The sequence below is a fragment of the Pseudomonas sp. nanlin1 genome (genome assembly GCF_045571515.1).
Classification (GTDB): domain Bacteria; phylum Pseudomonadota; class Gammaproteobacteria; order Pseudomonadales; family Pseudomonadaceae; genus Aquipseudomonas.
Map to the genome: position 1 here is coordinate 1 of NZ_CP124218.1, position 55,640 is coordinate 55,640.

General features: G+C 60.5%; 57 protein-coding genes (1 of these 57 running past the window's edge). 32 read left to right on the forward strand and 25 right to left on the reverse strand.

Features of this window, described 5'->3' with window-relative positions:
* Both rep and QCL65_RS00010 read left to right on the forward strand, forming a co-directional pair.
* Window positions 1–2,010: a DNA helicase Rep gene (gene rep, locus QCL65_RS00005; protein WP_407313610.1), complete on the forward strand. Its 2,010-nt coding sequence runs from the start codon at window positions 1–3 to the stop codon at window positions 2,008–2,010.
* A gap of 56 nt (window positions 2,011–2,066) precedes the next feature.
* Window positions 2,067–2,639 (forward strand): xanthine phosphoribosyltransferase, encoded by a 573-nt coding sequence (locus QCL65_RS00010; RefSeq protein WP_407313612.1) that lies wholly within the window; start codon window positions 2,067–2,069, stop codon window positions 2,637–2,639.
* Between the two features lie 64 nt (window positions 2,640–2,703).
* On the opposite strand, the gene QCL65_RS00015 is transcribed toward QCL65_RS00010, so the two are convergent.
* From QCL65_RS00015 to dadA, 5 genes are all read right to left on the reverse strand, one after another.
* Window positions 2,704–4,635, reverse strand: coding sequence for an acetyl-CoA hydrolase/transferase C-terminal domain-containing protein (locus QCL65_RS00015; RefSeq protein WP_407313614.1), 1,932 nt, complete (start codon window positions 4,633–4,635; stop codon window positions 2,704–2,706).
* A 31-nt stretch (window positions 4,636–4,666) separates the two neighbouring features.
* Window positions 4,667–5,215 carry a cupin domain-containing protein gene (locus tag QCL65_RS00020; protein ID WP_407313616.1) on the reverse strand — a complete coding sequence of 183 codons (549 nt, stop codon included), beginning with the start codon at window positions 5,213–5,215 and terminating at the stop codon, window positions 4,667–4,669.
* Window positions 5,216–5,307: 92 nt separating this feature from the next.
* A complete protein-coding gene (gene alr / locus QCL65_RS00025) occupies window positions 5,308–6,384 on the reverse strand; it encodes an alanine racemase (protein ID WP_407313618.1) in 1,077 nt (358 codons plus the stop codon).
* Between the two features lie 79 nt (window positions 6,385–6,463).
* Window positions 6,464–6,817, reverse strand: coding sequence for a RidA family protein (locus tag QCL65_RS00030; protein WP_407313620.1), 354 nt, complete (start codon window positions 6,815–6,817; stop codon window positions 6,464–6,466).
* Complete coding sequence (gene dadA / locus QCL65_RS00035; protein WP_407313622.1) at window positions 6,789–8,090, reverse strand: D-amino acid dehydrogenase; 1,302 nt, start codon at window positions 8,088–8,090, stop codon at window positions 6,789–6,791. The genes QCL65_RS00030 and dadA overlap by 29 nt, the downstream gene beginning before the upstream one ends.
* A 154-nt stretch (window positions 8,091–8,244) precedes the next feature.
* Here dadA and QCL65_RS00040 point away from each other — a divergent pair, with 154 nt between their 5' ends.
* Entirely contained in the window at window positions 8,245–8,733 is a 489-nt protein-coding gene (locus tag QCL65_RS00040; protein WP_407313624.1) for an Lrp/AsnC ligand binding domain-containing protein, read from the forward strand.
* Here the strand turns inward: QCL65_RS00040 and QCL65_RS00045 are convergent.
* Window positions 8,730–9,083: a YkgJ family cysteine cluster protein gene (locus tag QCL65_RS00045; protein ID WP_407313626.1), complete on the reverse strand. Its 354-nt coding sequence runs from the start codon at window positions 9,081–9,083 to the stop codon at window positions 8,730–8,732. The two genes, QCL65_RS00040 and QCL65_RS00045, sit on opposite strands and share 4 nt — an antisense overlap.
* 103 nt (window positions 9,084–9,186) lie before the next feature.
* Between QCL65_RS00045 and QCL65_RS00050 the strand changes: the two genes are divergently transcribed.
* Complete coding sequence (locus QCL65_RS00050) at window positions 9,187–10,485, forward strand: NAD(P)/FAD-dependent oxidoreductase (protein ID WP_407313628.1); 1,299 nt, start codon at window positions 9,187–9,189, stop codon at window positions 10,483–10,485.
* A gap of 3 nt (window positions 10,486–10,488) precedes the next feature.
* Here QCL65_RS00050 and QCL65_RS00055 read toward each other — a convergent pair whose 3' ends face one another.
* Window positions 10,489–10,686: a DUF1127 domain-containing protein gene (locus QCL65_RS00055; RefSeq protein ID WP_407313630.1), complete on the reverse strand. Its 198-nt coding sequence runs from the start codon at window positions 10,684–10,686 to the stop codon at window positions 10,489–10,491.
* Between the two features lie 159 nt (window positions 10,687–10,845).
* Here QCL65_RS00055 and QCL65_RS00060 point away from each other — a divergent pair, with 159 nt between their 5' ends.
* Both QCL65_RS00060 and QCL65_RS00065 read left to right on the forward strand, forming a co-directional pair.
* Window positions 10,846–12,270, forward strand: coding sequence for a PLP-dependent aminotransferase family protein (locus tag QCL65_RS00060; RefSeq protein WP_407313632.1), 1,425 nt, complete (start codon window positions 10,846–10,848; stop codon window positions 12,268–12,270).
* Between the two features lie 56 nt (window positions 12,271–12,326).
* Window positions 12,327–13,877 (forward strand): phospholipase D family protein, encoded by a 1,551-nt coding sequence (locus QCL65_RS00065; protein ID WP_407313634.1) that lies wholly within the window; start codon window positions 12,327–12,329, stop codon window positions 13,875–13,877.
* Between the two features lie 170 nt (window positions 13,878–14,047).
* Here QCL65_RS00065 and QCL65_RS00070 read toward each other — a convergent pair whose 3' ends face one another.
* On the reverse strand, window positions 14,048–15,175 hold the full coding sequence (locus tag QCL65_RS00070; RefSeq protein ID WP_407313636.1) for an MFS transporter: 1,128 nt from the start codon (window positions 15,173–15,175) through the stop codon (window positions 14,048–14,050).
* Window positions 15,176–15,271: 96 nt separating this feature from the next.
* Window positions 15,272–16,765: an aldehyde dehydrogenase gene (locus QCL65_RS00075; RefSeq protein ID WP_407313638.1), complete on the reverse strand. Its 1,494-nt coding sequence runs from the start codon at window positions 16,763–16,765 to the stop codon at window positions 15,272–15,274.
* Between the two features lie 169 nt (window positions 16,766–16,934).
* Here QCL65_RS00075 and QCL65_RS00080 point away from each other — a divergent pair, with 169 nt between their 5' ends.
* The 3 genes from QCL65_RS00080 (at window position 16,935) to QCL65_RS00090 (ending at window position 17,842) form a co-directional block, all read left to right on the forward strand.
* Window positions 16,935–17,297, forward strand: coding sequence for a cupin domain-containing protein (locus QCL65_RS00080; protein WP_407313640.1), 363 nt, complete (start codon window positions 16,935–16,937; stop codon window positions 17,295–17,297).
* A gap of 83 nt (window positions 17,298–17,380) precedes the next feature.
* A complete protein-coding gene (locus tag QCL65_RS00085) occupies window positions 17,381–17,584 on the forward strand; it encodes a hypothetical protein (RefSeq protein WP_407313643.1) in 204 nt (67 codons plus the stop codon).
* 42 nt (window positions 17,585–17,626) lie between these two features.
* The gene (locus QCL65_RS00090) at window positions 17,627–17,842 is read left to right on the forward strand and encodes an I78 family peptidase inhibitor (protein WP_407313645.1); all 216 of its coding nucleotides are present in this window, start codon (window positions 17,627–17,629) and stop codon (window positions 17,840–17,842) included.
* Window positions 17,843–17,888: 46 nt separating this feature from the next.
* On the opposite strand, the gene QCL65_RS00095 is transcribed toward QCL65_RS00090, so the two are convergent.
* The 3 genes from QCL65_RS00095 to rpmB all read right to left on the reverse strand — a co-directional run bounded on the left by QCL65_RS00095 (window position 17,889) and on the right by rpmB (window position 19,629).
* A protein-coding gene (locus QCL65_RS00095; protein ID WP_407311676.1) for an IS3 family transposase occupies window positions 17,889–19,111 on the reverse strand; the annotation gives its coding sequence in 2 pieces (ribosomal slippage) (window positions 17,889–18,760 and window positions 18,760–19,111; 1,224 coding nt in all).
* 114 nt (window positions 19,112–19,225) lie between these two features.
* Window positions 19,226–19,381, reverse strand: coding sequence for a 50S ribosomal protein L33 (gene rpmG, locus QCL65_RS00100; RefSeq protein WP_007894709.1), 156 nt, complete (start codon window positions 19,379–19,381; stop codon window positions 19,226–19,228).
* Between the two features lie 11 nt (window positions 19,382–19,392).
* On the reverse strand, window positions 19,393–19,629 hold the full coding sequence (gene rpmB, locus QCL65_RS00105; RefSeq protein WP_011064219.1) for a 50S ribosomal protein L28: 237 nt from the start codon (window positions 19,627–19,629) through the stop codon (window positions 19,393–19,395).
* A 373-nt stretch (window positions 19,630–20,002) separates the two neighbouring features.
* Between rpmB and QCL65_RS00110 the strand changes: the two genes are divergently transcribed.
* Window positions 20,003–21,589, forward strand: coding sequence for an ABC transporter substrate-binding protein (locus QCL65_RS00110; protein ID WP_407313650.1), 1,587 nt, complete (start codon window positions 20,003–20,005; stop codon window positions 21,587–21,589).
* Between the two features lie 36 nt (window positions 21,590–21,625).
* On the opposite strand, the gene radC is transcribed toward QCL65_RS00110, so the two are convergent.
* Window positions 21,626–22,300: a DNA repair protein RadC gene (gene radC / locus QCL65_RS00115; protein WP_407313652.1), complete on the reverse strand. Its 675-nt coding sequence runs from the start codon at window positions 22,298–22,300 to the stop codon at window positions 21,626–21,628.
* 128 nt (window positions 22,301–22,428) lie between these two features.
* Here radC and coaBC point away from each other — a divergent pair, with 128 nt between their 5' ends.
* The 4 genes from coaBC to argB all read left to right on the forward strand — a co-directional run bounded on the left by coaBC (window position 22,429) and on the right by argB (window position 27,661).
* On the forward strand, window positions 22,429–23,637 hold the full coding sequence (gene coaBC / locus QCL65_RS00120) for a bifunctional phosphopantothenoylcysteine decarboxylase/phosphopantothenate--cysteine ligase CoaBC (protein ID WP_407313654.1): 1,209 nt from the start codon (window positions 22,429–22,431) through the stop codon (window positions 23,635–23,637).
* A 6-nt stretch (window positions 23,638–23,643) separates the two neighbouring features.
* The gene (dut, locus tag QCL65_RS00125) at window positions 23,644–24,099 is read left to right on the forward strand and encodes a dUTP diphosphatase (protein WP_407313656.1); all 456 of its coding nucleotides are present in this window, start codon (window positions 23,644–23,646) and stop codon (window positions 24,097–24,099) included.
* Window positions 24,100–25,334: 1,235 nt separating this feature from the next.
* Entirely contained in the window at window positions 25,335–26,729 is a 1,395-nt protein-coding gene (locus QCL65_RS00130) for a phosphomannomutase/phosphoglucomutase (protein ID WP_407317018.1), read from the forward strand.
* Between the two features lie 26 nt (window positions 26,730–26,755).
* The gene (argB, locus tag QCL65_RS00135; protein WP_407313658.1) at window positions 26,756–27,661 is read left to right on the forward strand and encodes an acetylglutamate kinase; all 906 of its coding nucleotides are present in this window, start codon (window positions 26,756–26,758) and stop codon (window positions 27,659–27,661) included.
* 48 nt (window positions 27,662–27,709) lie between these two features.
* Here argB and QCL65_RS00140 read toward each other — a convergent pair whose 3' ends face one another.
* Both QCL65_RS00140 and pyrE read right to left on the reverse strand, forming a co-directional pair.
* Window positions 27,710–28,276 (reverse strand): DUF4124 domain-containing protein, encoded by a 567-nt coding sequence (locus tag QCL65_RS00140; RefSeq protein ID WP_407313661.1) that lies wholly within the window; start codon window positions 28,274–28,276, stop codon window positions 27,710–27,712.
* A gap of 36 nt (window positions 28,277–28,312) precedes the next feature.
* On the reverse strand, window positions 28,313–28,954 hold the full coding sequence (pyrE, locus tag QCL65_RS00145; protein WP_407313663.1) for an orotate phosphoribosyltransferase: 642 nt from the start codon (window positions 28,952–28,954) through the stop codon (window positions 28,313–28,315).
* A gap of 80 nt (window positions 28,955–29,034) precedes the next feature.
* On the opposite strand from pyrE, the gene QCL65_RS00150 reads away from it, so the two are divergent.
* Window positions 29,035–29,814 carry an exodeoxyribonuclease III gene (locus QCL65_RS00150; RefSeq protein WP_043192186.1) on the forward strand — a complete coding sequence of 260 codons (780 nt, stop codon included), beginning with the start codon at window positions 29,035–29,037 and terminating at the stop codon, window positions 29,812–29,814.
* Window positions 29,815–30,216: 402 nt separating this feature from the next.
* Here the strand turns inward: QCL65_RS00150 and QCL65_RS00155 are convergent, their stop codons facing one another.
* The 3 genes from QCL65_RS00155 to rph all read right to left on the reverse strand — a co-directional run bounded on the left by QCL65_RS00155 (window position 30,217) and on the right by rph (window position 34,066).
* Entirely contained in the window at window positions 30,217–31,419 is a 1,203-nt protein-coding gene (locus QCL65_RS00155) for an ATP-binding protein (RefSeq protein WP_407313665.1), read from the reverse strand.
* 84 nt (window positions 31,420–31,503) lie between these two features.
* Complete coding sequence (locus tag QCL65_RS00160) at window positions 31,504–33,117, reverse strand: histidine kinase famiy protein (protein ID WP_407313667.1); 1,614 nt, start codon at window positions 33,115–33,117, stop codon at window positions 31,504–31,506.
* Window positions 33,118–33,343: 226 nt separating this feature from the next.
* Window positions 33,344–34,066, reverse strand: a complete 723-nt coding sequence (gene rph / locus QCL65_RS00165; protein WP_407313670.1) for a ribonuclease PH — start codon at window positions 34,064–34,066, stop codon at window positions 33,344–33,346.
* 210 nt (window positions 34,067–34,276) lie between these two features.
* Between rph and QCL65_RS00170 the strand changes: the two genes are divergently transcribed.
* From QCL65_RS00170 to QCL65_RS00195, 6 genes are all read left to right on the forward strand, one after another.
* Complete coding sequence (locus QCL65_RS00170) at window positions 34,277–35,140, forward strand: YicC/YloC family endoribonuclease (protein ID WP_407313672.1); 864 nt, start codon at window positions 34,277–34,279, stop codon at window positions 35,138–35,140.
* A gap of 12 nt (window positions 35,141–35,152) precedes the next feature.
* Window positions 35,153–35,773 (forward strand): guanylate kinase, encoded by a 621-nt coding sequence (gmk, locus tag QCL65_RS00175; protein WP_407313674.1) that lies wholly within the window; start codon window positions 35,153–35,155, stop codon window positions 35,771–35,773.
* A 138-nt stretch (window positions 35,774–35,911) separates the two neighbouring features.
* Window positions 35,912–36,175: a DNA-directed RNA polymerase subunit omega gene (rpoZ, locus tag QCL65_RS00180; protein WP_407313676.1), complete on the forward strand. Its 264-nt coding sequence runs from the start codon at window positions 35,912–35,914 to the stop codon at window positions 36,173–36,175.
* Between the two features lie 63 nt (window positions 36,176–36,238).
* Window positions 36,239–38,347 carry a bifunctional GTP diphosphokinase/guanosine-3',5'-bis pyrophosphate 3'-pyrophosphohydrolase gene (gene spoT / locus QCL65_RS00185; RefSeq protein ID WP_407313678.1) on the forward strand — a complete coding sequence of 703 codons (2,109 nt, stop codon included), beginning with the start codon at window positions 36,239–36,241 and terminating at the stop codon, window positions 38,345–38,347.
* Between the two features lie 37 nt (window positions 38,348–38,384).
* Window positions 38,385–38,765, forward strand: coding sequence for a RidA family protein (locus tag QCL65_RS00190; RefSeq protein ID WP_407313680.1), 381 nt, complete (start codon window positions 38,385–38,387; stop codon window positions 38,763–38,765).
* 60 nt (window positions 38,766–38,825) lie between these two features.
* Window positions 38,826–39,560 carry a hypothetical protein gene (locus QCL65_RS00195; protein WP_407313682.1) on the forward strand — a complete coding sequence of 245 codons (735 nt, stop codon included), beginning with the start codon at window positions 38,826–38,828 and terminating at the stop codon, window positions 39,558–39,560.
* Between the two features lie 7 nt (window positions 39,561–39,567).
* Here the strand turns inward: QCL65_RS00195 and QCL65_RS00200 are convergent, their stop codons facing one another.
* Window positions 39,568–40,425 (reverse strand): SDR family oxidoreductase, encoded by an 858-nt coding sequence (locus QCL65_RS00200; protein ID WP_407313684.1) that lies wholly within the window; start codon window positions 40,423–40,425, stop codon window positions 39,568–39,570.
* A 188-nt stretch (window positions 40,426–40,613) separates the two neighbouring features.
* On the opposite strand from QCL65_RS00200, the gene exbB reads away from it, so the two are divergent.
* The 6 genes from exbB to QCL65_RS00230 all read left to right on the forward strand — a co-directional run bounded on the left by exbB (window position 40,614) and on the right by QCL65_RS00230 (window position 47,295).
* Complete coding sequence (gene exbB, locus QCL65_RS00205; RefSeq protein ID WP_407313686.1) at window positions 40,614–41,543, forward strand: tonB-system energizer ExbB; 930 nt, start codon at window positions 40,614–40,616, stop codon at window positions 41,541–41,543.
* Window positions 41,544–41,546: 3 nt separating this feature from the next.
* Window positions 41,547–41,972: a TonB system transport protein ExbD gene (gene exbD / locus QCL65_RS00210; protein WP_407313688.1), complete on the forward strand. Its 426-nt coding sequence runs from the start codon at window positions 41,547–41,549 to the stop codon at window positions 41,970–41,972.
* Window positions 41,969–42,721: an energy transducer TonB gene (locus QCL65_RS00215; protein ID WP_407313690.1), complete on the forward strand. Its 753-nt coding sequence runs from the start codon at window positions 41,969–41,971 to the stop codon at window positions 42,719–42,721. Before exbD ends, QCL65_RS00215 begins: the two co-directional genes overlap by 4 nt.
* A 93-nt stretch (window positions 42,722–42,814) precedes the next feature.
* Window positions 42,815–43,744, forward strand: coding sequence for a LysR substrate-binding domain-containing protein (locus tag QCL65_RS00220; protein WP_407313692.1), 930 nt, complete (start codon window positions 42,815–42,817; stop codon window positions 43,742–43,744).
* The gene (gene recG / locus QCL65_RS00225) at window positions 43,741–45,816 is read left to right on the forward strand and encodes an ATP-dependent DNA helicase RecG (RefSeq protein WP_407313694.1); all 2,076 of its coding nucleotides are present in this window, start codon (window positions 43,741–43,743) and stop codon (window positions 45,814–45,816) included. Before QCL65_RS00220 ends, recG begins: the two co-directional genes overlap by 4 nt.
* Before the next feature lie 75 nt (window positions 45,817–45,891).
* A complete protein-coding gene (locus QCL65_RS00230) occupies window positions 45,892–47,295 on the forward strand; it encodes an HDOD domain-containing protein (protein WP_407313696.1) in 1,404 nt (467 codons plus the stop codon).
* A 33-nt stretch (window positions 47,296–47,328) separates the two neighbouring features.
* Here the strand turns inward: QCL65_RS00230 and QCL65_RS00235 are convergent, their stop codons facing one another.
* From QCL65_RS00235 to QCL65_RS00250, 4 genes are all read right to left on the reverse strand, one after another.
* Window positions 47,329–47,703 (reverse strand): SCP2 sterol-binding domain-containing protein, encoded by a 375-nt coding sequence (locus tag QCL65_RS00235; RefSeq protein ID WP_407313699.1) that lies wholly within the window; start codon window positions 47,701–47,703, stop codon window positions 47,329–47,331.
* Window positions 47,704–47,783: 80 nt separating this feature from the next.
* The gene (locus tag QCL65_RS00240; protein ID WP_407313701.1) at window positions 47,784–48,056 is read right to left on the reverse strand and encodes an HU family DNA-binding protein; all 273 of its coding nucleotides are present in this window, start codon (window positions 48,054–48,056) and stop codon (window positions 47,784–47,786) included.
* A 177-nt stretch (window positions 48,057–48,233) separates the two neighbouring features.
* Window positions 48,234–49,382 carry an FAD-dependent oxidoreductase gene (locus tag QCL65_RS00245; RefSeq protein WP_407313703.1) on the reverse strand — a complete coding sequence of 383 codons (1,149 nt, stop codon included), beginning with the start codon at window positions 49,380–49,382 and terminating at the stop codon, window positions 48,234–48,236.
* A 24-nt stretch (window positions 49,383–49,406) separates the two neighbouring features.
* The gene (locus QCL65_RS00250) at window positions 49,407–49,574 is read right to left on the reverse strand and encodes a rubredoxin (protein WP_407313705.1); all 168 of its coding nucleotides are present in this window, start codon (window positions 49,572–49,574) and stop codon (window positions 49,407–49,409) included.
* A 171-nt stretch (window positions 49,575–49,745) separates the two neighbouring features.
* On the opposite strand from QCL65_RS00250, the gene QCL65_RS00255 reads away from it, so the two are divergent.
* Both QCL65_RS00255 and ubiA read left to right on the forward strand, forming a co-directional pair.
* Window positions 49,746–50,288, forward strand: a complete 543-nt coding sequence (locus QCL65_RS00255; RefSeq protein WP_407313707.1) for a chorismate--pyruvate lyase family protein — start codon at window positions 49,746–49,748, stop codon at window positions 50,286–50,288.
* Between the two features lie 9 nt (window positions 50,289–50,297).
* On the forward strand, window positions 50,298–51,191 hold the full coding sequence (gene ubiA / locus QCL65_RS00260; RefSeq protein WP_407313709.1) for a 4-hydroxybenzoate octaprenyltransferase: 894 nt from the start codon (window positions 50,298–50,300) through the stop codon (window positions 51,189–51,191).
* 7 nt (window positions 51,192–51,198) lie between these two features.
* Here ubiA and QCL65_RS00265 read toward each other — a convergent pair whose 3' ends face one another.
* The gene (locus QCL65_RS00265) at window positions 51,199–51,582 is read right to left on the reverse strand and encodes a hypothetical protein (protein WP_407313711.1); all 384 of its coding nucleotides are present in this window, start codon (window positions 51,580–51,582) and stop codon (window positions 51,199–51,201) included.
* Between the two features lie 150 nt (window positions 51,583–51,732).
* Here QCL65_RS00265 and phoB point away from each other — a divergent pair, with 150 nt between their 5' ends.
* The 3 genes from phoB to QCL65_RS00280 all read left to right on the forward strand — a co-directional run bounded on the left by phoB (window position 51,733) and on the right by QCL65_RS00280 (window position 55,244).
* Entirely contained in the window at window positions 51,733–52,422 is a 690-nt protein-coding gene (gene phoB, locus QCL65_RS00270; protein WP_407313713.1) for a phosphate regulon transcriptional regulator PhoB, read from the forward strand.
* 51 nt (window positions 52,423–52,473) lie between these two features.
* Entirely contained in the window at window positions 52,474–53,796 is a 1,323-nt protein-coding gene (gene phoR / locus QCL65_RS00275; RefSeq protein ID WP_407313715.1) for a phosphate regulon sensor histidine kinase PhoR, read from the forward strand.
* 107 nt (window positions 53,797–53,903) lie between these two features.
* The gene (locus QCL65_RS00280) at window positions 53,904–55,244 is read left to right on the forward strand and encodes a hemolysin family protein (protein ID WP_407313717.1); all 1,341 of its coding nucleotides are present in this window, start codon (window positions 53,904–53,906) and stop codon (window positions 55,242–55,244) included.
* A 6-nt stretch (window positions 55,245–55,250) separates the two neighbouring features.
* On the opposite strand, the gene QCL65_RS00285 is transcribed toward QCL65_RS00280, so the two are convergent.
* Window positions 55,251–55,640, reverse strand: the final stretch of a protein-coding gene (locus tag QCL65_RS00285; protein WP_407313719.1) for a peptidoglycan DD-metalloendopeptidase family protein. It continues 507 nt past the right edge of the window; only the last 390 of its 897 coding nucleotides appear in the window; its start codon lies off the right edge, out of view; the stop codon is at window positions 55,251–55,253.

The window sequence follows — 55,640 nt, forward strand, 5'->3', positions numbered from 1 at the left end:
ATGTCCCGACTCAACCCCCGGCAGCAAGAAGCCGTGAACTACGTCGGCGGCCCACTTCTGGTGCTCGCCGGCGCAGGCTCCGGCAAGACCAGCGTGATCACGCGCAAGATCGCCCATCTGATCCAGAACTGCGGTATTCGGGCCCAGTACATCGTCGCCATGACGTTCACCAACAAGGCCGCGCGCGAGATGAAAGAGCGCGTGGGCAGCCTGTTGCGTGGCGGCGAAGGCCGCGGCCTGACGGTCTCGACTTTTCACAACCTGGGTTTGAACATCATTCGTAAAGAACATGCTCGGCTGGGCTACAAGCCGGGGTTCTCGATCTTCGACGAAACCGATGTGAAGTCACTGATGACTGACATCATGCAAAAAGAGTATTCGGGCGACGACGGCGTCGACGAAATCAAAAACATGATCGGTTCGTGGAAAAACGAACTGATCCTGCCACCGCAAGCCCTTGAAGAAGCGCGTAACCCCAAGGAGCAAACCGCTGCGGTGGTCTACGCGCACTATCAACGTACGTTACGCGCGTTCAACGCCGTCGACTTCGATGATTTGATCCTGTTGCCGGTTAAGTTGTTCCAGGCGCACGCCGACATTCTGGAAAAATGGCAAAACCGGGTGCGTTATTTGCTGGTGGACGAGTACCAAGACACCAACGCCAGCCAATACCTGCTGGTGAAATTGCTGATCGGCAGCCGTAACCAGTTCACCGTGGTGGGCGACGACGACCAGTCCATTTACGCCTGGCGGGGGGCTCGGCCAGAAAACCTGATGCTGCTCAAGGACGATTACCCCTCGCTGAAGGTGGTCATGCTGGAGCAGAACTATCGCTCCACCAGCCGCATCCTGCGTTGCGCCAACGTATTGATTTCGAACAACCCCCATGCCTTCGAGAAGCAGCTGTGGAGCGACATGGGTCATGGCGATGAGATCCGGGTGATCCGCTGCAAGAACGAGGACGCCGAAGCCGAGCGCGTGGCGGTGGAAATCCTCAGCCTGCACCTGCGCACGGATCGCCCCTACAGCGACTTCGCGATTCTTTACCGGGGTAATTACCAGGCCAAGCTGATCGAGCTGAAGTTGCAGCATCACCAGATCCCGTACCGCCTAAGCGGTGGTAACAGCTTCTTTGGCCGTCAGGAAGTCAAAGACCTGATGGCTTATTTCCGCCTGATCGTGAACCCCGACGACGACAATGCTTTTCTGCGAGTCATCAACGTGCCCCGCCGGGAGATCGGCTCCACGACCCTGGAAAAACTTGGCAACTATGCCACTGAGCGCAAAGTGTCGATGTACGCCGCGACCGATGAGATCGGCCTGGGTGAGCACCTCGATGCGCGTTTCACCGACCGCCTGGCACGCTTCAAGCGTTTCATGGACAAAGTGCGCGAGCAGTGCGCGGGCGAAGACCCGATTGCCGCACTGCGCAGCATGGTCATGGACATCGATTACGAGAACTGGATACGCACCAACAGCTCTAGCGATAAAGCCGCCGATTACCGCATGGGCAACGTGTGGTTTCTGGTGGAAGCACTGAAGAACACCCTGGAAAAAGACGAAGATGGCGGCATGACCATCGAAGAAGCCATCGGCAAACTGGTGCTGCGCGACATGCTGGAGCGCCAACAGGAAGAGGAAGACGGCGCCGAAGGCGTGCAAATGATGACCCTGCACGCCTCCAAGGGCCTGGAATTTCCCTACGTGTTTATCATGGGCATGGAAGAAGAAATCTTGCCTCACCGTTCCAGCATCGAAGCCGATACGATCGAAGAGGAAAGGCGCCTGGCCTACGTGGGCATCACCCGCGCACGCCAGACCCTGGCGTTTACGTTCGCCGCCAAACGCAAGCAATACGGGGAAATCATCGACTGCGCCCCCAGCCGCTTCCTCGACGAACTGCCGCCCGATGACCTGGCCTGGGAAGGCAACGACGACACCCCGACCGAAGTCAAAGCGGTACGCGGTAATACCGCTCTGGCGGACATTCGAGCCATGCTCAAACGCTGAACTTAAACCCGCCGCTGGCCGCCTGGCCGGGGCCATTGGTAGACCGAGGAACCGTTGTGGAAGCACTGCACAAGAAAATTCGCGACGAAGGGATTGTCCTTTCCGAGCAGGTATTGAAGGTCGATGCCTTTCTCAACCATCAGATTGACCCGCTGCTGATGCAACAGATCGGCGACGAGTTCGCGCGCCGGTTTGCCGATGCAGGCGTGACCAAGATCGTGACGATCGAAGCCTCCGGCATTGCTCCTGCCGTCATGACCGGGCTCAATCTGGGTGTACCGGTGATCTTTGCCCGCAAACACCAGTCGCTGACGCTGACGGAAAACTTGCTCACAGCGTCGGTGTATTCGTTCACCAAGCAGACCGAGAGCACTGTGGCGATCTCACCCCGCCATTTGAACGCCAGTGATCGGGTCTTGGTGATCGACGATTTTCTGGCCAATGGTAAGGCGTCCAAGGCGCTGATTTCGATCATCCAACAGGCTGGCGCCCACGTGGTAGGCCTGGGTATCGTGATCGAGAAGTCCTTCCAGGGCGGCCGCGCCGAATTGGATGCCGAGGGCTACCGGGTGGAGTCTCTGGCGCGGGTCAAATCGTTGGCTGGCGGGGTGGTGACGTTTGTCGATTGAGGTTGTGCGCAATTGGACCGTAGGAGGGGCCTCGGCCCCGATCTTTTGATCTTGCCGTATCAAATTACACCAACTGCTGCACGGTAGCCTGCAAGCCCGTGAGCAACAGCCGCTGGTAGAGCTCCTCGCGAAACCCATGGGGTTGCGCCAGCTCCATACGCTGCAGATGCCCCGGGAACGCTGAGGCGTCCGGCGCGTCTAGCGCAGCCTTGCCCAGGTCCAGCAACTCACTGAGCTTGTACTTGCTCTTAAGCCAGTTGAGGGCCCTCAGCAGGTCGCGCTCCTCAGGACTGAAGTCGCTGCCCAGGGGGTATTCCGGGAACAAGCGCGGGTGGCGCGCCCGGATGGCCTCAAGCCGCTGCGGGGTGTTGTCGGCATACCGGGGTGCCAGTTGGAAGTCCAGGGGCAGCTTGCCAGCCAGCTTGGCCTGGTCGATCAGGTTGGCTTGAAAGCGCGAGTCGCTGATGTTGACCAAGGCCTCGATCACCTGGGCGTCAGTCTTGCCGCGCAAGTCGGCAATGCCATATTCGGTGATGACCATGTCGCGCAAATGCCGGGGGATGGTGCAATGGCCGTAGTCCCACACCACATTGGAACTGACCACCCCAGCCGACTCGCGCCAACTGCGCAGGATCAGCACCGAACGCGCACCCTCGAGGGCGTGGCCCTGGACGACGAAGTTGTATTGGCCACCGACTCCACTGATCACCCGGCCGTCTTCGAGTTGGTCCGACACCGCCGCCCCCAGCAGGGTGACGCTGAATACCGTGTTGATAAACCGCGCATCGCGCCGTTGCAGGCGCTTGAGCGACTCCTGCCCATACAGTTCGTTGATAAAGCTGATGGCGGTCATGTCGAATTGGCTGCGCGACTCCGCTGGCAGCTCACGCAAGCGCTGGTAAAAGCTCTCGGGGCCGAGGAAGAAGCCACCGTGCATGACCACCCCATCGGCGCTTTCGGCGTCATCGAGGGTGCCGGCATTGGCCTGCGCCTGCCGGGCGATGTCCGGGTAAACCCGGCGCCTGACCACGCCGGCCTCAGCCAGTGCCAGCAGGCCATTGACGAACATTTCGCTGCAGCCGTACAAGCCCTCGACAAAGGGTTTCAACCCCCCTTCGCGGGTAATCAAGGCGCGCCACGGTTCGATGTCCAGGTCCTCGAGCAATGCCCGGTAACCACTGTTGTCTGCTTGGCGCGCCAACAGCGCAGCACTCAACGCGTCGCCCATCGACCCAATACCGATTTGCAGGGTGCCGCCGTCGCGCACCAGGGTACTGGCGTGCAGGCCGATAAAATGGTCCTGGCTGCCCACCGGCATATTGGGGGTGGAAAACAACGTGCTGCACTCGGGCGTGTCGATCAATAGGTCGAAGGTATCGAGCGGTACTTCGGCGCTGCCTGTCATATAAGGCAACGCGGCATGCACCTGCCCGACCACCAAAATGGTCTCACCCTGGGCCCGCCGCGCCGCCACCATCGGCAGCAGGTCGAGGGTGATGTCAGGGTTACAGCTCAGGCTCAACTGGCCAGGCTGCTCAGGGCTACTGGCGACCAGCTGGGCGATCAGGTTCAGGCCTTTGGCATTGATATCGCGGGCTGCGTGGCTGTAATTGCTGCTGACGTAATTCTGCTGCGCCGCGTGGCTGGCCATCAGGCTGCCTGGCTGCATGAAAAACTGTTCTACGCGGATATTGGCCGGCAGGGCGTCGTTGCGCAGGTCGGCGAGAAACTCGAATTCGGGGTAATCACCAAATACCCGCTCAACGAACGGCTCCAGAAAACGCCGCTGCAACCCTTCGCCTAACGCCGGACGGCCCAGAGCAAGCGCGGTATAAAGCGTCAACTGGCGTTCGGGCAAGGCCTTGATCCGCGTATACAGCGCATTGACGAAGCGATTCGGCTTGCCCAACCCCAGCGGCATGCCCAGGTGGATATGCGTGGGTAAGCGGGCCAGCACGTCATCGACGGCGTGATCGATGGAGCAAGTCTGCGGCATACGGGGCTCCCGGTGCATTGACCCGGCGGGGTCAAAAATTGGCAGGGGTGGCGGCGCTGATCAGTCGGGCGGGCGTATCGAACGGGTTGCGAAAGCGGTGTGGCTTGCTGCTCTCGAAATAATAGCTGTCGCCGGCTTCCAGAATGAAAGTTTCCAGGCCCACCACCAGTTCCAGACGGCCTTCGACCAGAATGCCGGTCTCTTCGCCTTCATGGGTGAGCATCTCGACCCCAGTGTCGGCGCCGGGCGGATAAACTTCGTTGAGAAAAGCAATGGCGCGGCTGGGGTGCGCTTTGCCGACCAGTTTCATGGTGACCGCGCCATCGGAGATGTCGATCAGTTCGCTGGCTTTGTAAACAATTTGCGTCGGATTTTCGGCTTGTAGCTCTTCGGAAAAGAACTCCACCATCGACATGGGGATACCGCTGAGTACCTTGCGCAGTGAGCTGATCGAGGGGCTAACGCTGTTTTTTTCGATCATCGAAATGGTGCTGTTGGTGACACCGGCGCGCTTGGCGAGCTCACGCTGGGACAGCCCTTTGAGTTTGCGAATGGCCTGCAGTCGTTCACCGACGTCCAATGCGTGAGCCCTCCTAAATTCAGTCAGTTGAATATAGGCCTTATCATGGCAACAGCGTTCAGTATTTACAACACTTGGGGGCACGCCGCAGGCTAAGGCTGGCCGCTGTAAACCAGCGGCACCCGGCGCAGATTGCAGAACAGCTCGTAGGGAATGGTCTCGGCCTGCATCGCCACATCGCTGGCCAGCACCTGGCGGCCCCACAATTCTACGCGGCTGCCCAGGCCGGCCTGGGGCAGATGGCTGAGGTCGACACAGAGCATGTCCATGGATACCCGGCCCAGCAGTTGGCTACGTTGGCCGTCGATCATGACCGGGGTGCCCGTGGGCGCATGGCGCGGGTAGCCATCGGCGTACCCCATGGCCACTACCCCGACCCGGCTCGGCTGCCCGGTGACGAAACGAGCGCCGTAGCCGACCGGCTCGCCAGCGGGCAACTCGCGCACGCTGATGACCTTGGACTCCAGGGTCATCACCGGCTGCAGGCGCGCCGCGTGGGCCTGGGTTTCTTCAAAAGGGCTGGCGCCATACAGCATGATGCCCGGGCGCACCCAGTCGCTGGGTACCTGGGGCCATGCCAGTACCGCGGGCGAGTTGCGCAGGCTGACTTCGGCGCGCAGGCCCTGGCGGGCCGTTTCGAACACCGCGAGCTGCTCTGTGGTGCGCGAACAACCCGGTTCATCGGCCCGGGCGAAATGGCTCATCAAGACGATTTTCGCGACCTTGCCGCTGGCCAACAGGCGCTGATAGGCACCTGGGTAATCACTGGGGTGCAGACCGACCCGGTGCATGCCGGTGTCCAGCTTGAGCCAGACGTTCAGCGGTTTGGCCAACTGAGCCTGCTCGATGGCTTGCAACTGCCAAAGGCCATGCACCACACACCATAGGTCATGCTCAACGATCAGCGGCAGTTCGCTGGCCTCGAAAAAGCCTTCGAGTAGCAGGATGGGTGCACTGATACCTGCGGCGCGCAGCTCCAGGGCTTCTTCGATACAGGCTACGGCAAACCCATCGGCCTCGGCGTGCAACGCCTGGGCACATCGCACGGCGCCATGGCCGTAGGCATCGGCCTTGAGCACGGCAAGCGCCTTGGCGCCAGAGAGCTCGCGAGCCAGTTGGTAATTGTCGCGAAGGGCTTGCAGGTCAACGAGGGCACGGGCTGGACGCATGACGACGGGCTTCTTGGCTAGGCGGTGGGCATGAAAGACCCGGCGCCTGACTCATCAGCGCGACCGGGCGCAGTAGCATTTAAGGCAGTGCGGCGATCACCGACAGTTCAACGAGGATTTGCGGCTCGCACAGCTTGGACTCAACCGTGGCGCGGGCCGGAGCGACGCCTTTGGGCAGCCACTGGTCCCACACGCTGTTCATGCCCGCGAAATGGGCATCGATGTCTTTGAGGTAGATGGTCACCGACAGCAGCCGGGTTTTGTCGGTCCCGGCCAGGTCCAGCAGGCGCTCGATATTGGCCAGTACCTCGCGGGTTTGCTGCTCTATACCTGCCGACATGTCGTCACCGACCTGCCCTGCCAGGTACAAGGTGCCGTTGTGGGTCACGATCTGGCTCATGCGCTCATTGGTGAGCTGGCGCTGGATGGACATTGTGAGCAACCTCCTGGTTGTAGCCGTAGCGAGAAATATCGAGGCCGGCGGCACTGATCTGCGGCTGTTTGCGCGCGATCAAGTCTGCCAGCAGACGGCCCGAGCCACAGGCCATGGTCCAGCCCAATGTGCCGTGACCGGTGTTTAGGAACAGATTGCGGTACGGCGTAGCGCCTACAATCGGCGTGCCATCAGGAGTGGTCGGCCGCAGCCCGGTCCAGAAACTGGCCTGGCTGAGGTCGCCGCCACGAGGATAGAGGTCGTTGACGATCAGCTCCAGCGTTTCTCGCCGACGGGGGTTCAACGACAGGTCGAACCCGGCGATTTCCGCCATGCCACCGACCCGAATGCGATTGTCGAAACGAGTGATCGCCACCTTGTAGGTTTCATCGAGAATGGTCGAGGTGGGCGCCATCGCCGGGTCCGTGATGGGTATCGTCAGGGAATACCCTTTGAGCGGGTAAACCGGGGCGCGAATGCCCAACGGCTTTAACAGCGCGGGCGAATAACTGCCCAACGCCAAAACATAGCGGTCGGCGGTTTCCAGCTGGCCGTTGATCCACACACCGTCGATCTGGTCGCCACTGAACGCCAGGCGTTCGATGGATTCGCCAAAGCGGAACTGCACACCCAACTGGGTGGCCATTTCAGCCAGGCGCGAAGTGAACATCTGGCAGTCGCCGGTCTGGTCGTTGGGCAAGCGCAGCGCCCCCGCCAGCAGGCCATTGACGCTGGCCAGGGCCGGTTCGACCCGCGCGATACCGGCGCGGTCGAGCAGTTCGTAGGGCACCCCGGATTGCTCCAGTACAGCGATGTCCTTGGCGGCGTTGTCCAGTTGCGCCTGGGTCCGGAACAACTGGGTGGTACCCAGCCGGCGGCCTTCATAGGCAATGCCGGTTTCCAGGCGCAACTCGTCGAGGCAATCGCGGCTGTACTCTGACAGCCGGACCATGCGCTCCTTATTTACCGCATAACGGCTAGCGGTGCAGTTACGCAGCATCTGCGCCATCCACAGGTATTGGTCGACGTTGCCGGTGGCCTTGAGCGCCAGCGGCGCGTGGCGTTGCAGCAGCCATTTGAGTGCTTTGAGCGGTACACCCGGGGCAGCCCAGGGCGAGGCGTAGCCCGGCGAGACCTGGCCGGCATTGGCGAAGCTGGTTTCCAGGGCAACCGCCGGCTGGCGGTCGACCACCACCACTTCAAAACCTTGCCGCGCCAGGTAGTAGGCACTGGTGGTCCCTATCACACCACTGCCAAGCACCATTACTCGCATGACCATCCCCCAACGCGGATAACCGCTGACATAATTTGTTTAAAGCGAAGATGCGCCTAGTATAAAAATCATTGGCCAGTGCTTTTCACTATATACACCGCTATATTCGCGGGGAATTCTTGGCAATAAACGCTTTTACGGAGGGGCATCGCCCATGCGCACCCAGCACCAAAGCAAACGCGAGCTCGATAAAATCGACCGCAATATCTTGCGTATATTGCAGGCCGACGGTCGCATCTCCTTTACCGAGCTGGGCGAAAAGGTCGGGTTGTCCACCACCCCCTGCACCGAGCGGGTCCGCCGCCTGGAGCGCGAAGGCATCATCATGGGCTACAACGCCCGCCTCAACCCCCAGCATTTGCGCGCCAGTTTGTTGGTGTTCGTGGAGATCAGCCTGGACTACAAGTCGGGTGACACTTTCGAAGAGTTTCGCCGCGCCGTACTCAAACTGCCCCATGTGCTGGAGTGCCACCTGGTGTCGGGCGACTTCGATTACCTGGTTAAAGCGCGGATTTCAGAGATGGCGTCGTACCGCAAACTATTGGGCGACATCCTGCTGAAGTTGCCCCACGTGCGGGAATCGAAAAGTTACATCGTGATGGAAGAAGTGAAAGAGAGTTTGAGCCTGCCCATCGCCGATTAAACCAGCACCTGGCGGGTGCTGGCGATCAATTGATGGATCTGCCGCTCCACGGCGGCATCCACCGGCACCTCGGGGCCGCGGCCATTGGGGCACGGCAGGCGCGGCGTGGTGCCGAACAAGCGGCAAATCAGCGGGCGCTCGTCATACACGGTGCACCCCTGCGGCCCCAGGTGCACGCAATTGAGCTCGGCCAGGGCGGCCTCTTGCTCGGCGGCGGTCTTGCGCGGCAGGCGCGCCATTTCTTCGGACGACGTCGTCACTGGGCCGCAGCAGTCGTGGCAACCGGGAACGCAGTCGAACGAAGGGATCTGCTCGCGCAGGAAGCGGATCTTGTGGCGGTTGCAGCTCATGGTCAGGTGTCCCGAGGGTCAGTGGGTGCATTTTGCCTGCCGGTTGCCCCGACAGGAAGGTCCGGCTTATCCTCGGCCACCCTCAAGCCCAGAGAATCGGCCCATGCCCGTTGGCGTCAACAGCTCGCACACTGCCTCTTATTATGCGGCCAGCAGCGCCCCGCAGGCGACCCACCCGACTTTGCAGGGCGCCCACAGTGCAGACGTCTGCGTGGTGGGTGGCGGTTTTTCCGGCCTCAATACGGCTATCGAACTGGCCGAACGCGGGCTGCGGGTTGTCTTGCTGGAAGCGCACAAACTGGGCTGGGGCGCCAGCGGGCGCAATGGCGGCCAACTGATCCGTGGGGTGGGCCATGGGTTGGAGCAATTCAAAAAAGTCATCGGCGACGACGGCGTGCGCGAGATGCAGTTGATGGGGCTGGAGGCCGTAGAGATCGTCCGCCGCCGGATCGCGCAATACGCTATCTCGTGCGATCTGACCTGGGGCTACTGCGATCTGGCGAACAAAGCGAGCCAGGTCGAAGGCTTCGCTGAAGAGCTCGAACACTTGCAGGGCCTCGGCTATTCCCATGAGCTGCGCCTGGTGGCGGCGGCCGATATGCACAGTGTGGTCGGTTCGGATCGCTACGCCGGAGGCCTGGTCGACATGGGCTCGGGGCATCTGCACCCGCTCAATTTGGTGCTGGGTGAGGCGCGCGCCGCGCAGTCGTTGGGCGTCGAGCTGTTCGAACACAGCCCAGTGACGCGCATTGACTATGGCCCACGGGTGACCGTGCACACCGCGCAGGGCTCGGTGAGCGCTGGGCATCTGGTACTGGCCTGCAACGCTTACATCAACGGCCTGAACCCGGAACTGAGCGGCAAGGTGCTGCCGGCCGGCAGTTACATCATCGCCACCGAGCCCCTTAGTGAAAGCCAGGCCCGTGGCCTGCTCCCGCAGAATATGGCCGTGTGCGACCAGCGGGTAGCCGTGGACTACTACCGTCTTTCCGCTGATCGACGCTTGCTGTTCGGTGGCGCCTGCCACTATTCGGGCCGCGACCCGAAAGATATCGCCGCCTACATGCGGCCAAAAATGTTGGCGGTATTCCCCCAATTGGCCGAGGTAAAAATCGACTACCAATGGGGCGGCATGATCGGCATCGGCGCTAATCGTTTGCCACAAATTGGCCGCCTCAAGCAGCAACCGAATGTGTTTCACGCCCAGGCCTACGCTGGGCATGGGCTGAACGCCACTCACCTGGCCGGCAAACTGCTTGCCGAGGCCATCAGCGGCCAAGCCAGCCGGGGTTTCGAGCTGTTCGACGCGGTACCGCACATGACCTTCCCCGGCGGCCAACATTTACGCTCGCCCCTACTGGCATTGGGCATGCTTTGGCATCGGCTCAAGTCCCTGGCCTGAGGCTCACTTCCAGAATGGCTTGGCCGCCTCGCGCCGCGCATCCTGCGGGGTTAGCCCGATATCGAGCAACTGCTCGTCACTGAGCTGCAGCAGCGCTCTGCGAGTGTGTTGGCGCAGCCACACGGCGCGCCAAAGGCTGAGGCCGCCAGCCTTCAGCCCTGGCTGGCTAAACGGGGGGCGCACATCACTGAAAGCATTCATTGTCCATTCCTCTGGGTGGGCTGTGGATAAATGATGCCTTCACACCGTAAAACGTTACAGATTCAAAAACATGCTATGTTTTCCATACAGACGTGCCTGAATAGCTTCTGAATGGCGCTTTTATGATCCATCTGTACTGGTAAAACCCTGGGGCATGCCATGACGCTGTATATGAACCTGGCCGAATTGCTCGGCTCGCGAATCGAACAAGGCTTTTACCGCCCCGGCGACCGCTTGCCCTCGGTGCGGGCCTTGAGCGTGGAACACGGGGTCAGCTTGAGCACCGTGCAACAAGCCTACCGCTTGCTGGAGGACAACGGCCTGGCTGCGCCCCGGCCCAAGTCTGGCTACTTCGTGCCGGCCGCGCGACAGCTTCCGGCCCTGCCCGCGATCGGCCGGCCAGCCCAGCGCCCGGTGGACATTTCACAGTGGGACCAGGTCATCGAGCTGATGCGTAGCACCCCCGACCCCAACGTGGTGCAACTGGGCCGCGGCATGCCTGACGTGGCCAGCCCCACCCTGAAGCCGCTGATGCGCGAACTGAGCCGGCTCAGCCGCCACCAGGGCATGCCGGGGCTGTATTACGACACCGTCTCCGGGACCGAGGCTCTGCGTGAGCAGGTCGCTCGTTTGCTGCTCGATTCTGGGTGCCACGTGAGCCCCAACGACCTCGTCATTACCACCGGCTGCCATGAAGCGCTGTCGTCGAGCATCCGCGCTATTTGTGAGCCGGGGGACATCGTGGCGGTCGACTCTCCTAGCTTTTTCGGGGCCATGCAAACGCTCAAGGGCCTGGGCATGAAGGCGCTGGAGATCCCCACCGACCCGATCACCGGCATCAGCCTGGAAGCACTGGAACTGGCCTTGGAACAGTGGCCCATCAAAGCCATCCAGCTCACCCCCAATTGCAACAACCCGTTGGGCTATATCATGCCTGAAGCGCGCAAACGCGCCTTACTGACCCTAGCCCAGCGCTTTGACGTCGCCATTATTGAAGATGACGTGTACGGCGACCTGGCTTTCCATTACCCGCGCCCGCGTACCATCAAGTCGTTTGACGAGGACGGGCGGGTGTTGCTGTGCAGTTCGTTCTCGAAAACCCTGGCCCCAGGTTTGCGGGTAGGCTGGGTCGCGCCCGGGCGCTACCTGGAGCGCGTGCTGCACATGAAATACATTTCGACCGGCAGCACCGCCACTCAGCCCCAACTGGCAATCGCCAGCTTTCTCAAAGAAGGCCACTTCGAACCGCACCTGCGGCGCATGCGCGGCCAATACCAACGTGCCCGCGACCTGATGATCGACTGGGTGACCCGTTATTTTCCCGCAGGTACCCGCTGCAGCCGGCCACAGGGCGGCTTTATGCTTTGGGTAGAGCTGCCGGATGGCTTCGATACCTTGCGGCTGAACCGGCGGCTGCTGGAGCAAAACGTGCAGATCGCCGTGGGCAGTATCTTTTCAGCCTCCGGAAAATACCGTAATTGCCTGCGGATGAACTTCGCGTCGATGCCTACACCGCAGGTCGAAGCGGCGGTCAAATCTGTGGGCCTGGCCGCCAGCGAACTGTTGCAGGAACAGAGCGCGTAACTTTTAGCCCGCAGAAAGGTCGAAAGGCCAACTTTTCGCTGCCAGAGGCAGGTCATTTGCGACTTAACAGGTTCCTTGCCCTGTGCCTGCTGGGCAGCTTACTGCTGGGCGGCTGCGCCTCGGTCAACGCCCCGCGCACGGCTAGCCAGGCGCTGCCCGCAGCGAACTCCTCGTTCGGCCGCTCGATCGCCGCCCAGGCCGCCAGCCAGGAAGGCCGCTCGGGCTTTCGCCTGCTGCCCAATAGCAGCGAGGCGTTCCGGGCTCGGGCCGAGCTGATACGCAACGCCAAGACCAGCCTCGACCTGCAGTACTACATCGTCCACGATGGCCTGAGCACCCGCGCTTTGATCAACGAATTGCTGGCCGCTGGCGACCGTGGCGTCAGGGTGCGCATTTTGCTGGATGACACCACCAGCGATGGCCTGGACGACTCTATCGCCACCCTGGCGGCGCACCCGAGTATTCAGATCCGCCTCTTCAACCCCCTGCACCTAGGTCGCGCCACCGGCACCACCCGCGCGCTGGGCCGGCTGCTCAACCTGTCGCAGCAGCACCGGCGCATGCACAACAAACTGTGGTTGGCGGATGACAGCGCCGCCATCGTCGGAGGGCGCAACCTGGGTGACGAATATTTCGACGCCGAGCCCAACCTCAATTTCACCGATATCGACATGCTCAGTGTTGGCCCTATCGCCAAGGAGCTGGGCTACAGCTTCGACCAGTATTGGAACAGCGCCCTGAGCCGCCCTATCAACGAGTTCAGCCGCCCGGCCTCTGCCCGCACCCTGCGCAAGACCCGCGAGAAGCTGACCGCCTCACTGGCCGAGGCCCAGCGGCAGCATCAAACCCTCTACAACCGTTTGATGAGCTACCAAACCCAGCCTCACATGGATATTTGGCGTAACGAACTGATCTGGGCATGGGGCCAGGCCTTGTGGGACGCCCCTACCAAGGTACTCTCCCGTGGCGAGCCCGACCCTCACCTGCTGCTCACGACCCAGCTAGCCCCTGAACTGCAACGTGTTCAGCAAGAGCTGATGCTGATCTCAGCCTATTTCGTACCCGGCCAGGCAGGCTTGCAGTACCTGACCGGGCGCGCCGATGCCGGCGTGGCGGTGAGCTTGCTGACCAATTCGCTGGAAGCCACCGACGTGCCAGCCGTGCACGGCGGCTATGCGCCCTACCGCGTGGAGCTATTGGAGCATGGGGTGAAGCTCTACGAGCTGCGCCGCCAGCCCGGCGATGACGGCAGTGCTTCTTACCGCTTCAGCGGAGGCTCGGACTCGAGCCTGCATAGCAAAGCGATGATCTTCGACCAGCACAAAGTATTCATCGGCTCGTTTAACTTCGACCCCCGTTCGGTTCTGTGGAATACCGAAGTGGGGGTACTGGTGGACAGCCCCGAGCTGGCAGGCCATGTGCGCGACCTGGCCCTGCAGGGCATGTCGCCAGCGCTGAGCTATGAGGCCAAGCTCGAACAGGGCAAAGTGGTCTGGGTGACTGAAGACAACCAGCACCTGCACACCCTGACCCACGAGCCTGGCGATTGGTGGCGGCGGATTAACGCCTGGGTCAGTGAGAAGATCGGCCTGGAGCGAATGCTCTAGGTTCTGTAGGTAAAGTGCCTGCGCATCGATCATGCTGCGTTAAAAACAGGCTCGGGCGCGAGTCCGATCGGAATGCTCATTGACAACCAGTCAAGTCGAATGCGACTCCAACCGTTCCTCGCCTGTTTTTGCCTTGCCTGATCGCCGCTCGGCGACTTTACGTACCGAGCCTAGGGCAACGCCCCAGGCTTGCGTGCCAACCACACCAGCACCAGCGCCCCGGCCGCCATCAACCATAGCAATGCATGCCCATTGACCCACTGGCTACCTGCACCTGCGGCCAGTGGCCCGATCAGGCAACCGATGCCCCACAGTTGCGCCACATGGGCATTGGCCCTGACCAGTGCATCGTCACGGTAGCGCTCACCAATGAGCACCAGTGACAGCGTGAACAACCCGCCGGCACTGGCCCCGAACAAGACCCACAGCGGCCAGATCAATGGCGTTTGCAACAGCAGTGGAATGGCCAGGCTCGACACCAGTAAAGTCACCGCGCAGCCAATGAACAGCCCTCGTCGCGATAGCCGATCGGCCAGCATGCCAATCGGCAACTGCAACACAGCGTCCCCGACCACCACCGCGCTGACCATATACAGCGCCACCTCAGCACTGAAGCCTTGCTGCAGGCAATACACCGGCAACAGCGTAAGGATCAGCGCTTCGAACGCAGCAAACAGCGAAATGGCCCACGCGATTACCGGCATCCGCGCGCAGAAGCGGGCCAAATCACCAAAACTGACGTGGCCTGCAGCGGCACTCGGCGCGCCCCCACGGCCAAACAGCAAAAAGGGCGAGAGGGCCATTAAGGCCACGCCTAACCAGAAACCTTCGTCACCCTCGGTGCCTAGCAGCCCCAGTAACAATGGCCCCGCCAACTGACTTAGAGCGTAGCCAGTGCCATAAAGCGCCACCAGCCGGCCGCGCCACTGCTCCACCACCACTTGGTTGATCCAGCTTTCGCCAAGGATAAAGACAATGGTCAAGACCACACCCAGCAAGAGTCGCAGGCCGAGCCAGATCGGGTAGTAGGGCAATAGCGCCAGCAGGCCTACCGAACAGGCACCCAGCCACAGGCAGCGGCGCATCAATACGGCCGTGCCCCAGTGAGAGGCCAACCGGCTGGCGATGCTGGCACCGGCCAGCACTCCAATGGCCGGCATGCCTGCCATGACCCCGATAGCGAAAGCACCGTAGCCCCAGCCTTCCAGGCGCAGCGACACCAGTGGCATGCTGACGCCCAAGGCCAGGCCAACGCTCAAAATGGCCGCCAGTACGGCGAAGTATGTCCCCCAACGCATTCCACGCTCCTGTGGATAACCCTGCCAGATACAAAACAGCCGGGCCCTTGATCAGGGCCCGGCTGTGTACACGTCGCGCGGCTGGCGCGCTAATGCCTAGAGTTTGATCCAGGTCGACTTAAGTTCGGTGTACTTGTCGAACGCATGCAGCGACTTGTCACGGCCATTGCCGGACTGCTTGAAGCCACCAAACGGCGCAGTCATGTCGCCACCGTCGTATTGGTTGACCCAAACGCTACCAGCGCGCAGGGCTTTGGCGGTGAGGTGCGCCTTGGAGATGTTCGCGGTCCACACCGCCGCAGCCAGCCCGTACTGAGTGTCGTTGGCGATCTGGATGGCTTCTTCGGCGCTGTCGAAGGTGAGTACCGACAGCACGGGGCCGAAGATCTCTTCCTGGGCGATTTTCATCGCGTTGCTTACCCCGTCGAAGATGGTCGGCTCGACATAAGTACCACCGCTTTCTTCAAGGATGCGCTTACCGCCTGCGACCAGCTTGGCGCCACCGGCATGGCCCGCCTCGATGTAGGACAAAACGGTATTCATTTGCTGAGTATCGACCAACGCGCCTACGGTCGTCGCGGGGTCCAGTGGGTTACCGGGTTTCCAGCCCTTGAGCGCTTCGACTACCATCGGCAGGAAAGTGTCTTTGATCGAACGCTCGACCAACAGCCGCGAACCCGCGGTGCACACTTCGCCTTGGTTGAACGCAATGGCACTGGCCGCCGAGGCGGCAGCAGCAGCGAGGTCGGGCGCGTCGGCGAAGACGATATTAGGGCTTTTGCCGCCCGCCTCCAGCCATACACGCTTCATGTTGGACTCGCCGGCATAGATCATCAATTGCTTGGCGATCTTGGTAGAGCCGGTGAACACTACAGTGTCGACGTCCATGTGCAAGGCCAGGGCCTTGCCCACGGTGTGACCGTAACCGGGCAACACGTTCAGCACACCTTTGGGAATACCCGCGTCCACCGCGAGCTGTGCAATACGGATGGCGGTCAGGGGTGATTTTTCCGACGGCTTGAGCACCACGGAGTTACCTGTGGCCAATGCCGGGCCGAGCTTCCAGCTGGCCATCATCAATGGGAAGTTCCAAGGCACGATGGCCGCCACCACACCGACCGGCTCGCGTGTCACCAAACCCAGTTGGTCATGGGGTGTGGGCGCAACTTCGTCGTAGATCTTGTCGATTGCCTCGGCGCTCCAGCTCAGAGCGTTGGCGGCCCCTGGTACGTCGATACCCAGGGAGTCAGCGATGGGCTTGCCCATGTCCAGGGTTTCCAGCAGTGCCAGCTCTTCGGCGTGCTCTTTGAGCAGGCCGGCGAAGCGCAGCATGGTCGCCTTACGCTTGGCTGGAGCCAGGCGCGACCACACACCAGAGTCGAACACCTGCCGGGCATTCTCAACGGCACGCTGGGCGTCGGCCTCAGCGCAACTGGCTACCTGACCCAGCACACGGCCATCCACCGGGCTCAGGCATTCGAATGTCTCGCCGGAGGCGGCAGCCGTGTACTCTCCGTTGATGAACGCGCGGCCTTCGATCTGCAATTGCCGAGCGCGTTGCACCCAGTCAGCGAGGGTCAGGGTAGTCATGCGATGCCTCCTGTTATAGGTTCGTAGCTTGCCCTGGGGGTGCGCGGGCGCATCCCCGTCGGGTATCCGACCACCCTAAACGAACTCCACCCGGATTTTCAATATATTTGACAGACGCTGGCCTCAAGCCGGTATCTGTGTGTTTTATCAAACAATCGAGGGCCTTCCCATGAGCATCACCTCTATCGTCGACTTCGCACAGAACACGATCGCCCCTGAGCACTACCGCCCCGGGGCAGAAAAAATTATCAAAGGCGACCCCGAACAAACGCTGTACAACCACTACTCCAGCCCCTGCGGGCAGATGAACGCGGGGGTGTGGGAAGGGGCCGTGGGCGTGTGGAAGGTGAACTACACCGAGCATGAGTATTGCGAAATCGTGCAAGGGGTTTCGGTGCTCAGAGACCAACACGGCGAGGCTAAAACCCTACGCACCGGCGACCGCTTCGTGATACCGGCAGGCTTTCAAGGAACCTGGGAAGTGCTGGAAGCCTGTCGCAAAGTGTATGTGGTATTCGAGGCCAGCCGATAAATATCAACCGCAGGCCGGGCCGTCATTGGGCAGAGGATTGGGCGGGTCCATCCGGACACCTCACCCACCCATGGAGTCCCATCGTGAATAACGAAGAAGTGCTCGACAGCATCAAGCATCTGATTGGCACCCGCTATGTACCCAGCGTCAAAGCCTACCTGAGCGAATTGACTGGGTGCCCCAAAGTGATCGGCCCCTACGATGCGTACACCCTCGAACGCGAGGACGACCGCCTGAATATCATCGGCGACGATGCCGGCCTCATCCAATCGTTCTGGGTGGGCTAGCTGCCGGAGCCGTCGTCAACTCCCACTATTCAAGGAATGAATATGAAAATTTCATCGCAAGAAGAAGCTCGAGAGCTCGCTGAGGCGCTAATCGGCCAGACCTTCAGCAAAGCAGTGCGTGAAGACCTGGCCAGCCGAACCGGCTGGGTCGTCAGGGCAAAACTTGAAGGTATGATCAGTACGATGGATTACGTAGAGCAACGGATCAACCTGGAACTGGATGACAACTCGACCATTAATTCAGTCACCCTCGGCTGAACCGCCGCCTGTCTAGTCCTGAAATAGGTTTACACCTGTTTCACGCTCAAAACGCCCGATGCACCGCATCGGGCGTTTTGTATTTCAGGGATAAGTGTGGCCGCTCCCTATTGTAGATCTGCACCGATTCATCCACCATTTTCACTGCATCTGCCAAGTCTTTAGGCCGATTGAGTAGAAACTCAGTCTTCAATATCCCGTTTACCCGCTCGGCCATAGCGTTCTGGTAGCAGTCATAGCCATCAGTCATCGAGCACCGGATTCCATACCTGGTATGCAGCCGCTGATAGAGGTCGGAACAGTACTGGGCGCCGCGATCTGAATGATGAATCAGTATCTGATCGGTTTTTCGCTCTCTTACCGCTTTTTCCAGTGCCTTTATCACCGACTGGGTATGCAGGCTTTCATGCACGTGATGGCCAACAATCTTGCGTGAGTACGCATCTGTCACAAGGCTCACGTAGGCCACGCTTTCCTGCGTAGGCAGGTAGGTTATGTCTGCAACCCAGACCTGTTCGGGCCCACTAGCCACAACTTGTTCCGGACCTGCTTTGAGCAGGTTGGAATGCCGGCGAAAGCGATGATGGCTATGAGTGGTCTTGTGATAAGCCCGTTTGCGCGGAACCAGCTCGCGCGCATCACGAAGGATGGTAAACAGACGGTCTCTACCCACGCACAACGACGCAGGAGCTTCGACGCTCATCAAGTAGTGCAGCTTGCGCGTTCCCAGCCTAGGCTGGCGACGCCGCTTTTCCAGGACGAAGTCCATCACCTCTTGGTCTTGGCGGACTCTCGCGTCAAAAGCGCGATTGCGCTTGTAATACGCTTGGCGCGAAATACCCATGAAGAGGCAAGCCCTGCTAATACTCAGGTCTTGGATTTGCCCTTGTGAGAGGACTTGCCGGGTCGCTTTTTTACGACGGAAACACCGTAGTCATTTTTCAAGACGTTCACGACAGCTTCAAAGAACTGGGCCTTCTGATTGCTCAGTGCCAGTTGCTCTTCAAGCTCTTTAATCCGCTGCTCGGGTGACGGCGGGAGGGTTGGCTCGGTCATGGACCTGATCCTCGGCTCTCGAATTGATGCGCCTTGGCTCCAATCCTGTCGACCGTGCTTTCGTAACCAGACCAGCACCGTCGACCGGCCTTGGATGCCATAGCGTCGCTGGGCTTCTTTATAACTCAACTCGCCTTTTTCAACCTGGTCTACGACCGATAATTTAAAGGCTAGCGTGTAATCGCGTTGGCTGCGCCTTTTACCCGAATCCATTAAGTCCTCCTGAGGAAAGGTCAGAAGGTGTAAACCTTATTCAGGACGGGACACAGCCATAAAAAAAGGCCCGCCTCTCACGAGACGGGCCTTTTTTCGGGTCGCCAAAATCAATTACTTGATTTTGCCTTCCTTGTAGATCACGTGCTTGCGAACAACCGGATCAAATTTCTTGATCTCGATTTTGTCCGGGGTAGTACGCTTGTTCTTGTCGGTAGTGTAGAAGTGACCAGTACCGGCGCTTGAGATCAAACGAATCAATTCACGCATGATGAGCTCCCTTAAACCTTGCCGCCATCGCGACGGATTTCGGCCAGCACGACATCAATGCCGCGCTTGTCGATGATACGCATGCCTTTAGCAGATACGCGCAGACGGACAAAACGCTTCTCGGACTCGACCCAGAAGCGGTGATGCTGCAGGTTCGGCAGGAAACGACGACGGGTTTTGTTGTTTGCGTGGGAAATGTTATTCCCAGTCACCGGACCCTTACCGGTAACTTGACAGACTCTCGACATGCCTCAGCCCTCTAAAACCACATGCCCAACCCGGCATGGGTTGGCCGCTTATCTCTCAGTCATTTGGCGCAGTGCGCCGCGTTTCTTCAGGGTCTTACCGGCTTCACACCAGAGGTGAAGTGACCGGGCCCTAGAAAAGAGCGCTGCTTTATACCAGAAACACCCCAAGGCGACAACACTTGGTGCTGGATAATTCCTCACGGCGGCCTGCCTGGGGCCCGCAGGGCAAGCGCATACAGGGCCAAGCCCATACTGGCCATTCGTCGAACAAATGTTAAAAATTGAATGGTCAATTCTGCAATAGGTCTCTAGGGTTAGACCTTTCCAGACTGCACAGGCAGATGGCCCACGCTCAAAGCCAAGGAATTGACCCATGCGCCTCGCGACTTTGCCACTCTTGTTAGCCCCGCTTTTCTGCCCGCTGCTGGCCCAGGCGGCGGCTTTGACCGTCTGTACCGAGGCCAGCCCCGAAGGCTTCGACGTGGTGCAATATAACTCGCTGACCACCACCAACGCGTCAGCCGACGTGCTGATGAACCGGCTGGTGGAGTTCGATGCCAAGCAAGGCAAGGTGGTCCCTAGCCTTGCGCAGCGCTGGGACGTATCGGCCGATGGCCTGACCTACAAGTTCAAACTACGCCCTGGGGTTAAATTTCACACCACTGAATACTTCACCCCAAGCCGCGAACTGACGGCCGCCGATGCGGTGTTCAGCTTCCAGCGTATGCTCGACCCGAGCAACCCGTGGAACAAAGTGGCGCAAAGCGGCTTTCCCCACGCCCAGTCCATGCAGCTGCCTAGCCTGATCAAAAAAGTCGAGGCCAGCGACCCGCTGACCGTGACCTTCACCCTGGACCATCCCGACTCCACGTTCCTCGCCACCCTGAGCATGGGCTTCGCGTCCATTTACTCGGCCGAGTACGCTGAGCAGCTGCTCAAGGCCGGCACTCCGGAAAAACTCAATAGCCAGCCCATCGGCAGCGGCCCGTTCATCTTCACCCGGTTTCAAAAAGATGCCGTGGTCCGCTACAAAGCCAACCCGGACTATTTCGCTGGCAAGCCGGCGGTCGACCCGCTGATTTTCGCCATTACCCCGGACGCCAACGTACGCCTGCAGAAGTTGCGCCGCAATGAGTGCCAGATCACCTTGTCGCCCAAGCCGCTGGATATCGCGGCCGCCAGCCAGGACAAAGACCTGCAGGTTGTCAAAACCGCTGCCTTCATGACCGCATTTATTGGCATCAACAGCCAGCACCCGCCTCTGGACAAACCGCAAGTGCGCCAAGCCATCAATCTGGCCTTCGACAAGCCCAACTACCTCAAGGCCGTGTTCGAGGGCACCGCAGAAGCGGCCAACGGGCCCTACCCACCGAACACTTGGAGCTATGCGAAAGATTTGCCCGGCTACGCCCACGACCCCGCCAAGGCCCGTGAGCTGCTGGCCAAGGCAGGCCTTAAAAACGGCTTTAGCACCACGATCTGGACTCGCCCTTCCGGTAGCCTGCTGAACCCTAACCCAAACCTGGGCGCACAGATGCTACAGGCTGACCTGGCCGAAGTGGGTATCAAAGCGCAGATACGCGTTATCGAATGGGGCGAACTGATTCGTCGCGCCAAAGCCGGCGAGCACGACTTGCTGTTCATGGGCTGGGCGGGCGACAACGGTGACCCGGACAACTTCCTCACGCCGCAGTTTTCCTGCGCAGCGGTGAAGTCCGGCACCAACTTCGCGCGCTACTGCGACCAAGGCCTGGACCAGTTGATCAGCAAGGGCAAGGCCACCAGCGATCAAGCCGAACGCAGTAAGTTGTATGTGCAGGCGCAGAAGCAGATCCAGGAACAAGCCCTGTGGCTGCCCCTGGCTCACCCCACCGCTGCCGTGCTGATCCGTAAGGGCGTGCAAGGCTATGCCGTGAGCCCCTTCGGTCGGCAAGACTTCGCCAAAGTCACCGCGCCTTAGCTAGACACCCCACTGGCGCCCCAGCCTGAGGGCGCCTCACAACCAGCCGTACTCGACCATGGACAACGGCTCCCCCTCGCCAACAATAATGTGGTCGAGCACACGCACATCGATCAGGGTCAAGGCCTCCTTTAGCCGCCGGGTCAGTACCCGGTCAGCCTGGCTGGGCTCGGCCACGCCAGAGGGGTGGTTATGGCACAGAATCACCGCGGCTGCGTTATTGGCCAGGGCCCGCTTGACCACCTCGCGCGGATACACACTGGCGCTGTCGATCGAGCCATGAAACAGGGCTTCGAAAATCACCACCCGGTGCTTGGCGTCCAGAAACAGGCAACCAAACACTTCATGCTGCTCGTGCCGAAGCAATGCTTTGAGGTAATCGCGGACCAGTTGCGGCGTGTCCAGCACTGAATCGCGGGACAGGCGCTCGGCCAAATGCCGCCGAGCCATTTCCAGCACAGCCTGCAATTGCGCGAACTTGGCAGGGCCCAGGCCAAGCTCGCGGGCGAAGGCGCATTGGTCGGCCTCGAATAAGGCCCTGAGGCTGCCGAACTGAGTCAGCAGGTGTCGCGCCAGGTCGACCGCACTCATACCGGCAACGCCGGTGCGTAAAAAAATCGCTAGCAACTCGGCATCGGACAGGCTGTTCGCCCCTCGCTCCAGCAATTTTTCCCGTGGCCGCTCGGCCGCAGGCCAATCTCGAATACTCATGGCATCTCCCTATGCGTGTTCACCGTCGTCCTTGGCGGCTGTGCTATCTTAGCCCAACTTTTTGCGCGGCGATCGGCCTGGGGAGGCGTCATCGCCGTCGCGTCATTACCGGATGAAAAGGCAGGCCTATGCAGCGGCTGTATCGAAAACGCATCGTACTGGGCGTAGGCGGCGGCATCGCTGCCTACAAGAGCGCCGAGTTGGTCCGTCGACTTCTCGAACAGGGTGCCGAAGTGCGGGTGGTCATGACCCGCGGCGGCGCCGAATTCATTACCCCGCTCACCCTTCAAGCCCTATCGGGGCATCCGGTGCACCTGGACTTGCTCGACCCTGCCGCCGAGGCTGCAATGGGCCACATCGAGCTGGCCCGGTGGGCTGACCTGGTGCTGATCGCCCCCGCCACCGCCGACCTCATCGCCCGCCTGGCGCAAGGCGTCGCCGATGACCTGCTGACCACCTTGGTGCTGGCCACCGATGCCACCGTGGCCCTCGCCCCTGCGATGAACCAGGCCATGTGGCGCGACCCTGCCACCCAAGCCAACTTGGCGCTGGTGCAAAGCCGTGGTTTGAAAGCCTTCGGCCCGGCGTCGGGCAGCCAGGCCTGCGGCGATGTCGGCCTGGGGCGCATGCTCGAAGCCAGCGAGTTGGCCCAATGCGCCGCCGAATGCTTCGAGCACCGCGCGCTGACCGGCAAACACGTCTTGATCACCGCCGGCCCGACCCAAGAGAACATCGACCCAGTGCGCTACATCACCAACCATAGCTCGGGGAAAATGGGCTTTGCCCTGGCCGAAGCGGCCGTCGAGGCGGGGGCGCGAGTCACCTTGATCACCGGCCCCGTTCACTTGCCGACACCGGACCGCGCGACCCGTATCGATGTGGTCAGCGCGCGCGATATGCTGGCCGCCTGTGAGGCCGCCATTCCGTGCGATATTTTTATCGCATCCGCCGCCGTGGCCGACTATCGCCCAGAAGTGGTGGCCCCGCACAAGCTCAAGAAAGACCCCACCAGTGGCGATGGCCTGCTCTTGCAGATGGTGCGCAACCCAGACATTCTGGCGAGTATCGCCACGCGGCCGGACCGCCCGTTCAGCGTCGGCTTCGCCGCCGAAACCGAGCACTTGCTCGACTACGCGGCACGCAAGCTCAAGGACAAAAACCTTGACCTGATCGTCGCCAATGACGTGGCCAACCCCAGCATCGGTTTCAACAGCGAAGAAAACGCCTGCAGTGTGATTGACCGAGCCCTGCACGCCACCCTGTTCGCCCAGACCAGCAAAAGCAAAATTGCCCGCCAGCTGATTTCATTCATTGCCGACCGCCTCAACCAGGTTTAAGACTCCATGCACGCTCTACAAGCCAAGATCCTCGACCCCCGCCTGGGCACCGACTTCCCGCTGCCCAGCTATGCAACGCCAGGCTCCGCCGGGCTCGACCTGCGCGCCATGCTGCAACAAGACACGCTATTGGAACCGGGCCAGACACTGCTGATCCCCACGGGCTTGTCCATCTACATCGGCGACCCCGGGCTGGCGGCGCTGATCCTGCCTCGCTCCGGGTTGGGCCACAAACACGGCATCGTCCTGGGCAATTTGGTGGGTCTGATCGACTCGGATTATCAAGGTGAACTGATGGTTTCCTGCTGGAACCGTGGGCAAACGGCGTTCAACATCGCGGTGGGCGAACGTCTGGCGCAGTTGGTCCTGGTACCGGTGGTGCAGGCGCACTTCGAGCTGGTCGAGCAGTTCGACCAAAGCCAGCGCGGCACCGGCGGTTTTGGGCACTCTGGCAGCCATTGACTACTATGCACTGACGCTGGGCAAGTAAGGAGAGTCATGTGAAGGGCTTTAAGCGCAGTGCACAACCCGATCAACAGCCCGCCGAAGCCGTCGACACGGTAGCCGAGGCACGCCAACAGGCGCTGCGCCCAGGGATGGTCGTGGTCGCCGTAGGTTTGCTGCTGGCTGCGGTGCTGGTATGGCTCGGCCTGCCACCACCGTCCGATCGCGAATATCGCTCACAACTGGCCCAGGCCTTGGCCACGGGCCAGGCGGCGAGCCTGCAACAAGCCGTGGCCCAACTGCGTGCCGACACCCAGGCGAGCGCCGCCAACCCGCTGCTGATCCAAGCCCTGCAAAGCCAGGACGGCAAACTGGTGAAGGCTGCGGAACAAGCGGTGCGCAGTTGGAGCAACGCAGTGGATGTGCAGGTTAACCTGCGCGGTATGGCCGAGCCCGACCCCAACCGCCCCGCGCCCATCAATTTCAGGGCGCTAGACATCATCCGCCGCGCCGAAAGCGACCGCCCTGTTCCCCTTGAAGCGCAGAAGGTCGGGCAACGCTGGCTGGTTTACAGCGTCGCGCCCATTCGCGCGAACGGCGCCGACTCGCCGATCCTCGGTACGCTACTAACGGTGGTGGACCTGCAACGCTTACTCAACGCGCTCTACCCGATCGACCTCGGCGCGGGTGAATTCGTGCTGCAACAAGCGTTCGCCGATGGCCCGCCGCAAACCTTGTACCAACGCGGTACCGCCCAGGCCGAAAAGGCACTGTCGCTGGCCAGTGGTAACCCCAACTGGCAGTTGGCGTTTCGTGCCGGCCCTGCTTTCGAACCGCAAGTGCCCTGGCGCACCGCCGTGCTGATGCTCCTGGCGGTCCTGGTGGTGATTAGCGCCTGTGCCATCGCCTTTTCCATCGTTTTAGGGCGGCTACACCGCCAGGTTGCTAGCGATGCGCGGCAATTAGAGCAATTGTTACAAGAACTCTCAGGCGGAAAAGCCGTCAAAGCCTTCGGTTTGAGCCTTCCGGAGCTAAACGAACTGGCCCGCAGCCTGGCCAGATTCTCCCTTCGCGGCCGGCAACCTACCGCGGTCGAGCCTGTAGCAGGCCACGCGTTACCCGTTATGGACAATGAGGTCTCAGCATCAGCACCGCACGGGCAGCCGCCTGCCGGGTGGGCCGACCCGCTGTTTCAAGACACTGACATCCTCGACGAAGACCTGGATTCCCTAAGATTGGAGCACCCCCACGATATGAGCACAGCAATCGTCGCACCTAAGTTCCCGGACAGCATCTTCCGCGCCTACGATATCCGTGGTGTCGTCGGTGATACGCTCAGCGCCGAAACCGCCTACTGGATCGGCCGCGCCATTGGTTCGCAGAGCCTGGCCCAAGGCGAGCCCCACGTCAGCGTGGGCCGCGATGGCCGCTTGTCGGGCCCGGAGCTGGTCCAGCAACTGATTCAAGGTGTCGCCGATGCCGGCTGCCACGTGAGCGACGTAGGCCTGGTGCCTACCCCTGCCCTGTACTACGCCGCCAACGTCTTGGCCGGCAAGTCGGGCGTCATGCTGACCGGTAGCCACAACCCCAAAGACTACAACGGCTTCAAGATCGTCATCGCGGGCGACACCTTGGCCAACGAGCAAATCCAGGCCCTGCACAATCGCCTGAAAACCGGTGACTTGACCCAGGCCGCGGGCACGATTGAACGGGTCGATATCCTGCCTCGCTACTGGAAGCAGATCGCCGAAGATATCGTTATTTCACGCAAACTTAAGGTGGTGGTGGACTGCGGTAACGGCGCAGCTGGCGTTATTGCACCACAACTGATCGAAGCACTGGGCTGCGAAGTCATCCCGCTGTTCTGCGACGTGGACGGTAACTTCCCGAACCACCACCCAGATCCGGGCAAGCTGGAAAACCTCGAAGACTTGATCGCCAAGGTCAAAGAAACCGGCGCCGATGTCGGCCTGGCCTTCGACGGTGATGGCGACCGCGTCGGTGTGGTCACCAACACCGGCAGCGTGATTTACCCCGACCGCCTGTTGATGCTGTTCGCCCGTGACGTGCTGTCGCGCAAGCCAGGCGCGGACATCATCTTCGACGTCAAGTGCACCCGCCGCCTGACACCGTTGATCAATCAATGGGGCGGCCGCCCGGTCATGTTCAAGACCGGCCACTCGCTGATCAAAAAAGAAATGAAACGCACCGGCGCCGAGCTGGCTGGCGAAATGAGTGGGCACATTTTCTTCAAAGAGCGCTGGTTCGGCTTTGACGACGGCATCTACAGCGCCGTACGTTTGCTGGAGATCCTCAGCCAGGAAAAATCCAGCGCCGAAGAGCTGTTCTTGGAGTTCCCAGAGGATATTTCCACCCCTGAAATCAACATCAAGGTGACGGAAGAAAGTAAGTTCAGCATCATTAAAGCGTTGGAAAAAGACGCGCAATGGGGCGAAGCCAACCTGACCACCATCGACGGCGTCCGAGTCGACTACCCTAAAGGCTGGGGCTTGGTCCGTGCATCCAACACTACACCGGTGCTGGTGCTACGCTTCGAAGCTGACGATGAAGCCGAACTTGAGCGAATCAAGGAAGTGTTTCGTGTCCAGTTGCGCGCTGTCCAAGCTGATCTGAATATTCCATTCTGACCACTCGCCCCCCACTGGAGCCCTGAATGACCCTCGAACGTGATGCTGCCACCAACGTTGCCAAGGTATTGTCCGAAGCACTGCCTTATATCCGCCGCTTCGTCGGCAAAACGCTGGTGATCAAATACGGTGGCAATGCCATGGAAAGCGAGGAGCTGAAAACCGGCTTCGCGCGCGACGTGGTACTGATGAAAGCCGTCGGCATCAACCCGGTGGTCGTGCACGGTGGGGGGCCGCAGATCGGCGACCTGCTCAAGCGGCTGTCGATCGAGAGCCATTTCATCGATGGTATGCGGGTTACCGACTCGCAAACCATGGACGTGGTAGAGATGGTACTGGGCGGCCAGGTGAATAAGGACATCGTCAACCTGATCAACCGCCATGGCGGCAGCGCCATCGGCTTGACCGGCAAAGACGCTGAACTGATCCGCGCGCGCAAGCTGACCGTGACTCGCCAGACCCCCGAAATGACCAAGCCGGAAATTATCGACATTGGTCAGGTGGGTGAAGTGTCTGGGGTAAACACCGATTTGTTGAACATGTTGGTCAACGGTGACTTCATCCCTGTCATTGCCCCGATTGGGGTAGGCCCGGATGGAGAGTCTTACAACATCAACGCCGATTTGGTCGCAGGTAAAGTCGCCGAGGCCCTGAAGGCTGAGAAGCTGATCCTTCTGACCAATATCGCCGGTTTGATGGACAAGGAAGGCAATGTATTGACCGGCATGAATACCGAGCAGGTCAATGCATTGATCGCCGATGGCACCATTTACGGCGGTATGCTGCCGAAAATCCGCTGCGCACTGGAAGCGGTACAAGGTGGCGTGAACAGCTCGCACATCATTGATGGGCGCGTACCCAATGCTGTGTTGTTGGAGATTTTCACCGACAGCGGCGTGGGCACATTGATCTGTAATCGCAAGCGTCATTGATAGCGACGAACCAAAAAAGCCCTGCATTTGCAGGGCTTTTTTATGGGTCTAGCGGGCCAGTAACTGCTCCAACTGCGCCCGACGCAGGGCGAAGTCCTGCTCCGCCTGGGCGCGCGCGGTTTGGTAAGCAGCAATGCGCACTTGCAAATCAGTACGCTGGCGGCGCAGGTCGTCTAAGCGCTCGAGCAGGTCTTGGGAGACGGGCTGGCCGCTGCGCTCTTGGTCGGCAGCCTGGCTTTGCACGGCACCCTGCTGGGCCAGCAGCGCCTGGATATTGCTACGGGCTTGCGCGGCGAGCAGGTCGTAATCGGCCAACGCGCGGGCTTTAGCAGCGTCCAAATCCGCCAGTGAAGGGTATTGCGCGAGCAGCTGGGCCTGCGCTTCGGCCTTGGCCTGCTGCTCCTGCTTACGCGCCAACTCGTCAGCGGTAGGGGCTGGCGCCACCACACGAATCACCCGACCCTGCTGGTTAAGCACCTGGTAGCCCTTACCGACGAACTCTGGCGGTACGCCTTGGCGGTCGAGGACCGTCACGCCCCGGCTGTCGGTGTAGCGGTACAGCACCACGCCGGGGCTGGTCTCGGCCGCCAGCACGGGCCCAGCTGCAAACAGCATCAGCAGCAGCCACGAACCCCTTAGCGGTGCCATCGGTTAGATACCGTACTGAGCGCGGTAAGCCTCTACGGCTGGCAAGTGCTGCTTGAGTTGCGGATCGTCGGCCAGAAACTCCAGCACCTGCGTCAAGGACACGATGCTAACCACAGGAATGCCGAAGTCTCGCTCCACTTCTTGAATTGCAGACAGCTCGCCATTGCCACGCTCCTGGCGGTTCAAGGCAATCAGCACCCCGGCGGCCGTGGCGTTCTGGCCCTGGATGATCTGCATCACTTCGCGAATAGCGGTACCGGCAGTGATCACGTCGTCGATGATCAATACGTTGCCTGCCAGTTCTGCGCCGACCAGGCTACCGCCCTCGCCGTGGGCCTTGGCCTCTTTGCGGTTAAAGCACCACGGTACGTCTAACTGATGCCGCTCGGCCAACTGCACAGCCGTCGCCGCGGCCAGGGGGATGCCTTTGTAGGCGGGGCCGAACAGCACGTCAAAGGCGATGCCGCTTTCAACGATGGCGGCAGCGTAAAAGCGCCCCAACTGGGCCAGGGCGGCACCACTGTTGAATAACCCGGCATTGAAGAAGTAAGGGCTGGTACGCCCCGACTTCAAAGTGAACGCACCGAAGCGTAAAACCCCTCGGTCGATGGCAAAACGGATAAAGTCGCGCTGATAGGCCTGCATCAAAAGTCCCAAGTACCACGGATTTAGCTAATTAGGTAGAGCTCGGGTATCATACACGCACGAGATTTTTGGGGCCATTTATGCGGATCATCAGTGTGAACGTCAATGGTATTCAGGCGGCGGTCGAGCGCGGGTTGCTCAGCTGGCTACAAGCCCAGAATGCCGACGTCATCTGCCTGCAGGATACTCGCGCCTCCGCCTTTGAATTGGACGATGCAGCCTTCCAACTGGACGGCTACTTCCTGTATGCCTGTGATGCTGAAGTGCCCGCCCAAGGCGGCGTTGCACTTTATTCACGGTTGCAACCCAAGGCGGTAATCAGCGGCCTCGGCTTCGAGACAGCCGACCGCTACGGGCGTTACCTGCAGGCAGATTTCGACAAACTCAGCATTGCCACCTTGCTGCTCCCTTCGGGGATGAACGGCGATGAAGATTTGAATCAAAAATTCAAACTGATGGACGACTTCGGCAAGTATCTGGACAAGCAGCGTCGCAAGCGCCGTGAGTACATTTATTGTGGCTCTCTGTATGTGGCCCAGCAGAAGCTCGACATCAAGAACTGGCGCGACAGCCAACAGTCGCCAGGCTTTCTAGCGCCAGAGCGGGCCTGGATGGATGAGATCGTCGGCAACATGGGCTATGTCGACGCCTTGCGCGAAGTCAGCCGCGAGGGTGACCAGTACAGCTGGTGGCCAGACAATGAACAGGCCGAGATGCTCAACCTGGGCTGGCGCTTCGATTACCAGCTACTGACACCCGGCCTGCGACGCTTCGTGCGCAGTGCCCGGCTACCGCGCCAGCCGAGGTTTTCCCAGCATGCGCCGTTGATCGTCGATTACGACTGGACCCTCACCATCTAGGTGCATGCTGTGTAGGAGCGAGCCTGCTCGCGAAAAACGTCAACGATGACGCGTATATTTTTGATGAACGCGTCGGCTTTGGGGTTTTCGCGAGCAAGCTCGCTCCTACAGAGGGGGGGTTATGCTCGGTCTTTATTAGCCGTTAATCTGGAAAATCAGTTGATCCAGCATCTTCCATGGATGCACATGGGTGGACGCCGAGCACCCCTTGCAATGCAGGAACGGCTCTTCTCTATCGATCTTCTCAGGTTGGGTTGCGCCACACGTTCGGCAATAGACGCTATGGGCTTTTAACCGCCAAAGGGCATTCCAGGCGCACAGAGCGTGATTGGCTGACATGGGTTGTAACCCGCATAAGGATATTAAACCTTTAGACGCGCAGCAGCCTCGACAGGTTCAACATTACAGCCCCGGCGTTATCAACAAAGGCAGGCGTACGGTAAATACCGTGCCCAAAGCGTCGGACCGCACCTGCAACGAACCGCCGTGAGACTCGGTGATTTGCGAGCAAATATAGAGCCCCAAACCCAACCCCTCACTTTTATTACCCGCGTCTGCACGGGTAAATGGCTTGAATAGCAGGTCCATTTGCGCCTGATCGATTGGCTTACCCACATTAGAGAACGTCAAAACCATACTGGCTGCTTCAACTGCGCCCTGGACCCTGATAGGGCCACCCGGCGCACCATGGTGCACCGCATTGGAGAGCAGGTTGGAGACTAGCTGGCTGATCCGCCCAAAATCACCCAGTACGGGCCTGGCAGCACTGTACTGATAGGAGAGATCAGCCGAGGGATAAGCATGCTGAATTTCTGCTATGACGGGGTTCAACGCTTCGAACAAATTGTCGATGCGGCTCATGTCGGTCACAAAGCGGCTGCCCAGGCGGCACCGGGTGAAATCCAGGACATCTTCGATTAGCGCAGACATGCGCAGTGCACTGCTATGAATGGCCGCCACCAACTTCTTCGAGCGCGGCTCGGTGAGCTGGGCGTCGAGCAGCTCGGCACTCAAGCGCACGGCCCCAATGGGCGTGCGAAGATCATGGCCTAATACAGCGACGAACTCCTCGCGCAGGCGCCCGGTTTCTTCGGAGACCCCCAGTTCGGACTGGCTTTGATCCAATTGCAGATGTAGCTCGAGGTGGCTGGCAATAAGCTGCGCAAAAAGCTCTAACGTTTCCATCACGCTGGGATTTTCGACCGGCACTACATCTGGGTCCAGCCCACACAGTGTCCCGACGAACAAGCCGGAGCTGGTGATGATCGGTACAGAAATATGGCTTTTCAGTTGCTCGAAGTCTTGCTCTGCTTCTGCCCTATAGAGCCCCTGAGCCAAGTGCTGCATACCGTCGCCAGCCGCTAACGCACGACGCCGTCTGTGGACTTCCTTGCACAGCGTTTGTGCCAGTGGCCGCTCGTCGCCTGGCCTAATGTCAAGATGTGCCGAGTCATCTACCGCGTAGGCCACCCAGCGCGTCGACGTGACTCGGGCCACAGCTGCAAACCTGAGCCCGGTGGCCTCTTTTACCAGACGCAAAATGACCGGAATGACGGTCATTTTGGCAAGTGGAGGAAGCGGACCCTCGTAATCAGATTCAGACATACGCTGACCCATCATCATAGAAGCCGCCGATTATACATCCACAGCTGTATAAGCATACAGCCCCGCATGACCGTTCATCACGGGTCAACTGACACCGTTCGGCCCATCGAGCACCTGCCTTACCTTGGCAGCTAGCACATTGGGCAAGCAGGGTTTGGAGATGACCGGGAACTCTCGGCCCTCCTCATCGGTTTGGTTCACGAAACTCTCAGCGTAGCCAGTGGTAAGGAGGATCTTCATGTCAGGGTATAAATTTCTAGCTTCTCTGGCCAGAACCACCCCATTCATACCTCCCGGCATGATCACATCGCTGAACAGCAGGTCGAACGCCTGGCCTTGCGCCAAGATCGCCAAGGCCTCGGCGCCGCTGCTAGCGGTAGCCGTACGGTACCCGTGCTCTTCCAGAACCACGCGGGCCAGCTCCGCCACATCCGCGCGGTCCTCGACGATCAAAATCGACTCGTCTCCAGTCGCTACTTCAAGGTGCCGACGCTCCTCAAAGTGGCTTAGCCCGGCGTCGTCTGCGGGGAAATAGAGCCGCAAGGTGGTTCCGACGCCTTCCTCGGAATAAATCCGAACCGCTCCCCCCGACTGTTTGGCAAAACCATAGACCATCGAGAGGCCCAGGCCGGTGCCCTTACCCTCATCTTTGGTGGTGAAAAAAGGCTCCATGACACGGCTCTTGATTTCTTCAGGCATGCCACAGCCGTTATCCGTAATCGCCAGGCTGACGTACCGACCCGGCATCATTCCTTCGTAAAAACGCGCGTTGGACTCGAGCATATCGAAATTACGGGTTTCAAAGCCGATAGTTGAGTTGCTACGGCCAACAAGCGCATCGCGAGCATTGATGATGATATTCAGCAACGCCAACTCGGCCTGGGTGGGGTCGACCCGCGAGTTCCACAGCCCGCTTTCCAAATTGGTTTGAAAAGTCACGCCATCGCCCATGATGCGCTCGACGGTGGCTTGGACGTATTCAGCCAAATTGTTGAGATTGATCACTCGCCCTTCCAGCTTTTGCTTTCGAGAAAAAGCCAGAAGTTGCTGAGTGAGCGAGGACGCGCGGTCAATGGCGGTCTTGGTCATGGCAAGGTTACGCCTGACTCGATCACCGTCCATCACCGGCTTGGCCACCGCCCGATCAGCCAGCTCTACATAACCGCCCATCACCTGCAAAAGGTTATTGAAGTCGTGGGCAATGCCACCGGTGAGCTGACCTAACGCTTCCATTTTTTGCGCTTGGCGCAATGCGTCTTCGGCGTCGCGGCGGCGGCTGACATCGAGCTGGGACGCAAAGAAATAAATGAGCTCCCCGGCTTCGTTGTAGACCGGTGAGATAAACAGCGCATTCCAGAACGAAGAGCCGTCTTTACGGTAGTTGAGCATTTCAACGGAAATGTCTCGTCGTTGCGCGACGGCTTTGCGCACCTCAGTCACCGTGTGCTGGTCAGTGTCGATACCTTGCAACATCCGACAATTGCGCCCATACAACTCTTCGCGGCTATAGCCGGTAAGTGCCAAGAACGCGCCATTGACGAAAATGATCGGGTTGTCTGGCTGATTGGGATCAGTGACTGACATCGGCATGCGGGTAGTGGCCACCGCCGCGAAGAATATATTCCTACCTGCGTCTGAGAGGTCTGCGGAGGCCGAGTTGTCGACCCGGGTATGGAGGTCTTTTGGTTGATCAGGCACGGGGTAGGTCTATCCTGGAGGCGCGTTTTGAACGCGGGCTTGATCCATAGACTTACACGGCCTGTGAATAGTTTTATTCAGGCGCCGGCACTTTGCATATAGCACTCACGCCTCGCGCAACCTGCGGCGCCGCCCGTGCGGCGACACCCAACAGGCCCAACCGTGGATACTCAGCGCCACAGCCGTCAAGCGCGCTGGATTCAGCGCGCCGATGGCTTGGGTACGATCAGTCCGCCAGAGCAGTGGCCTGCAGAGCGAACAGCTCAGTCATACCCTGCTGGGCCAGCGCCAGCATGGCGTTCAGTTCGGCAGGTTGGAACGGTGCGCCTTCGGCCGTGCCTTGCACCTCGATAAACCCGCCGCTGCTGGTCATGACCACGTTGAGGTCGGTTTCTGCGGCGGAGTCCTCCAGGTAATCGAGGTCCAGCACCGGCTCGCCCTGGTACATGCCCACAGAGACCGCGGCGATCATTTGCTTGAGCGGATCACCGCCCTTTAATCCGCCGCGCTTTTTGATCACTTTCAAGGCATCGACCAGGGCCACCATCGCGCCGGTGATCGAGGCCGTGCGAGTGCCGCCGTCGGCTTGGATCACGTCGCAATCGACGTACAGGGTGACGTCGCCCAATTTGCTCATGTCCAACGCGGCGCGCAGCGAACGGCCGATCAGACGCTGAATTTCCAAGGTACGCCCGCCCTGTTTGCCACGGCTGGCTTCGCGCTGGTTACGTTCGCCGGTGGCACGGGGCAACATGCCATATTCGGCGGTCAACCAGCCCTGACCCTGGCCTTTGAGAAAGCGCGGCACACCGTTTTCTACGCTGACCGTGCAAATGACCTTGGTATCGCCGAACTCGACCAGTACGGACCCCTCGGCGTGCTTGGTGTAGTTGCGGGTGATGCGGATCGAGCGAAGCTGATCGGCAGCGCGACCACTTGGACGTTTCATTTGGGTATTCCTGTACTGGGCTGAAAACTGCCGAGCATTATAGGGCGTCTGAGAATTTATTGCCCACCGCTCACCCCGGCCGCCTCACCGGCCAGACGCGCGCGCCCTGAGAATTTGTCACATCACTGCATTGGGAGCCACTGCCAGGGTGCGCTACAATCCTGCGCCTCAGCAGCCACGTAGCTGCATTCATTGCACGAGGTAGGCTTCATGGTGCACAGCATGACCGCATTTGCGCGGGTCGAACGGGCCAGCACCGAAGGCACCCTTAGCTGGGAGCTGCGCTCGGTCAACCATCGCTACCTTGAGCCGCACCTGCGCTTGCCCGACGCCTTTCGTGAACTCGAAGGCGCGGTGCGCGAAGCGCTGCGTCAGGGCCTGTCGCGGGGCAAGGTAGAGTGCACCCTGCGCTTTATCGAGGAGTCCGCCGGGCGGCCGCTGCAAGTGAACCGTGAGCGTGCCACCCAGCTGATCGCCGCCGCGCAGACGGTCGCCAGCCTGATCACCCAGCCAGCGCCGATGAACCCACTGGAAGTGCTGGCCTGGCCAGGTGTGCTGGTAGCCAACGCCGACGACCCGCAGGCGCTGAACAGCGCGGCGCTGGAGCTGTTTGCCGATGGCCTGGCCGAGCTCAAGGGTGGCCGCGAGCGTGAGGGGGCCGAATTGCGCCGACTCATCGACGAGCGGTTGGACGCCATGGGCAGCGAAATCGCCACCCTGCGCACCCTGGTCCCGCAGATGCTCGCCGTTCAACGGCAGAAAATTCTGGATCGCTGTGCAGACATGCGCGCTGAACTGGAGCCCCAGCGCCTGGAACAAGAGCTGGTACTGCTGGCACAAAAGAGCGATGTCGCGGAAGAGCTCGACCGCCTGAACACTCACGTCACGGAAGTGCGCAGGGTCCTCAAGTCTGGGGGAGCCGCCGGGCGGCGCCTCGACTTCCTGATGCAGGAGCTCAACCGCGAAGCCAACACACTGGGCTCTAAAGCCTTCGATCCACGCAGCACGCAGGCCGCGGTCAACCTCAAAGTGTTGATCGAGCAAATGCGCGAACAAGTGCAGAACATTGAGTAAGGCATTTCACGAATGAACCATAGCACTGGCACCCTCTATATCGTCTCCGCGCCCTCTGGCGCCGGTAAGACCAGCTTGGTCAAAGCCCTGATCGACGCCCAGCCAAGCATCCGCGTTTCGGTTTCCCACACCACCCGTGCCATGCGCCCCGGCGAAGCAGACGGGGTGAACTACCATTTCGTCGACCGCGCCGAGTTCATACGCATGATCGAACATGGCGACTTCCTCGAGCAGGCCGAAGTCTTCGGCAACCTTTACGGCACGTCCCAAAGCACCTTGCAGCAAACCCTGGATGCGGGCCACGACCTGATTCTGGAGATCGACTGGCAAGGCGCCGAGCAAGTACGTCGGCAGATGCCCGATGCCTGTTCGATTTTTATCCTTCCGCCGACCCAGCAAGCGTTGCGCCAGCGTTTGACCAACCGCGGGCAAGACAGTGACGAGATCATTGAGAGCCGCATGCGCGAGGCCGTCAGCGAAATGAGCCACTATCACGAGTACGACTACTTGGTGATCAACGACGATTTCGCCGCTGCGCTCGAAGACCTGAAGGCGATTTTCCGCGCCAACCGCTTAAAGCAGACACCACAGCAAGCCTCTCACAAAGACTTGCTCGCTAGCCTGCTCGCGTAATCATGGTAACAAGGGCCCTCGCGACCTTTTGGGACCACCTGAAAACAACGCTTCCCTAAACGGTGGCGTTTTTTTAAACTACCGAGTCCGCTCGCCCATCCGGGTGGCGCGCATAACGCATTTGCTACGAGGAAGACCATGGCCCGCGTAACCGTTGAAGACTGCCTAGAACACGTGGATAACCGTTTCGAGCTGGTCATGCTCTCCACCAAACGTGCCCGCCAACTGGCCACGGGTGGTAAAGAACCTAAAGTAGCGTGGGAAAACGACAAGCCCACCGTGGTCGCTTTGCGTGAAATCGCCGAGGGCCTGATGAACTACGACGTTATTGCCGAAGCCGAAATCGTCGAGGACGAGCCGCTCTTCGCAGCGTTCGAAGACGAGGCCAACGAGGCCGTCTAAGCCTATGCCTGGTCGACGTAGTCCGACGCAAGGTTGCATCCATCATCGGCAGGAGGTTCACCCTTGCCGAGCATAGACGCCCTCGCCGATCGTCTGTCGACCTACCTCGGTGCCGAACAGGTCAACCTGGTGCGCCGAGCGTACTTCTACGCCGAACAAGCCCATGACGGCCAGCGCCGCCGCAGCGGCGAAGCTTATGTCACGCACCCGCTGGCCGTAGCGGGCATCCTCGCCGATATGCACATGGACCATCAAAGCTTGATGGCTGCCATGCTGCACGACGTGATCGAAGACACGGGCATCGCCAAAGAAGCCCTCAGTGCGCAATTCGGTGAAACAGTCGCCGAGTTAGTCGACGGGGTCAGCAAACTGACCCAGATGAACTTCGAAACCAAAGCCGAAGCCCAGGCTGAAAACTTTCAAAAAATGGCCATGGCCATGGCGCGTGATATCCGCGTCATTTTGGTCAAGCTCGCTGACCGCCTGCACAATATGCGCACCCTCGAAGTGCTGTCGGGCGAAAAGCGCAGGCGCATCGCCAAGGAAACCCTGGAAATCTACGCCCCCATCGCCAACCGGCTGGGCATGCACAATGTGCGCGTGGAATTCGAAGACCTGGGTTTCAAAGCCATGTACCCCATGCGCTCGGCGCGCATTTACCAAGCGGTCAAGCGGGCCCGCGGCAATCGCAAAGAAATCGTCAACAAGATCGAGCAATCCCTGAGCCACTGCCTCGCGGTGGACGGCATCGAAGGCGATGTCAGCGGCCGGCAGAAACATATCTACGGTATCTATCGGAAGATGCGCGGCAAACGGCGCGCGTTCAACGAGATCATGGACGTTTATGCGTTCCGCATCGTCGTGGATAAAGTCGACACCTGCTACCGCGTGCTGGGCGCAGTGCACAACCTCTACAAGCCGTTGCCCGGGCGCTTCAAAGATTACATCGCAATTCCCAAGGCCAACGGTTACCAGTCATTGCACACCACGCTGTTTGGCATGCACGGCGTTCCGATCGAAATTCAGATCCGAACCCGTGAAATGGAAGAGATGGCCAACAACGGCATCGCCGCCCATTGGCTGTACAAGTCCAGCGACGATGAAAAACCCAAAGGCACCCATGCGCGCGCGCGGCAATGGGTCAAAGGTGTGCTGGAAATGCAGCAGCGAGCAGGTAACTCGCTGGAGTTTATCGAAAGCGTCAAAATTGACCTTTTCCCCGATGAAGTCTACGTGTTCACTCCTAAAGGGCGAATCATGGAGCTGCCTAAAGGCTCCACTGCCGTGGACTTCGCCTATGCCGTGCACACGGATGTCGGCAATAGCTGTATTGCCTGCCGCATCAACCGTCGCCTGGCGCCGCTTTCGGAGCCGTTGCAGAGCGGCTCTACCGTAGAAATCGTCAGTGCACCGGGTGCGCGGCCTAACCCCGCCTGGTTGAATTTCGTGGTGACCGGCAAGGCACGCACCCACATCCGCCACGCCTTGAAACTGCAACGGCGCTCGGAGTCGGTCAGCCTTGGCGAGCGTTTGTTGAACAAAGTACTGAATGGCTTCGACAGCGCTTTGCACAAGGTGCCGGCAGAGCGGGTGCAGGCCATGCTGGCGGAATACCGGCTAGAACTGATCGACGATCTGCTCGAAGACATCGGCCTGGGCAACCGCATGGCTTACGTGGTTGCCCGCCGCTTGCTGGCGTCCGAGGGCGAACAATTGCCTAACCCGGAAGGCCCCCTGGCGATTCGCGGCACCGAGGGCTTGGTGCTCAGTTACGCCAAATGCTGTACGCCGATCCCTGGTGACCCGATCGTGGGCCACCTGTCGGCGGGCAAAGGCATGGTTGTGCATTTGGAAAACTGCCGCAATATCGGCGAAATTCGGCACAACCCGGAAAAATGCATCCAGTTGTCCTGGGCCAAAGACGTCACCGGCGAATTCAATGTGGAACTGCGGGTCGAGCTTGAGCACCAACGTGGCCTGATCGCCCTGCTCGCCAGCAGCGTCAACGCAGCAGACGGTAATATCGAAAAAATCAGCATGGACGAACGGGATGGCCGTATCAGCGTCGTCCAGTTGGTCGTCAACGTGCACGACCGGGTGCACCTGGCCCGCGTGATCAAAAAGCTGCGCGCCCTGGCCGGAATCATCCGCATCACCCGCATGCGTGCCTGAAGCCGGGCCGCTGCCCTTTCCTCTTCAAGGAGTCATCATGTCCAAGACCGTTATCAGCAGCGACAAGGCCCCTGCGGCGATCGGCACCTACTCCCAGGCCATCAAGGCTGGCAACACGGTGTACATGTCTGGCCAGATCCCCCTGGACCCTACCACCATGGAGCTGGTCGAAGGCTTCGAAGCCCAGACCGTGCAGGTTTTCGAGAACCTCAAAGCCGTAGCCGAAGCGGCAGGCGGTTCGTTCAAAGACATCGTCAAGCTGAACATTTTCCTCACCGACCTGAGCCATTTCGCCAAGGTCAACGAAGTGATGGGCCGCTATTTCGAACAGCCATATCCCGCTCGCGCCGCCATTGGGGTCGCTGCCTTGCCCCGTGGCGCCCAAGTGGAAATGGACGCCATCCTGGTCATTGAGTAACCAGCCTCAGCGGGGCGCTCGGCGCCCCGGTCACCTCCCCTGTTTTAGAAAGGAAATGTCATGCGCAACGCGCTAGCCCTTTCGTTGCTCGCCGTATTACTTGGCGGCTGCGCCAGCCACGAAAACCTGGACCCCAATGGCGTCTGGATCAATCAGAACGCCATTGATGCCGCCGCCAAAGGTGGCAACCTGCGTCAAGCCTTGCTTGCCAATGGCCCGAATCTGGAATGGCAAGTAAATACCAAAGCCGCCCAGGCCACGTTCAGCAATGGTTTCGAGCTAGGCGAAGGCAAGATCACCCCGAAGGAAGGCGGCCAACTGAGCGTTGATTTCTACGGCAACTTCACCGAAACCCTCAGCGTGAAAGGCGACCAACTGGTGCAAGCGGCCAACGAAAACGGCCCAGCCCAGAGCTTTGTCAAACCCCAAGCCACGCCCAATCCGCAAGTTCCGCCCGGTGGCGTGTTCGAGCAGGCCCTTTACACCGCCTACATGGGCGGCGACTGGAAAGTCATCGAGGGGCCGAACCTGGGCAGCATCGTGCATTTTCTCCCAGACGGGCGCATCGAAGGGGTCGACAGCCTCGACCGCTACGCCCTGTGCCTGGCCGGTGACTGCGCGGCCATGAGCGGCGAATTCGACAGCCTGTGGCTGGAAAAAAACAAACAGGGTAATGCGTTTATCTTCCGCCGCGACGGTAGCCGCCTGGAGATCCTCGAAGCGGTCAACCAGGCGGGCGCCGATGAGATGCCCGACCTGCACCCAGGCGCGCGCCGCTGGCTGCTGCAGAAATAGCCGGCCGTTACCCGCGCCCGTTCAATAGCGCCGCGTAGCCCTCGCGAAAGCTGGGGTACTGCGGCGCCCAGCCCAGCGCACGGGCCCGGGCGTTGCTGCAGCGCTTGCTGCCGGTACGGCGCATCGCGGCTTGGTCAGATGTATGACTGATCTGCAAATAGCCCCGCAACCAATCAATCAGCTCGGCCAGCGTTGCAGGGCAGTCATCGACGCCGATGTAGCAAGGTTCAAGCGCCGCCCCGGTGGCATCCGCTTGGATGAGAAACGCCAACAGCCCGGCGGCGTCGTCGGCATGGATGCGGTTGCCATACACCGACCCGCCCGCCGCCGCTTGGCAGCCTTTTTTCACCTGCTCGATCATGCGCTCTCGCCCAGGGCCATAAATACCCGTCAGGCGCACCACGGTGGCCGGTATCTCACTTCCTTGCGCCAGCCGCTCTGCTTCTAGCATCAATTGCCCTGTGTAACTGGACGGTTCGGTGGGCGACTGCTCATCGACCCACTCACCCGACTGCTGACCATAAACCCCACTGCTGGACACGAAAAACAGCCGCTTGGGGTGCTGCCCGCTCGCCTGCAGCCAGGCAAGTGTGTTGCGTACCCCCTCGACATACGCCGCGCGATAGCCTGCTTCGTCGTGCTGGCTGGCCGCGACGCAATACACCACGTAGTCCAATGGCTCCTGGGGCCAAGTGGTGGGAAGCGCCGCCGTGGACACATCGGCGGCCACACCCAGCACACCCTCTGGCAGGTCCGATAGGGTGCGCCGAACCCCGTAAACACGGTACTGGCAGGCGATCAGTAAGCGCGCGACGCGACTGCCGATATCGCCGCATCCTACGATCAAAACAGAAGAAACAGACATTAAAAAGCTCCCTAAAAGCTGAAATTCGCTGCTAATAACAAAAATTCATGGATACCGAACAAAAAAAATATGACCTTTGCTTTTGCTAACAAGAATTACTTGCAATAATACGCGCCCATTTGTTCTCGGCCCCTTACTGAGGTTTGGCAGGACAATTACCCTATTCTCCCCATTCAGGTCCGGCCAGCATGAATCACGCTTCGCTTTCCGCTTCGCCCCACCAGACTCGCCCATGGCGCGCTATCGCCGCGCTGACCCTGGGCCTGCTGCTCGCGCCCTTGGCATTCGCCGAAGAGCCAGCCGGCACCAGCAACGCGCCTGTATCGACCCAAACAGCTCCTGCCGCAGCGCCTGCGCCAGCCACACCAGCAGACGCCGCCGAGGAGCAAGCACTGGCCGAGGACACCACCTTGGGCATGGGTCACGACCTTTCCCCTTGGGGCATGTACCAGAACGCCGACATCGTGGTGAAAGCCGTGATGATCGGCTTGGCCATCGCCTCGATCATCACTTGGACCATCTGGATCGCCAAAGGCTTCGAGCTGCTGGGCGCCAAGCGTCGCCTCAAAGGCGAAATCGCCGCCTTGAAAAAAGCCGGCACCCTCAAGCAGGCCAGTGAAAGCGCGGCCGTCAAAGGCACGCTGGCCAACCTCTTGGTCCACGATGCCCTGGAAGAAATGCACCTGTCGGCCAATTCTCGCGAGCGCGAGGGTATCAAAGAGCGTGTGAGCTTCCGCCTCGAACGCCTGGTCGCAGCCTGTGGCCGTAACATGAGCAACGGCACGGGCGTACTGGCCACAATTGGTTCGACCGCACCCTTCGTCGGTCTGTTCGGTACCGTGTGGGGCATCATGAACAGCTTCATCGGGATCGCCAAAACCCAGACCACCAACCTTGCCGTGGTCGCCCCTGGTATTGCCGAAGCACTGCTGGCCACCGCCCTGGGCCTGGTGGCCGCCATCCCTGCGGTGGTTATCTACAACGTCTTTGCCCGCTCGATTGCCGGGTACAAGGCCCAGGTTTCGGATGCCTCTGCCCACGTGCTGTTGCTGGTCAGCCGCGACCTGGACCACCAGGGCGACTTCTCCGCGCAGCCACACATGGTGAAGGTGGGGTAAATCATGGGCCTGCACCTGAACGAAGGCGGCGACGACCTCGTCGAGAATCACGAAATCAACGTCACGCCCTTTATCGACGTGATGCTGGTGCTGCTGATCATTTTCATGGTCGCAGCACCACTGGCCACGGTTGACATCAAAGTAGACCTGCCCGCGTCCACCGCCAAGCCGGTGCCACGCCCTGAAAAGCCTGTGTTCCTAAGCGTAAAGGCCGATAAAGGCATCTACGTCGGCGACGACAGAATCGAGCCGGGGCAATTGGGCCAGGTGCTTGATCAGCGCACCAAGGGCAAGAAAGACACCACTATCTTCTTCCAGGCCGATAAAGGCGTGGACTACGGCGACCTGATGGCGGTGATGAACGATATGCGCGCCGCCGGTTACCTGAAGGTGGGCCTCGTAGGCTTAGAGACGGCAGGCAAAAAATGATCACCACGCGCCAAAAGCTGACGCGTTACGGCGCGAGCCTGGCCTTGGTGCTGGGCGTACACGCCGCAGCGATCGTTATCGCCCTGAATTGGCCCGCGCCCCAGGCAATCGAATTGCCACCGGCGGCGATGATGGTCGAGATGGCGCCGCTGCCTGAGCCCGCGCCGCCGCCACCGCCCCAGGTCGTGACGCCGCCGCAGCCGCCCACCCCGGTCGAAGAGCCCGAGCTGCCTAAAGTAGCAGAAGCGCCTAAGCCTGAGATTGCGATTGCCAAACCCAAGCCAAAGCCGGTCAAGCCCAAACCCAAGGTCGAACCGCCCAAGCCCGTGCAAAAGCCTGAACCTGTGCGTGAAGAGCCCCCGGCCCAGCGTACGGTGGACACACCGCCGACCACGGCCCCCCCGGCGAAATCCGCAGCGCCGGCCCCGAGCATTGCCTCCAACAGCAATGCCCTGCCGAGCTGGCAAAGCGACCTGCTGCGCCATTTGAGCAAATACAAGGACTACCCCGAAGCGGCGAAACGCAGCGGCCGGGAAGGCGTCAACCGTCTGCGCTTCGTGGTCGATGGTGAAGGCAAGGTGCTGTCCTACGAGATCATCGGCCCATCGGGGAACGCTGCCCTGGACCGTGCCACGCTACAAATGATCCGCAAGGCCCAGCCGTTGCCGAAACCACCTGCGGAGTTGCTCACCAATGGCACGATGGAAGTGATCGCGCCCTTCGTCTATTCCCTGGACCGCCGGCGTTAACCGCTTATTCCTGACATAACGAAGCAACGCTGATAACGTGCGTCTATCGATTGCACCCGCTATGCTGGGATCGCAAATTCACGGACGCACGTTATGACTCTCACAGAATTACGCTACATCGTTACGCTTGCCCAAGAACAGCATTTCGGCCACGCGGCCGAGCGCTGCCATGTCAGCCAGCCAACGCTGTCGGTGGGCGTGAAAAAACTCGAAGACGAACTGGGCGTGCTCATTTTCGAGCGCAGTAAAAGCGCCGTGCGCCTGACCCCCGTCGGGGAAGGCATCGTTGCCCAGGCGCAAAAGGTGCTCGAACAGGCCCAAGGCATACGTGAGCTGGCCCAAGCGGGTAAGAATCAGCTCACGGCGCCGCTCAAGGTAGGCGCGATCTACACCGTCGGGCCTTATCTGTTTCCGCACCTGATCCCACAACTGCACCGGGTCGCCCCGCAGATGCCGTTGTACATCGAAGAAAACTTTACCCATGTGCTGCGCGACAAGCTGCGTAACGGTGAGCTAGACGCGGTGATCATCGCCTTGCCGTTCAACGAGGCCGATGTACTCACCCTGCCCCTGTATGACGAGCCCTTTTACGTGCTGATGCCGGCCGACCACCCCTGGACCCGCCAGGAAAACATCGACGCCGCGCTGCTCAACGACAAGAGCCTGCTGCTCTTGGGCGAAGGGCATTGCTTCCGTGACCAAGTGCTGGAAGCCTGCCCGACCCTGACCAAAGGGGCCGAAGGGGCCAAACACACCACCGTGGAATCCAGCTCGCTGGAAACCATCCGGCATATGGTCGCTTCAGGGTTGGGCGTATCGATCCTGCCCATGTCTGCCGTCGACAGCCATCACTACGCCCCCGGGATCATTGAAATTCGGCCGCTGGCACCGCCCGTCCCCTTCCGGACAGTGGCCATTGCCTGGCGTGCGAGTTTCCCCAGGCCAAAAGCGATCGAGATCCTCGCGGACTCCATCCGTCTGTGTTCGGTGGCCAAACCTGTGGCGGGCAAAGTCGCGACATGACCGAGCTGTCTCAAGTGTCCGTCACGGCCCTCAAAGGCGTGGGCGAGGCGATGGCAGAAAAACTGAGCAAGGTCGGCCTGGAAAATCTCCAAGACGTATTGTTCCATCTGCCTCTGCGCTACCAGGACCGCACCCGGGTGGTGCCCATCGGCCAACTGCGCCCTGGGCAAGATGCGGTGATCGAAGGGGTGGTCAGCGGTGCCGACGTCGCTATGGGCAAGCGCCGCAGCCTGCTGGTGCGCCTGGGGGACGGCAGCGGCAGCTTGAGCCTGCGCTTCTATCATTTCAGTAACGCCCAGAAAGAAGCCATGAAACGCGGCACCCACCTGCGCTGCTATGGCGAGGCCCGCCCCGGCGCCTCGGGCCTAGAGATCTACCACCCCGAGTACCGCGCCTTGACCGGTGATGAGGCGGTGCCGGTGGAACAGACCCTGACGCCCATTTACCCGACCACCGAAGGTTTGACCCAGCAACGCCTGCGCCAGCTTTCGCAGCAGGCTCTCGCTCTGCTGGGCCCCCGCAGCCTGCCCGACTGGCTGCCCGCCGAGCTTACCCAGGAATATGGCCTGGCGCCGCTGGATGAAGCGATCCGTTACCTGCACAACCCGCCGCCCGACGCGGACCTGGAAGAACTCGCCCTAGGCCACCACTGGGCGCAACATCGCCTGGCCTTTGAAGAGCTACTGACGCACCAACTGTCGCAGCAGCGCTTGCGCGAAAGCCTGCGCGCCCAGCGTGCACCGCCACTCCCGCCGGCGTCTGGGTTGGCCACGCAGTACCTGGACAACCTGGGGTTCGCCCCCACCGGTGCCCAGCAGCGAGTAGGCAAAGAGATTGCCTATGACCTCAGCCAGCCAGAACCGATGTTACGCCTGGTACAAGGTGACGTCGGTGCCGGTAAGACGGTAGTCGCCGCCCTGGCCGCCCTACAAGCGCTGGAAGCCGGTTACCAGGTGGCCTTGATGGCACCCACTGAAATCCTCGCCGAGCAGCACTTCATCACCTTTCAGCGCTGGCTGGAACCATTGGGTATCGAAGTCGCCTGGTTGGCCGGCAAGCTCAAGGGCAAGGTGCGCGCCGCGGCACTCGAGCGTATCGCCGAGGGCGCGCCCATGGTCGTGGGCACCCACGCCCTGTTTCAGGAAGAAGTGAAATTTCACCGCCTGGCCCTGGTGATCATCGATGAGCAGCACCGGTTCGGCGTACAACAACGCCTGGCCCTGCGCCAGAAAGGCGTAGGCGGCCGCTTGTGCCCCCACCAGTTAATCATGACCGCGACGCCGATTCCCCGCACCCTGGCCATGAGCGCCTACGCTGACCTCGACACGTCCATACTCGATGAACTACCGCCTGGGCGTACGCCGGTGAATACGGTGTTAGTGGTCGACACCCGGCGCATAGAAGTGGTCGAGCGAGTCCGCGCCGCCTGCGCCGAAGGGCGTCAGGCCTACTGGGTGTGCACGCTGATCGAAGAGTCAGAAGAACTCACCTGCCAAGCGGCCCAGAGTACCTTCGAAGAACTGGGCAGTGCCCTGGGTGAACTGCGCGTTGGCCTGATCCATGGCCGTATGAAACCGGTGGAAAAAGCTGCCGTCATGGCCCAATTCAAAGCGGGCGAATTGCAGTTACTGGTGGCCACCACGGTGATTGAAGTGGGTGTGGATGTCCCCAATGCCAGCCTAATGATTATCGAAAACCCTGAGCGTCTGGGCCTGGCACAGTTGCACCAGTTGCGCGGCCGGGTCGGTCGAGGTAGCGCCGCCAGCCATTGCGTGCTGCTGTACCACCCGCCGCTGTCACAAATTGGCCGCCAGCGTTTAGGCATCATGCGCGAAACGAATGACGGCTTCGTTATTGCCGAAAAAGATTTAGAGCTGCGCGGCCCAGGCGAAATGTTGGGGACCCGACAGACAGGTTTGCTACAGTTCAAAGTGGCCGACCTGATGCGCGATGCCGACCTGCTTCCGGCCGTTCGTGATGCGGCCCAGGCCCTACTGGCACGCTGGCCTGGCCACGTTGCGCCACTGCTTGAGCGCTGGCTCAGGCATGGCCAACAATACGGCCAGGTGTGAACGCAAACTGAATGCAAGCCAGTTTACAAGTAAGCTGGTTATACTGATTTGAATGTAACAACTTGGACGCAGCCCATGACTGAACTCGCACTGGACACTACAACCCCACACGCTCCGTCGGTCATTCAGGCGCTGCTCGGCAAACTGGAAATCCGCTACCAAGAAGTCGCCGACCGACCCGGGTTGAAAACCGCGAACAAAGTGCAGGGCGTGCTGCTCTGCGATGCGTTGGGGGCGCTGCTGGTGCTGTTCCCGCAGAGCCACCTGCTGGATCTCAAGCGCGTTGAAGTGGTGAACGGCCGTACCCTGGTTGCCGTGCCGCTGGAGCGCATGAAAAAAATGCTCGGCAAGCACGAACTCACCGTGCTGCCGGGCCTGCCTTCGCTCACTAGTTCCCCGTGCCTGTACGAAGAGCTGTTGATGGTCGAGGGCGAGCCCCTGTTGATCGAGTCTGGCGAGCCGGGCCTGTTGCTGGAAATCAGCCGCGAAGACTTCAAAAAGATGCTCGCCACGGCCAGCGCTGGCACTTTCGCTCAGCCCGTGAGCAAGATAACCCCCAACCTCGACCGCCCGGACGACGACCGCCAGGAAATCACTCAGGCGGTACAGGCCTTCACAGCGCGGCGCATTCAGCAACGCCTGGAAGCGACCATCGAGATTCCGCCCCTGGCGGAAACGGCGCAAAAGATCATCAAGCTGCGGGTCGACCCCAACGCAACCATCGATGACATTACCGGGGTGGTGGAGACCGATCCCGCACTGGCCGCCCAAGTCGTCAGTTGGGCCGCTTCGCCTTACTACGCATCGCCCGCCAAAATCCGCTCCGTAGAGGATGCCATCGTTCGGGTGCTGGGCTTTGACCTGGTGATCAACCTGGCCTTAGGGCTGGCGCTGGGCAAGACCCTCAGCCTGCCCAAGGACCACCCGCAACACATCACGCCGTATTGGCACCAGTCGATCTACACCGCCGCTGTGATCGAAGGGCTGACCCGCGCGATGCCTCGGGACAAGCGCCCCGAGGCGGGTCTGACCTACCTCGCCGGGCTGCTGCACAACTTTGGCTACCTGCTGCTGGCCCACGTCTTCCCACCGCATTTTTCATTGATCTGCCGGCACCTGGAGGTCAACCCGCACTTGCCCCACAACTACGTCGAGCAGCACCTGCTGGGCATTAGTCGTGAGCAAATGGGCGCGTGGCTGATGCGGTTCTGGGACATGCCTGCTGAGCTGAGCACCGCCTTGCGCTTCCAGCACGACCCGAGCTACGACGGCGACCACGCGCAGTACCCTAACCTGGTGTGCCTGGCCATCCGCTTGCTGCGCAACCGGGGTATTGGCGGTGGCGGCGACACCCACGTGCCCGATGAACTGCTGGAGCGCCTGGGCCTGAGCCGTGAAAAAGCCGAAGACGTGGTCACCAAGGTGCTGGACGCCGAAGCCCTGCTGCGCGAACTGGCCATGCAGTTCACCAAGGAATAACGCCGGGGGCGCTGGTTATGTCGTTCAGGCTGATCAGCGCTTCTTCTTGGGCCGCAGGTACTTGGTCAAGCCCTGAAACCAGATGACCAAGGCCGGGTTGCCCTTGATCTGTATGGTCTTGTCCTGAATCCCCTGCATAAACGCCAGTTGCTTGTTCTTCGCCTGCAACGTTTCGTAGCCGAAAGCGGCGTCCTTGAATGCAATGGCAAACGCGGGCTCCGCCACGGCGCCGCTTCTGCTAGTGATGCGCTCATTTTTGACCCTGAAATGCCGAGCGATTCTGCCGTCCAGTGTTTGCAGTTGGAACACTAGGTCACGGTCTTTGAGTTGTTGCGCAAACGCGGGGTTCTGACGGCTGGCACGGGCCATCAACAGGCCTAAGGCCCATAGCAGGAGGCGGAACTTCATTACGGGTTACCGACGTTGAGGGGGTTGAAAGATTGGGGCCAAGGCCCCTCCTACAGCGGCGTGTAGGGGGGCAGTGGGGATTAATTCACGCTGTCTTTGAGGAATTTTCCGGGCTTGAACGCCACTGTGTTGCTGGCCTTGATTTTGACCGGCTCGCCGGTTTGCGGGTTCTTGCCGGTGCGGGCGCCACGATGGCGCTGCAGGAAGGTGCCAAAGCCCACCAAGGTGACGCTGTCCTTGCGATGTAGCGCGTTGGTGATTTCTTTCAGCACGGCATTCAGGACGGTGTTGGCTTGGTCTTTCGTCAGGTCGGCTTTTTCAGCGATAGCAACGACGAGTTCTGGTTTGCGCATAGAAGATGCCTCTGGGACGGTTATTGTTTTTATGTCGCGGTCTTGAGCCGCGGCCAGGCTCCGCACGCTCTAGCGTGCGGTAGACAGGGTGAGAATGGCACGGCAAAACGGGCCGCGCCAGTTTTTCCAGTCGCTTTGTCGAGCTACCCAAGGGCATTGCGACAGAACGCAGGCCGATCAAGCCAACAAAGGCGGCAGCTGCCGGTTCAGCGCTAATTTTTCCATCACCGCCTTGCCTGTCAACGCGTAGCCCAACAACTTACCGTCTGAATCAAGGCACAGCGCCTTTATGTCAGCCCCTTCGCCTTCCACCTGCCATTGGCCAATGCTACCCACGGCCGGTGGCGATACCACCAACGGGCAAGCCGGGGTTTTCACAGTGATCGGCATCGGCCCATAGCTGACCGCTGCGGGCTGCCCGGCGAGGGTCTGGGCCAGCGCACGGGCCCCACTCATCAAGGGCATGACGTAGAGCAGGTTCAGCCCCTCGACTTCGGCGCAATCGCCTAAGGCATAGATATTGGCGTGTGAGGTGCGCAAATAGCGGTCGACCATCACCCCACGGTTGGTCTGCAAGCCCGCTGCGGCGGCCAGGTCGATGCGCGGGCGCAAGCCAATGGCCGAAACCACCGCATCGCAGGCGATTTGGCTGCCATCGGACAAATGCGCCAACAGGCCCTGATTGGCGTGGTCGAGGCGCATCAACACCGGACCTAGATGAAAGCGTGCACCCAGTGCCTCCAGGCCCCGTTGCACGGCGGTCGCCGCCGCCGCCGGCAGCAGCGTCGGCATCACCTGCTCGCACGGGGCAACCAGCTCGACAGCATAGCCACCGAGCATCAAATCGTTGGCGAATTCGCAGCCGATCAAGCCTGCGCCCAAGATGAGCACACGCTGCTTGCCCTCAATGGCCGCGCGAAAACGCGCGTAGTCTTCCAAATCGTTGATCGGGTAAAGCTGGTCGGCGGCGTCACCGGCCAGTGGCACGGTGACGGGCGCCGCGCCCCACGCCAGCACCAGGTCGCGATAGAACACCGACTCTGCACCGATCCACAGGCGTTGGTGGCCAGGGTCTATGCCACTGATACGGGTATGGGTACGCACTTCAGCATTGAGCTGCACGGCCATAGCCCCGGGCTCGGCCATGCTCAAGCCGTCGGCGTCTTTTTGCTTGCCGAACCCGGTGGACAGCATGGGTTTGGAATAGGAGCGGCCGTCGTCTGCTGTAATCAGCAGCAGCGGCGTTTCGCTGTCGAGCTTGCGAAACTCCCGGGCCAGGTTATAGCCAGCCAGGCCAGTGCCGATGATCACTACAGGTGCCGTCATGACAAAACTCCGAACTTCATTCAATCAACCGATTTCGATCATCTCGAAATCCATTTTACCGACGCCGCAATCCGGGCATAGCCAGTCTTCGGGGACGTCTTGCCAAAGGGTACCGGCGGCAATGCCGTCATCTGGCCAACCTTCGGCTTCGTTGTAAATCAGACCACACACTATGCACTGCCACTTTTTCATCGTTGGTTCTCCTCAGGCTGGCTATTTTCTATCACCGTTCAATGCCTTGGTGCAGTTGAACAGCTCTGGCGTTGTACTGTTCACACCGGCAGGATGCAAGTGGCAAGCGCTCAAAACCGCTGCGCAGGCATGCTAAGCTGAAGTTTTTCCAGGTCCGCTAAGGATGCCCACGTGCCTGCTGCCAACCCCTGCACCCTACGCCCCCACTGGCTGAACCAGCCCGAGGTAGACTCCTACCCGACAACGCTGGACTGGCTATTCGACCAAGGCTCGCTGACCCAACGCCTTAGCGCCCTGGCCCATGGCGATTTTTCCATCGAGCCGCTCGCCCAAGGCTGGCAGCCGCTGCGTGACGACGAGTGCAGTGCCCTCGACGTGCCGCCGGGCAGCGTTGGCTGGGTACGCGAGGTCTACCTGTGCGGCCACCGCCAGCACTGGGTGTTCGCCCGCAGCGTGGTGACGAAAGCGGCCCTGGACAACAGCGATTTTTCGCTGGAGCAACTGGGCAGTCGGTCGTTGGGCGAGGTGCTGTTTCAAGACCCCGCCTTTGCGCGGCGGCCGATCCAGGCCTGCCATTATCCAGTCGAGTGGCTGCCGCCCGGCCTGACCCGCGCTGATCTATGGGTGCGCCGTTCGCGCTTCGACCGCGGCGAGCTGGCGGTGCTGGTCGCCGAAGTGTTTCTGCCTGACTTGTGGCGCGCCACGCATCCGTGAGAACCCTCGATGTACACACGCTTTTTGCTCTCGCTTAATCGCCTGCACCCCCGTGTCTGGGACTTCATTCAACTGACCCGCCTGGACCGCCCCATTGGCGTGTATCTATTGCTCTGGCCCACGCTATGGGCCCTGTGGATCGCCGGCGAGGGCCGGCCGTCCCTGGCCAACGTGCTGATCTTCGTACTAGGCGTCGTATTGATGCGCGCGGCCGGCTGCGTGATCAACGACGTCGCCGACCGCAAGGTCGACGGCCACGTCAAACGCACTGAGCAGCGGCCGCTGGTCAGCGGCAAGGTCAAGCCCAAAGAGGCGCTGGTGCTGTTTGCGGTGCTGATTCTGCTGAGTTTCCTGCTGGTGTTGTGCACCAATTCGGCAACCGTATGGTTGTCCATCGGCGGCGTGATACTGGCGGCCAGTTATCCCTTTATGAAGCGTTATACCTACTACCCGCAGGTAGTACTGGGCATGGCGTTTTCCTGGGGTATGCCGATGGCATTCACCGCAGAAACCGGCCACCTGCCCGCCGCCGCCTGGTTGCTGTGGATCGCCAACCTGCTGTGGACCGTGGCCTACGACACTTACTACGCCATGACCGACCGCGACGACGATTTAAAGATCGGCGTGAAGTCCACGGCCATCTTGTTCGGCAACTCGGACCGCAGCATCATCCTCATGTTGCAGGGCTTGGCATTGGCCTGCCTGCTGCTGGCCGGCGGCCGCTTTGGCCTAGGGGGGTGGTTCTACCTGGGGCTGTTTGGCGCTGCGGTGTGCTTCGCCTGGCAACATTGGCAAACCCGCACCCGCGACCGCCAGGCGTGTTTCCGCGCGTTTCTGCACAATCACTGGGCGGGCTTGCTGATTTTTGCCGGGATCGTATTGGACTACGCCTTGCGCGGTTAGCACGCCGTCAGTCGGCGTCTTCCATGATGGCTTTCCATTCACCGACGTTATCGCCCTTCATGTCGCCGGCTTTCTTGTCTTCGACATAGGTGTACACCGGCTGGCCTTCGTAGGCCCACTGCATGCTGCCGTCGTCACGCTTGACCATGGTCCATTCGGGGCCAGCGGTGTCGGTGGCCTTGGCGGCCAACGGCGGCCATTTCTGTGCGCATTTGTCGTTACACATCGACTTGCCTTCGGCGTCTTTGCCGAAGGTATAGAGGGTCATCCCCTTGTGGTTGACCAGCATGCCGTCTTGTTTCATCGCGGGGTCCGCGGCCGATGCCAGGCCAGGGGAAACCAGCGCAACCGTGCCAAAGAGCGCCAGCCAGATCAGAGTGTTTCGAGTCATTGGGGCGTCTTCCTATTTATCCGTGTAAAGGGAATTACAGCTTAGTCGAGTCGAGCGAACTTGCTACCCTGAGGCAAGCTGTCACACGACTGCAATATTTCCGTTATCTAATGCGGCGCAAGACACCGGTATTGAGACGAGGGTTGAAGCATGGCTGGCAGGAGCATTCTGATAGTTGACGACGAAGCGCCTATTCGCGAGATGATCGCCGTCGCGTTGGAAATGGCTGGCTATGAATGCCTGGAGGCCGAGAACTCCCAGCAAGCCCATGCGATCATCGTCGACCGCAAACCTGACCTGATCCTGCTGGACTGGATGCTCCCCGGCACCTCCGGCATCGAGTTGGCCCGGCGCCTAAAGCGCGACGAATTGACCGGAGACATCCCGATCATCATGCTCACGGCCAAGGGTGAGGAAGACAACAAAATTCAGGGCCTGGAAGTCGGTGCCGACGACTACATCACCAAACCCTTCTCCCCCCGTGAGTTGGTGGCGCGCCTCAAAGCGGTACTGCGCCGCGCTGGGCCAAGCGATGGCGAGACGCCCATCGAAGTGGGCGGCCTGCTGCTGGACCCCATCAGCCACCGCGTCACCATCGATGGCAAGCCTGCTGAAATGGGCCCCACGGAATACCGTTTGCTGCAATTTTTCATGACCCACCAAGAGCGCGCCTACACCCGCGGCCAACTGCTCGACCAAGTCTGGGGTGGCAACGTCTATGTCGAGGAGCGTACGGTAGACGTGCACATCCGGCGCCTGCGCAAAGCCCTCGGCGAGGCCTACGAAAATCTGGTACAAACCGTGCGCGGCACGGGGTATCGCTTTTCCACCAAAAGTTGAGTACCGCCCCGAGCGCCTGTCTAACAGTGTTTTGAAAGGACGCGTGGCAAATTGAACCGAAACTGGCACGGCACCTTGATTCGCCATCTATTGATTCTGGTCAGCATCAGCCTGCTGGCCGGCCTGGTGACCGGCTATTACGGGGCCAGCCTGGCCGTCGCCCTGGCGCTGTACCTGGCCTGGACCCTCAAGCAACTGCTGCGCCTGCACGAATGGCTGCGCCAACACCGGCCCGACGAGCCGCCGCCCGACGGCTATGGCCTATGGGGCGACGTGTTCGACAGCATCTACCACCTGCAGCGGCGTGACCAACGCGTACGCGGCCGCCTGCAGGCAGTGATCGACCGGGTGCAGGAGTCCACCGCAGCGCTCAAAGACGCCGTGGTCATGCTCGACGCCGACGGCAACCTGGAGTGGTGGAACCGTGCGGCCGAGACCCTGCTGGGCCTGAAGACGCCCCAAGACGGCGGCCAGCCGGTGGCCAACCTGGTGCGTCACCCACGCTTCAAGGAATACTTCGAGCAGGGCAACTACCACGAGCCGTTAGAGATTCCCTCGCCCACCAACGATCGCCTGCGCATCCAATTGCATATCACACGCTACGGTAATAACGAGCACCTGATGCTGGTTCGCGACGTCACCCGCATCCATCAGTTGGAGCAAATGCGCAAAGACTTCGTCGCCAACGTGTCCCACGAGCTGCGTACCCCGCTGACGGTGATCGCCGGTTACCTGGAGACGCTGCTGGACAACGTCGAAGAGGTCAACCCGCGCTGGGTGCGCGCGCTGCAGCAAATGCAGCAGCAAGGCTCGCGCATGCAAACGCTGCTCAACGATCTCCTGCTGTTGGCCAAGCTGGAAGCCACCGACTACCCCTCCGACAGCCAGCCGGTCGCGGTGGCAGACCTGCTGCGCTCGATCAAAGGCGACGCGCTCGCGTTATCGGGGCCACGCAACCAGCAGATCAGCCTCGACGCCGAAGCCAGCTACGGCCTCAAGGGCAGCGAAAGCGAATTGCGCAGTGCGTTTTCCAATCTTATTTTCAACGCCGTGAAATACACGCCAGCCGATGGCCAGATCCGTGTCCGCTGGTGGGCCGATGGCCAAGGTGCGCATTTAAGCGTGCAGGACTCAGGCATCGGCATCGACGCCAAACACTTGCCGCGCCTGACCGAGCGCTTCTACCGAGTCGACTCCAGCCGCGCCTCGAATACCGGTGGCACAGGCCTCGGGCTGGCCATCGTCAAGCACGTATTGCTGCGCCATCGCGGCCGCCTGGAGATCAGCAGCGTGCCGGGCCATGGCAGTACATTCACTTGCCATTTCGCCCCTGCCCAGGTCGCCGCGCGTCCGGCCCTGGAGCTTGAAGAATAGCCCCCACTAGTCAAGCGGCTTCGCAGCCGCTACATTGCCGGTTCTCGCCTGCTGCGCAGGCCCCGAAACACCCTCATTTCAAAAGACGGAACCCGTAAACCCCCATCATGGACCCTTCCACAGGCTTTCCCCTCTCCTCCCTTTTCGCCGACTTCGGCATGATCCTATTCGCACTTCTACTGGTTGTACTCAACGGCTTCTTCGTAGCCGCAGAGTTCGCCATGGTCAAGCTGCGCTCGACCCGAGTCGAGGCCATTGCCGAAAAGAACGGCTGGCGCGGGCATATTCTGCGCACCGTTCACAGCCAATTGGACGCCTACCTGTCCGCCTGCCAGTTGGGCATCACCCTCGCCTCGCTCGGCCTCGGCTGGGTGGGCGAGCCGGCCTTTGCCCACTTGTTGGAGCCGCTGCTGCATGCTGCTGGCGTAGAGTCCCAGGAAGTGATCAAAGGCGTATCGTTCTTCAGCGCCTTCTTTGTGATCTCCTACCTGCACATCGTGGTCGGCGAACTGGCCCCGAAGTCCTGGGCCATTCGCAAGCCTGAGCTGCTGTCGCTGTGGACCGCCGTGCCCTTGTACCTGTTCTATTGGCTGATGTACCCAGCCATTTACCTGCTCAACGCCAGCGCCAACGCTATTTTGCGCATCGCCGGCCAGGGCGAGCCCGGCCCACACCACGAACACCACTACAGCCGGGAGGAGCTCAAGCTCATTCTGCATTCCAGCCGTGGTCAAGACCCTAGCGACCAAGGCATGCGCGTATTGGCTTCAGCGGTCGAGATGGGCGAACTGGAAGTGGTCGACTGGGCCAACTCCCGGGAAGACCTGGTTAGCCTTGAATTCAATGCGCCACTCAAAGAAATTCTGGCGATGTTCCGGCGCCATAAGTACAGCCGCTACCCGGTGTACGACACGGAGCGTAACGAGTTCGTCGGCCTGCTGCATATCAAAGATCTGCTGCTTGAACTGGCCGCCCTGGACCACCTGCCAGAATCGTTCAACCTGGCCGAACTCACTCGGCCCCTGGAACGCGTGTCACGGCATATGCCGTTGTCGCGCTTGTTGGAACAGTTTCGCAAAGGCGGCGCGCACTTTGCCCTGGTCGAAGAAGCCGACGGCAAGATCGTGGGCTTTTTGACCATGGAAGACGTGCTGGAAGTCCTGGTAGGCGATATCCAAGACGAACACCGCAAGGCCGAACGCGGCATCCTGGCCTATCAGCCCGGCAAACTGCTGGTGCGCGGCGACACACCGTTGTTCAAGGTCGAACGGCTACTGGGCATCGACCTCGATCACATCGAGGCAGAGACCCTCGCCGGCCTGATCTACGACACCCTCAAGCGCGTCCCTGAAGAAGAAGAGGTGCTCGAAGTCGAGGGCCTGCGCATCATCATCAAGAAGATGAAAGGGCCGAAAATCGTCCTGGCCAAGGTGTTAATGCTCGAGTAACCCGATCTAGTCCCCGCCCACCGCGAAGTTCGGCAGGCTGCCAACCGGCCTGTTGAACTCGTAAGGGATGGACTCCAACGCCAGCCCGACATTGCGCTGCACGACAAAATGCAAATGCGGGCCAGTGCTGTTGCCGGTATTGCCCGAACGTGCCAGCCGCGTGCCGAGCAAGACCCGCTGGCCCTCGGTGACAGTGACCGAGCCGCGCATCAGGTGCAGGTACACCCCCATGGTGCCATCGTCGTGTAGCACGCGAACGAAGTTGCCGGACGGCTGCGCGCCACCCTCCCCTTGGTTGTTCTCGACCTTGACCACCATGCCCGAACGCGCGGCAACGATGGGCGTCCCTTCGGGCATGGCGATGTCCATGGCGTAGCGGCCCTTGGGGTCGGAGTG

Excerpts from the sequence above, each read along its gene's own strand:
- rep (WP_407313610.1), top strand. The coding sequence starts at position 1 with ATGTCCCGACTCAACCCCCGGCAGCAAGAAGCCGTGAACTACGTCGGC.
- QCL65_RS00015 (WP_407313614.1), bottom strand. The coding sequence starts at position 4,635 with ATGCCGCAGACTTGCTCCATCGATCACGCCGTCGATGACGTGCTGGCC.
- alr (WP_407313618.1), bottom strand. The coding sequence starts at position 6,384 with ATGCGTCCAGCCCGTGCCCTCGTTGACCTGCAAGCCCTTCGCGACAAT.
- QCL65_RS00030 (WP_407313620.1), bottom strand. The coding sequence starts at position 6,817 with ATGTCCATCCAGCGCCAGCTCACCAATGAGCGCATGAGCCAGATCGTG.
- dadA (WP_407313622.1), bottom strand. The coding sequence starts at position 8,090 with ATGCGAGTAATGGTGCTTGGCAGTGGTGTGATAGGGACCACCAGTGCC.
- QCL65_RS00040 (WP_407313624.1), top strand. The coding sequence starts at position 8,245 with ATGCGCACCCAGCACCAAAGCAAACGCGAGCTCGATAAAATCGACCGC.
- QCL65_RS00045 (WP_407313626.1), bottom strand. The coding sequence starts at position 9,083 with ATGAGCTGCAACCGCCACAAGATCCGCTTCCTGCGCGAGCAGATCCCT.
- QCL65_RS00050 (WP_407313628.1), top strand. The coding sequence starts at position 9,187 with ATGCCCGTTGGCGTCAACAGCTCGCACACTGCCTCTTATTATGCGGCC.
- QCL65_RS00055 (WP_407313630.1), bottom strand. The coding sequence starts at position 10,686 with ATGAATGCTTTCAGTGATGTGCGCCCCCCGTTTAGCCAGCCAGGGCTG.
- QCL65_RS00060 (WP_407313632.1), top strand. The coding sequence starts at position 10,846 with ATGACGCTGTATATGAACCTGGCCGAATTGCTCGGCTCGCGAATCGAA.
- QCL65_RS00070 (WP_407313636.1), bottom strand. The coding sequence starts at position 15,175 with ATGCGTTGGGGGACATACTTCGCCGTACTGGCGGCCATTTTGAGCGTT.
- QCL65_RS00075 (WP_407313638.1), bottom strand. The coding sequence starts at position 16,765 with ATGACTACCCTGACCCTCGCTGACTGGGTGCAACGCGCTCGGCAATTG.
- QCL65_RS00080 (WP_407313640.1), top strand. The coding sequence starts at position 16,935 with ATGAGCATCACCTCTATCGTCGACTTCGCACAGAACACGATCGCCCCT.
- QCL65_RS00090 (WP_407313645.1), top strand. The coding sequence starts at position 17,627 with ATGAAAATTTCATCGCAAGAAGAAGCTCGAGAGCTCGCTGAGGCGCTA.
- rpmG (WP_007894709.1), bottom strand. The coding sequence starts at position 19,381 with ATGCGTGAATTGATTCGTTTGATCTCAAGCGCCGGTACTGGTCACTTC.
- rpmB (WP_011064219.1), bottom strand. The coding sequence starts at position 19,629 with ATGTCGAGAGTCTGTCAAGTTACCGGTAAGGGTCCGGTGACTGGGAAT.
- QCL65_RS00110 (WP_407313650.1), top strand. The coding sequence starts at position 20,003 with ATGCGCCTCGCGACTTTGCCACTCTTGTTAGCCCCGCTTTTCTGCCCG.
- radC (WP_407313652.1), bottom strand. The coding sequence starts at position 22,300 with ATGAGTATTCGAGATTGGCCTGCGGCCGAGCGGCCACGGGAAAAATTG.
- coaBC (WP_407313654.1), top strand. The coding sequence starts at position 22,429 with ATGCAGCGGCTGTATCGAAAACGCATCGTACTGGGCGTAGGCGGCGGC.
- dut (WP_407313656.1), top strand. The coding sequence starts at position 23,644 with ATGCACGCTCTACAAGCCAAGATCCTCGACCCCCGCCTGGGCACCGAC.
- QCL65_RS00130 (WP_407317018.1), top strand. The coding sequence starts at position 25,335 with ATGAGCACAGCAATCGTCGCACCTAAGTTCCCGGACAGCATCTTCCGC.
- argB (WP_407313658.1), top strand. The coding sequence starts at position 26,756 with ATGACCCTCGAACGTGATGCTGCCACCAACGTTGCCAAGGTATTGTCC.
- QCL65_RS00140 (WP_407313661.1), bottom strand. The coding sequence starts at position 28,276 with ATGCTGTTTGCAGCTGGGCCCGTGCTGGCGGCCGAGACCAGCCCCGGC.
- pyrE (WP_407313663.1), bottom strand. The coding sequence starts at position 28,954 with ATGCAGGCCTATCAGCGCGACTTTATCCGTTTTGCCATCGACCGAGGG.
- QCL65_RS00150 (WP_043192186.1), top strand. The coding sequence starts at position 29,035 with ATGCGGATCATCAGTGTGAACGTCAATGGTATTCAGGCGGCGGTCGAG.
- QCL65_RS00155 (WP_407313665.1), bottom strand. The coding sequence starts at position 31,419 with ATGTCTGAATCTGATTACGAGGGTCCGCTTCCTCCACTTGCCAAAATG.
- rph (WP_407313670.1), bottom strand. The coding sequence starts at position 34,066 with ATGAAACGTCCAAGTGGTCGCGCTGCCGATCAGCTTCGCTCGATCCGC.
- QCL65_RS00170 (WP_407313672.1), top strand. The coding sequence starts at position 34,277 with ATGGTGCACAGCATGACCGCATTTGCGCGGGTCGAACGGGCCAGCACC.
- gmk (WP_407313674.1), top strand. The coding sequence starts at position 35,153 with ATGAACCATAGCACTGGCACCCTCTATATCGTCTCCGCGCCCTCTGGC.
- rpoZ (WP_407313676.1), top strand. The coding sequence starts at position 35,912 with ATGGCCCGCGTAACCGTTGAAGACTGCCTAGAACACGTGGATAACCGT.
- QCL65_RS00190 (WP_407313680.1), top strand. The coding sequence starts at position 38,385 with ATGTCCAAGACCGTTATCAGCAGCGACAAGGCCCCTGCGGCGATCGGC.
- QCL65_RS00195 (WP_407313682.1), top strand. The coding sequence starts at position 38,826 with ATGCGCAACGCGCTAGCCCTTTCGTTGCTCGCCGTATTACTTGGCGGC.
- QCL65_RS00200 (WP_407313684.1), bottom strand. The coding sequence starts at position 40,425 with ATGTCTGTTTCTTCTGTTTTGATCGTAGGATGCGGCGATATCGGCAGT.
- exbB (WP_407313686.1), top strand. The coding sequence starts at position 40,614 with ATGAATCACGCTTCGCTTTCCGCTTCGCCCCACCAGACTCGCCCATGG.
- exbD (WP_407313688.1), top strand. The coding sequence starts at position 41,547 with ATGGGCCTGCACCTGAACGAAGGCGGCGACGACCTCGTCGAGAATCAC.
- QCL65_RS00215 (WP_407313690.1), top strand. The coding sequence starts at position 41,969 with ATGATCACCACGCGCCAAAAGCTGACGCGTTACGGCGCGAGCCTGGCC.
- QCL65_RS00220 (WP_407313692.1), top strand. The coding sequence starts at position 42,815 with ATGACTCTCACAGAATTACGCTACATCGTTACGCTTGCCCAAGAACAG.
- recG (WP_407313694.1), top strand. The coding sequence starts at position 43,741 with ATGACCGAGCTGTCTCAAGTGTCCGTCACGGCCCTCAAAGGCGTGGGC.
- QCL65_RS00230 (WP_407313696.1), top strand. The coding sequence starts at position 45,892 with ATGACTGAACTCGCACTGGACACTACAACCCCACACGCTCCGTCGGTC.
- QCL65_RS00235 (WP_407313699.1), bottom strand. The coding sequence starts at position 47,703 with ATGAAGTTCCGCCTCCTGCTATGGGCCTTAGGCCTGTTGATGGCCCGT.
- QCL65_RS00240 (WP_407313701.1), bottom strand. The coding sequence starts at position 48,056 with ATGCGCAAACCAGAACTCGTCGTTGCTATCGCTGAAAAAGCCGACCTG.
- QCL65_RS00245 (WP_407313703.1), bottom strand. The coding sequence starts at position 49,382 with ATGACGGCACCTGTAGTGATCATCGGCACTGGCCTGGCTGGCTATAAC.
- QCL65_RS00250 (WP_407313705.1), bottom strand. The coding sequence starts at position 49,574 with ATGAAAAAGTGGCAGTGCATAGTGTGTGGTCTGATTTACAACGAAGCC.
- ubiA (WP_407313709.1), top strand. The coding sequence starts at position 50,298 with ATGTACACACGCTTTTTGCTCTCGCTTAATCGCCTGCACCCCCGTGTC.
- QCL65_RS00265 (WP_407313711.1), bottom strand. The coding sequence starts at position 51,582 with ATGACTCGAAACACTCTGATCTGGCTGGCGCTCTTTGGCACGGTTGCG.
- phoB (WP_407313713.1), top strand. The coding sequence starts at position 51,733 with ATGGCTGGCAGGAGCATTCTGATAGTTGACGACGAAGCGCCTATTCGC.
- QCL65_RS00280 (WP_407313717.1), top strand. The coding sequence starts at position 53,904 with ATGGACCCTTCCACAGGCTTTCCCCTCTCCTCCCTTTTCGCCGACTTC.